The following is a 57,671-nucleotide window of genomic DNA, read 5'->3' as shown; positions in this document are numbered from 1 at the left end:
TTGGTACCGGCGGTACGGTAACAGGTATCTCTAAGTACTTAAAAGAGAAAAACCCCGCAGTACAAACTATAGGAATTGATACCTATGGTTCTGTTTTCAAGAAGTATAAAGAGACCGGTATTTTCGACGAGAACGAGATATACTCCTATGCTACAGAAGGCATCGGTGAAGACATTCTGCCTAAGAACGTAGATTTCGACCTGATCGATCAGTTTATAAAAATAACCGACAAAGACGGCGCTGTTATGACACGCCGCCTGGCTAAAGAAGAGGGCCTTTTTGTAGGCTGGTCTTCTGGTACTGCCATAGTTGGCGCACTGGAATATGCCCGTGAAAATAACCTGACGGAGAACGATGTGGTAGTTGTATTGCTGCCTGACCATGGTACACGTTACCTGGCCAAGATCTACAACGATGATTGGATGCGTGCCCAAGGGTACATCGACTAACTATAAATTTAAATGAGGAAAGGCCCGGATATGCTTGTCCGGGCCTTTCTTTTTTGTACCTTTAATAGTAGTAAGAACAGTACCAACCTATCGGCTCGTTATTTTTTGCAATTCAAGGATCCCGGTATTAATTTAGCCGTAGTAATTTAATGCAGACCGGGTAGTAGCTCCGGGGCATACAAAAGCGGTAAAACTTTATTTCAGAAATATCTGTTATCAGTTCCGAAGCAGTAAGGCTACAACCGCCAGGCTGCAGAAGATGCTTTTAACTGCACGATTAAAATTGTTCAAAAGCTATCAGCCCTAAACGGCTTCTGTTCTGAGTGACGCAATACAACTAATGGAAAAACTCTCCGGCATACTGCTCATTGATGATGATGAGACCACAAACTTTCTGAACCAGCGCCTACTGGACAGAATGCAGGTGACCGAGCATATCCATACGTTCGTTAACGGGAAACAGGCTTTCGATTACCTGTACAATGTCAGTAACAATAATTATGACCCGGGCAACGCCGGTTACTTTAAGCCTGAGCTGATCTTTCTGGATATTAATATGCCGGTAATGGATGGTTTTGAGTTGCTGGACCTGTACGAGCGCCTTAACCCTGAATTCAGGAAAGGGATAGTGATGATCGTGCTGACCACTTCTACGCACCCCCAGGACACGGAAGCGGTTAATAAATATGCGGCTGAATACATAACCAAACCGCTCACTGCCGATAAACTGGAAAAGCTGATGACAAAATACTTTTCCAGCAAGCAAACCAACGAAGTTTAGTTTTAAACTATAGTTAGGATTTGGATAAGGGCCCTGTCAGCACAGTGGCCTTTTTTGTTATAGTTAAAACGAGAAGCCTACCCCAACCTCAGATTTAATAGCCAGGTTAAGCAACACACCAATCCCGGCTAGGAACAGGCCTATGCCGATAAGTTTTTCCATGTTGCTGATCTTGCCGCGTGTGCGTTTGTACAGGTTGCCACCCAGCGCACCAAGCGCAAAGGCAGCTATCAGGGGCAGACAGCGGCTCCAAAGCACATTGCCCAGTAAGAAGTGCGTTATAAAACCTGTAAAGCTGGTGATAACCAGTATAAACAGGGAAGTGGATGTGGCGATCTGGGGAGGGATCCTGAAAAGTTTGATCATCATGGGAGTTTGAACGAACCCACCGCCAATACCAAACAAGCCTGCCATTATACCTGATGCAAAACCCAGTGTAGATACTACGCCACCATTCAGCCTGTAAGCCAGGTGTTTTGCCTTATTTTTCCGGATGAACGTAGTGGGTACGCGGCGCATTCTGTACATCATGCCGCCATGGGTGGTCACTTCTTTTTTAGATGGTATGACCATGGCAAACCCGACAGAAATAACGAAAAGCGCAAAGATAAGCTGCAACTTAAATACCGGCAGAAAAGCAACCATAAACGCGCCCAGCACCGTGCCAACTATAGCCGGCAGCTGAATTAAGGTGCCCACCAGGTAATCTATAGTTTTGTCGCGGAGGTTGAACATGGAAGCAATGAACGAAGCCGGAACCAGCGCCGCCATAGTTGACCCAATCGCGATCTCGATGTTGTACCCAAAAAAGATGATAAGGATCGGTACCATAAACACACCGCCACCAAACCCGATAACAGTACCGAATGCACTAACAAGTATACCTATAAAGAAGATGAACAATTCTTCCATGTGCAGCCGTGCGCCAGGCAACGGATTTTAGTTTATGATGCTGTTACAGGTACGAACGAAAACGTGTCGCCGTTAAATAAACCTTTGTCGCTAAGCTTAAGGGACGGAATAACCAATAGCGCCATAAACGAAAGCGTCATGAAAGGCGATGCCAGGTTACTGCCCATTTCCTTGCTCATCTTATCTATAGCTGAGTAAGCTTCTGCTACTTTGTAGCCATCTTCTGCAGACATGATACCAGCCACAGGCAAAGGTAATAATTGCTCATGTTCACCATTTACCGCTGATACGCCGCCTTTCGCATTAATGATCAGGTTCACGGCACGGGTTATACTTTCATCATCTACCCCAACTGCAATTATGTTATGCGAATCGTGACCAACCGACGAAGCGATGGCGCCGGACTTCAGACCAATATTTTTGATAAAGGCTACAGCCGGTTCGGCTTCTTCATAACGGTTTACGACGGTCATCTTCAGCACATCATTCGCCACATCCGAAACTATAGAACCGTTCTCTATTTTTGGCGCAACAATACCTTCATTAGTTATAAGCTGTCCGTCAAAAGCCTCAATTACTCTTATCTTATGGGCATCTGCAGCAGGGATCCGGAATTGGGCTATAGTTTTAGGGCTGGTGTTGAAGTTGTTTATAGTTTCGCTATCCGTGAAAGCAATGTTAGACTTTCCGTTTTCAGCTACCTTTTCGCCGTTAATGTAAGTGGCCAGCACGTTAAAGTTTTCCAGCGCGTCTACAACTATAAAATCGGCAGGGTCATTTTCTCTAAGTAAGCCTACCTTCATTTTGTAATGTTCAACCGGGTTTACACAAGCCGCCTGCAGCACATGAAACAGGTCGTTGCCTTTTGCCAGCGCGCGCTTTACCAGCAGGTTGATGTGGCCTTCCACTAAGTTATCGGGGTGCTTATCGTCGGAGCAGAACATAATGTTGTTGTAGTGCTTTGGCAACAGTGGTATCAAGGCTTCAAAGTTTTTGGCGGCGCTGCCTTCGCGTATCAGTATCTTCATGCCTACGGCCAGTTTGTCCAAAGCTTCTTCGGCGGTAAAGCACTCGTGGTCGGTGGTGATGCCGGCAGAGGCGTATAGTTTAGCCTGCTCGCCCATTAATCCGGGAGCGTGGCCGTCGACAGCTTTCCCATACTTTTTTGCCAGCTCAATTTTCTCCATCACAACCGGGTCGCGGTGCAGCACGCCGGGCCAGTTCATCATCTCAGCCAGGTACACAATCTCGTCGCGCTTAAACAATTCTTCTATGTCGGCAGCCGTTATTTCGGCACCGGCCGTCTCGAAAGGCGTAGCAGGCACACACGATGGCGCTCCAAAGTAAAATTTGAACGGTGTCTTTTTGCCGTTCTCGATCATGTACTCCACACCTTTTACGCCAAGCACATTTCCTATCTCGTGTGGGTCTGATATGGTAGCTATAGTTCCGTGTACTACGGCAAGGCGGGCAAACTCGCTGGGTACCAGCATCGAGCTCTCTACGTGCACATGGGCATCCACGAAACCGGGTAAAATATAATTTACAGCATCGGTGGCTTCACGAACTATTTTAGAAATACGGCCGTTTTCAACCTGAACTGTACCTTCAAATATCTCTTTGTTGTGTATGTCTATGATGCGTCCGGAAACGGTGTAGGCTGCCTGCATGGTATCTGGTATTAGTTTATTAAATTGCCTGTAAATGGGGCTTGAACCCGTAAATTACTTTATATTTGCATTAAAATCAGTCGTTTTGAGAAAGTTAATTTCATATTTTGTAATAGCTTGTGTGTTAGGCACTGGTACGCTGGCCGGGTGTAGCCCCAGATCAGCACAGCAGAAAAAAACGGCTAAATACCAGAAAATGAGCAAGCGCGGTAAAGCTCCCTGTCCTTGTGATTCCAATTAATACTTACCTTGTCTTTATGAAAAAAATCGTGATCGCGTTAGATGGCCATTCCTCGTGTGGTAAAAGCACAACAGCCAAGCAGGTGGCAGCTGAACTAGGCTACGCTTACATTGATACCGGTGCCATGTACCGTGCGGTTACGCTGTATTTTCTTGATCACCACATATCGCTTACCAACCCGAAGGAAGTAAGTGATGCCCTGAAAAATATCGACATCACGTTCCACTATAATCCTAAAACCGGGCGCAACGAAACGTACCTGAATGGCCTGAACGTGGAAGACGAGATACGTAAAATGTACATCTCAAACCAGGTAAGTGAAGTGAGCGTGGTACCGGCCGTGCGTCACGCCATGGTGGCGCAGCAGCAGAAAATGGGCAAGCGACGCGGCGTGGTAATGGATGGCCGCGATATTGGTACGGCCGTATTCCCGGATGCGGAAGTGAAGATATTTATGACTGCGGATGTAGATACCAGAGCCAAGCGCAGACAACAGGAACTACTGGTAAAAAACCAACTGGTGAACCTGACAGACATAAAACAAAATCTGGAGAAACGCGACCTTATAGATTCTACCAGAGCGGAAAGCCCGTTGCGCCGTGCGGAAGATGCCGACCTGTTGGATACTTCGCATATGACGATTGATGAGCAGGTTGAGTTTGTAATGAACAAGGTGGCATCGAAGTTGCTGGAACAAAAGTATAGTGTAGAGCAGGATTAAAGAGTTGAGATCATGACGATCACCATAGATAAAAATTCAGGTTACTGTTTCGGAGTGGAATTCGCCATACAAATGGCCGAAGACGAAATGGAACATGTGGAAGAACTATATTGCCTCGGTGACATAGTGCATAACAGCATGGAAGTGCAGCGCCTTTATCAGAAAGGCCTCCGCGTTATAGACCGCGAAGAACTGCGCAACCTCCGCGATTGCAAAGTGCTGATTCGAGCACACGGCGAGCCACCGGAGACGTACCAGATCGCGCTGGAAAATAATTTAGAGTTGATAGATGCCTCATGCCCTGTCGTTTTAAAGTTGCAGAACCGCGTAAAACATGCCTTCGATTCTATTAAAAAAGACGATGGGCAGGTGGTAATTTACGGTCAGGTTGGTCATGCGGAAGTAATTGGTTTAGCCGGTCAGACCTGCGACGAAGCAATTATAGTTACTACCGAAGAAGACCTGGAGAAGATAGACTTTAAACGCCCGGTAACACTCTTCAGCCAGACAACAAAAAGCACAAAAGGCTTTTACCATATCAAGGCCCTTATTGAAGAGCGCATTAAGCAGGCTAACGAAGACAGTACCCAACCCGAATTTGATGCCAACGACAGCATTTGTCGCCAGGTATCGAACCGCGAACCGCAACTATCAAGGTTTGCGACAGAGCATGATGTGCTGATATTTGTGAGCGGTAAAAAAAGCTCAAACGGTAAGGCTTTGTACAGCGTGTGCAAGCAGCATAACCCAAACAGTTACTTTATCGAGAACGAGACCGAACTGGAGCAGGCATGGTTTGAAAATGTGACTAGTGTAGGTATTTGTGGCGCAACCTCTACACCTATGTGGCTAATGCAGCAGGTGGCAGATGGCATTGCCAAGCTAAATGAACCTGTTTGCTAGCTATAGCAACTATAAAGTATAAGCTTTTTACTACATTTAGGCTTTGCTTCGGCAAAGCCTTTTTTGTGACCCTAACAACATGAGACGTATTTTTGGTTATTTCCTTAACGGACTTCTGATCATAGCACCTTTTACCATCACTGTCTGGATCGTGGTGGCTATTATTGACTGGCTAAATGATATGTTCGACCTCGGCTATCCGGGGCTTGGCATTTTAATAATGCTTGTGTTACTGACGCTGGTTGGCTGGTTAGGCTCTTCCTTCCTCGTAAAGCCTTTTATTATTCTAACAGAGCGCATTTTTCATAAAGTGCCGCTGGTTGGTATAGTTTACTCCAGTATCCGCGACCTGTTCGATGCGTTTGTAGGCGATAACCAGAAATTTAATAAGCCTGTGATGGTGAAGATGAGCGAAGAATCAGAGAACTTTAAGCTGGGTTTTGTAACGCAGGATGTATTCGAAAGCTTACAGATAGAAGACAAAGTTGCTGTTTACTTTCCGCACTCCTATAACTTTTCGGGCGAGCTTTTCCTGGTGCCACTCCGCAACATTACGTACCTCGATATGCCAAGCTCTGATGTAATGAAATTTATAGTTTCAGGCGGCGTTTCTAAACTGTAGGACTAAAATCTTAGTTCCGGCAACTAAATTGTATGCATGGCGAATAAACTATAGTTTAGTATTGTCATTCATCATTCGTAATTAAAAGTGTGTCTTACCTGATCAGGGATAAATCGAAACTGCATTACCGTAAAATCGGGAGTGGGAGCAAAGTGCTGCTGGCCTTTCATGGGTATGGGCAAAGCAGTTTGTATTACCACCCGATGGAGCAGGCGCTTGGCAGCGATTACACGATCTATGCATTCGACCTTTTCTTTCATGGAGGCAGCAGGCTGCATAAAGACGACATGCCGCTTACCAAGAAATTCCTGAAAGAGATGATCGGGCATTTGCTGGAGAAGTATAGGATCAATAAATTCTCGGTAATGGGTTTTAGCATGGGTGGCAAGTTTGCGCTAACTTTAATTGAGCAGATGCCGGAACGTGTAGAAGAACTATACCTGATCGCGCCGGATGGTATAAAGACCAGTTTCTGGTATAACATTGCCACTTACCCCGGCTGGATGCAGCGCCTTTTTAAAAGTACAGTCATCAAACCGCAGCCGTTCTTTAAATTTCTGCAGGTACTAAATAAATACAACCTGGCGCACAAAAGCCTGATCCGGTTTGCACATTATCAAATGGACAGCACGGCCAAGCGCCTGCGCGTGTACCGCTCCTGGATCGGTTTCCGTGACCTGAATTTCGATATCCGCCAGATCGTACGCACCCTTAACAACTATAAAATTCCGGTCACCATGTTTTTGGGAGAGTACGACGAGATTATTTCTCCCAAGCGCGTGAGTGTGTTTATGGATGCACTGGATAAAGGCGAACTGATCGTGCTGAAAACCGGCCACTCTAACCTGCTGCAGGATGTGGCAGAACTCCTTCATAAGCGCAAAAGCCTGAACTAAGATCTTTTAGATTTTAAGAATTGCAGGATCGGGCCGAACTGTGAACTTTGTGATAGTTGTGAAGTTTTATGATCAGCCTGAGCTACAACTATCAGTGGAAAATCGAACGTATCTAAAGGCACTGAGAGGGTTGCCTAATCCTAAAACCTATCAAATCTTGAATATTTTAGTTCATAAATTATCACACCTATCATAAAACTCACAGTTCTGATAAACAATACCTTTGTAGCTTAGTATACATACCAAAACTATAGATTAAATCAATTCCAACATTATACTCTATGAAATACCTGAACCGTTTGGTTGCCTTTAGCTTTGTTATGATGAGTTTTGGCACAGCCTGTTCTTCAGAAACAGAAACCAAAACCGAAAATGAACAGGCAGAATCAACTGCGAAAAATGATGAGCCAAGCGAACCTGTTGACGAAAGCCTGTCCAAAATAAAACTGCCCGATGGCTTTAAGATAGACTATTATGCGAAGGATGTAGAAAATGCAAGGTCTATGGCGCTGAGCCCGAGTGGGGTGTTATTTGTAGGCACGCGCAGCAACGACAAGGTATTTGCTATAGTTGACAAGGATAAAGACGGCAAAGCAGACGAAACGATAACGATAGCTTCTGGCCTTAACTCGCCGAATGGTGTGGCTTTAAAAGACGGAGACCTTTATGTAGCCGAGATCAGCCGCATTATTAAGTTTCCGGATATAGAGCAGAACATGCGCAACAACCCGAAGTACGAAGTGGTGTATGACAAATATCCAAGCGATACGCACCATGGCTGGAAGTACATAGCTTTTGGGCCGGATGGTAAACTATACGTGCCGGTGGGAGCGCCTTGCAATGTTTGTAAAGAAGAGAACCCGGTTTACTCTACTATAACCCGCCTGAACGCCGATGGTACCAATATGGAAATATTTGCAGAAGGCGTACGCAACACAGTAGGTTTTACCTGGCACCCTACCACAAAAGAACTATGGTTTACCGACAATGGCCGCGACATGCTGGGCGATAATATCCCGAACGATGAACTAAACCTGGCTACCAAAAAAGGCCAGCACTTTGGTTTCCCGTATTGCCATGAGGGAGAAATACCTGATCCTGAATTTGGCAAGAACCGCGCCTGCAGCGAGTTTGTAAAACCGGTACAGAAACTTGGTCCGCATGTGGCTGCCTTAGGCTTAAAGTTTTATAACGGGGATATGTTTCCGGAGCAGTACAAGAACCAACTGCTGATAGCGCAGCACGGTTCCTGGAATCGCTCCGAGCCAATTGGCTACCGCCTGATGCAGGTTGAGCTGGATGGCAAGGGCAACGCAACAAACTATAAGACCTTTGCGGAAGGCTGGTTGCAGGATGGAAAAGCCTGGGGCCGCCCTGTTGATGTTATGGTAATGCCTGATGGTGCACTGCTGGTTTCAGACGACACCAACAACGCTATTTACCGGATTATATATAATGAGTAATGAAGAATGATGGATGAATAATAAGTGAGAATCTGATCTATAGTTTATAGTTAAAGTCTTGCCCCGAAAGGGTTAGCGAACTATAGTTGCTACAGTTTCATATTATTCATTCATCATTACTAACTAATCATTAGTTAAATTACCTATTTTCGCTTCTGATGAAAGATAAAAAAGCCCTTCATACTAAACCGGAAAAGCACGTAATAGGCCGACGCGAGTTGGTTGCCTTGCCAGAACTGGAAATTGAGGAGATCGAAGCCAAGATAGATACCGGTGCGTATACATCAGCCATACATTGCTCCGACATACACGAAGAAACGAACGCCGACGGTAAAAAAGTGATCTGTGTAGAGTTGCTCGATCCGTCGCATCCGCAATACAACCATAAAAAGCTGCGTTTTGCTGAATACGATTTCCGCGACATAAAAAGTTCGTTTGGAGAGGTGCAGCAGCGTTATGTTATCCGTACAACTATCGAGCTTTTCGGTGAAGTAATAGAAGCCGAGTTTTCGCTATCAGACCGCAGCGATATGAAATATCCGGTGCTTATCGGTCGTAAGCTTTTAAAAGGCAGGTTTATAGTAGATGTTTCCCGCAAAAACGTCTCTCAAAAGTTTAAGATCAAACAAAAGCAGAAACATAACAACTTATGAAAATAGCCATTCTCTCCCGCAACCCTAAGTTGTACTCTACCCGCCGTTTGGTGGAGGCCATTGAGCAGCGGGGGCACCAGGCCATTGTACTCGACCACCTTCGCTGCGACCTTATCATAGAAAAAGGCGATCCGCATATTTTATACAAAGGAGAACGCCTGACCGATATCGATGCCATTATTCCGCGTATCGGGGCTTCGGTTACGTTTTACGGTACGGCCGTGGTTCGCCAGTTCGAGATGATGAAAGTGAAAAGTGCCGTAGACTCGCAATCTATAGTTCGATCAAGAGACAAACTGCGCAGCCTGCAGATATTGAGCCGCGCCGGGTTGGGTATGCCGAAAACTGCCTTTACAAACTACTCCAAAGAAACATCGGAACTGGTAAAAGAAGTTGGCGGTGCACCGCTGGTAATTAAGTTACTGGAAGGTACCCAGGGCCTGGGTGTGGTGTTGGCTGAGACCAAAAAAGCATCCGAGTCGGTTATTGAAGCGTTCCATAACCTGAAGGCGCGCGTTATAGTGCAGGAGTTTATCTCTGAAGCAGGCGGCGCCGACATACGTGCCTTTATAGTTAACGGTGAAGTAGTTGGTGCCATGAAGCGCCAGGGAAAAGAAGGCGAGTTCAGATCTAACCTGCACCGTGGCGGCAGAGCAACACTTATAAAACTTACCCGTGCCGAGAAAGCTGCCGCCCTGTTGGCAGCCAAATCGTTGGGGTTAGGTATAGCCGGTGTAGATATGCTGCAATCCAAGCGCGGACCGTTGATCCTGGAAGTAAACTCATCGCCAGGTTTGGAAGGCATCGAGAAAGCTACCCAGAAAGACATTGCCGGAAAAATAATTCAGTACGTGGAGAGTCTGACCCAGACCAAGCCAAAGAAAAGAATCAAAGAGTAAATGCCCGATACTATCGTTATCAACGGTCGCAGTATAGACCGTGGTGAAAAAGTACTGACCAAACTCGTGATTAGCAAACTGCCCAGCGGTACGGTCATCGAAATTCCTGTTTATGTTTTCCGTTCGGTGCATGATGGCCCGGTGGTGTTACTGATGGCCGGCATGCACGGCGACGAAGTGAATGGCACCGAGATCATCCGCAGGATGCTCTCTAAAAAGATGCTGTACCCGCTGAAAGGAACTATCATTGCCGTACCGATCCTGAATATTTATGGTTTCCTGAACTTCAGCAGGGAAGTGCCGGATGGCAAAGATGTGAACCGAAGTTTCCCGGGGAACCGCGAAGGCTCGCTTGCCAGCCGCGTGGCCTACCGCTTTATGAAAGAAGTAATGCCGTATGTGGATTATGGCCTGGATTTCCATACCGGCGGGTCAAGTCGTGCAAACTATCCCCAGATCCGGTGTGTATTAGGTGACCATAAAAACGAAGAACTTGCCAAAGCGTTTGCAGCTCCTTTTATCATGAATGCTCCTTACCGACAGGGCTCACTTCGCAAAGAAGCCGGAAAATTAGGCAAATCTATATTAGTGTACGAGACCGGCGAAAGCCTGCGCTTTGATGAGAAAGGCATAAAAATAGGCATGGAGGGCACCTGCCGTGTACTACACCATCTGGGCATGACGGCCAACTGCACCGAAGTAATTGAGCCAAGTATTGTATGCATGAAAGATATCTGGCTGCGTGCCAAAAATGCAGGCTTGTGGCGCACATTTATACAAACCGGAGAGTACGTAAAGAAAGGGCAGAATATTGGCAGCATCACCGACCCATACGGTGAAATGGAAGTACGCCTGAATGCACCGGCCTCCGGTTATGTAGTTGGTTTAAACAACATGCCCGTTGTAAACCAGGGCGATGCATTGCTGCATATAGCTTTCTAAAATTAGAAGTTGAATTTCAGACCGATACTATAAGTTCTAACTATAAAACAAAAGCCCGGCTACAACTATAGCCGGGCTTTTGTTTTATAGTTCAACTAAAGTTTATACCCAGCGCTTGCGCTCACTAAAGTGGTTACAGCCAAACTCGGCTCCGGTAATCATCTCAAATTGCTTTGGTTTCAGGTCTGCAGATGCTTCGTGCACCAGTGGCAATACATAAGAAGGATCCATGGCATGCTGCCCAGTCAGTTCATCGCAAACGCCGAAGTTGTTATTCTGTAGCTGTACTTTATTTTGGTCCTGCTCCCAGTGGGTGCAGTGGTTACATGTTGCTTCCATAGTTATAGTGGTTTATGGTTCTCATAATTTAAACTCCTAAATTATACTTACCTCCTGTAGTGCTGGTTTACTATATAAAGCATTTTTGCAGAAATTTAGAATCAAACTAAACAAATAACCTGGTGCAACTATAAGCTATAGTTGTAAAACAGAACGGCCCTGCTACACTATAGCAGGGCCGTTTTTATAGTTAACAGTTAAGCAATTTAACCATTCAACAATTTACATTTTAGAATACGTAACGCACGTGCAGGGCTGAATCCCAGTAACCGCCGCCGCTTGGTATGTTAATGTAAGGCTTAATGTCGGCACCGATCGTGAACGGTATGTCGCGGATGTAATACTCCAGACCAAGAATACCGTCTATACCTAAAGCTACTACATGGTCGTCGTAGTAATGGTCGTGGCCATGCTTGTAGTAGTGGCGACCTTCGTGGAAACCAACATGACCACCCAAGCCATAATACCACTGCAGACCGGTTGCGTTAAAAGCCTGGGCATGTTTTTCGTAAAGCACTGTAATAACAGTACCGCGGTGTCTGAAGCTGGTGCTCAGGATACCTTCGATAGCTGCATCGCTTTTAATAAAGTGTTTTACCGTAAGGCCCGAGGCAATACCACCTCTGAAACCAATACCTGTTTTGTAGCCGCTCTGGGCATTTGCACTAAATGCAACCGACAGGATCAGCGCCAGTGCAAAGGAGATTCGAATTAACGTTTTCATGAAAGGTTAAAAGTTAAAAATGTGCAACTGGCCATTGTACTGCCAGACGCCGTAAAATTAAAACATCTAACGTATAGTTAAACAAATATTGTACGTCAGGCCTGTTTTTTAGATGTAGTTTTGTAGCTCTGCAGGTACGCAGACTTACGTGTACGCTTCCCGATCAGCTTAAAAAAGGAGATAAAGTGCTGGTCGTCAAGTTTTAGAGCTTTGGCAAAGGCGTCTGGTTTTTTTTCTTTTTCAAAATCGCGGATATAATGCTCTCTTACCACATTGGCTTCGGATAATTCTTCGGCATCTTGTATTTGTACTAAACCGGTCTTCTCCCAGAGCTTGCGCCACCAGGCTACGCTGTGTATAAAGTACCAGTAGTTCTTATAGTCTTTCTTCAGGAATTTGGGTACCTGGTCCAGGGTTTCTATTTCTTTGGTAAAGCACACATCCACTATAGCAATGTAACCGTCGGGCTTTATAAAGCGGGCAATGTAGGGCAGATACTTTTCGTCGGTGCCAAAGTAGGTGTAAGAGTCCACTACAATTACAGCGTCAAAATATTCTTCGGCAAAGGGCAGGGAGCGGGCGTCGGCTTCTATCGGTATCACCTTGTCTTCGCAGTCTTCTTCCAGTATGCGCTCGTAGTTGTCGCTTGCTGATATGGCTTCATCCACGGCCCATACCGTTACGCCAAACTCCTTCGCCAGGAAAATAGAACTGATAGCTTTACCGCACCCCAGGTCGAGCACGCGCATGCCCGGTTGCAGGTGAAGCGATTTGGTAAGGCTTTCGAGGTTAAAAAGTACGTTCTCACCCATCGAGTGCTTGCGCACCCACTCGGGGTCGTATTGGGTGGCTTTCGGGAAGACGTGCCGTAACTGGCGCTGCTGCATAGTTTAGCTATTTTGTGCTTCTGCCTTTACGCAGTGCTCTGGCTATAGTTGGCAGCCATTTTAGCTATTTTATCAGAAGTATAAATTTGTGTGCCGCCCCTGTTTTGCCCGGCTGCATACAACATAGCTTTGGCTACATCTTCGCCGGGTATAGGTTTGTATTTGCTTAGCGGCCCGATCATCAGGCTGCTAAGGGGTTTCATTATTTTAGAGGCCAGTTCTTCGCCGGTGCGTTCTTCTTCGCGCTCACCCAGCAACAACGACGGCCTGAAAATATGCACCGCCCTGAAATCCAAGTCCTGTACATCACGTTCCATTTCGCCTTTTACCTTGTTATAAAAGAACATGGAACCGGCATCGGCACCCATAGCAGATACCACCAGGAACTGTCCTGCATTTTTAGCAGCGGCCAGCTTTGCCAACTCTACTACATAGGTATAGTCTACTTTATAGAAATTTTCCTTAGAGCCGGCCTTGTTTATAGTTGTGCCCAGGCAGCAGTATACATCGTCGGCAGCAAGTTCAGTACTATACTTTTTCAGGTTATCGAAATCTATAACTTTCTGGTCCAGTTTAGGGTGTATCAGCGGCAGGTCACGGCGACCTGCTGAAATGATCTGGCTATATCTTTCGCTGGCCAGGAGCAGGCGCAGGCAATGACCGCCAACCAGACCGCTGGCACCAACTATTAACGCATTTCGGGTTTTGTGCATAAGAGATTTAGGCTTATGCTGAGAGTACGTTTTTAAGAGCTATATAGTCGATGTAGTATAATAATTTAACTGAGAAATTATTGGTCTGCGGTGCCTGCAGTGTTTTGCTTACATTCTCGATATACTTGTGTTCTACTTTTTTGTCCTGGTCACGGATCTCGTTTTTCCAGACAACCATCAGTTCACTTCCCGGTGCAAAGCGCCAGCTGTATACCAGGTCTATATTAAAAGTATTATAGTTGATGTTGTTATTGCTGTTAACCGCAGGCCTTTCGTTCGTTAAATAACCACCTGATGTAAGATCAAATAAACGCTTGTAATCTGCACTTGACCAGTAATGACGCATGTTCAGTGTCAGGCCGGTATTCTCGTTAAAGATGTATGCCCCTGACAAGGTAGAACTGAAGGTAGTGATGGAGCGATCTCCGAAAGTAATGTTCTCGCCAGCATGCGTCACGTAACCAATATTCCGTTTTTCCTGTCGGTAGTTATTACTCTGTACCAGCGAAAATTTATCGTTTACCCGGAAGCGCGGACTGAAATTACCCCACCAGCTAAACTGGTTGTAACGGTTAGAGCGCCAGAACCCGGTAGATGCATCAAAGGCAAGGCGTTTACGGTAATCAGAGCTGATGCCAATGTTGGTATCGAAAGCCGGAGGCTTTACAAACACTCTCGGAAACTCACGGGCTTCATAATAGTCGTAGGCATTTCCCGGCCGTATGCCAAAGCTCCAGTAAGCGCTCATAAAATTCCGGAAACGGACGTTGGTGCTAACGCCCATGGTGGCACTTACAAACTCGCGCGGCGCATACAGCAAGCTCTGGCTAACGCTCATGCTGCTGCCCCAGCTCAGGAACTTCCAGATGGGTTGATAAAAGTTATAGCTGATGCTGGCACTGTTACTGATCTCGTTGTTATTGCTCAGGTAGCCCAGGTCGTTTATTTCGTATGTGTCGGATTCTACGTGGTGATTAATGCCATAGCGCAGGTTGCCGCTTATCTTGCTCAGGTTTACATTGTACTGGTAGCCCAGGTGCAGTTTATCAGGCAGTGTATCGCCGCGAAGTATGATGTTATTGCCGTATAGTTGGCTCAGATTTCCCCCAGCTCTTAGTGCATAATTATTGGTTCTGTCGGCAAAGCGTACCTGTAAGCCCGATACGTTGGCATCATAAACGCCTTTGGTGCGGGTAACATTGGTATTGGTAAACGTAACAAAGGAGTTACGCGGCAGGGTCTGGTCCAGCACAAACACATTATAGTTGGTAAATGGATCGGTCAGGATCTCACGGGTTTCGCCGGTCTCATCGTTTTCAACAGTAGCATACATGTTGCGCGTAAAGGCATTCAGGATACCAACACCCAGTCCTTTTATAGTTCTACCTGATACTTTAGCAGCATTCAACAAGCCACTGATGCCCGGGTTATCAACTATGGTTTCGTTCTCAGAAATTTGTCTGCCTACGGAGCTTTTAAAAACAGGTGTGCCGCCAATACGACGCGAGTTCAATAAGCCACCTTTATTAAACAGCTCTGTGCTTTCAGTAAAGAACTGACGGTTTTCGCCATACTTCACTTCAAAGGGGCTAAGGTTCAGTACCTGGTTGTCAGATTGTGTCTGGGTAAAATCGGGTACTAAGGTTACATCCAGGGTAAAAGCATCGTTAATGCCATACTTCACATCCATACCACCATTCAGTGCACGGCTGTAGGGGCTCTTACCTTTTGTGTCGCCGGAATAATGGTTTACGTATCCTGAAACATAAGGAGTTAACTGCAAACGCACCGGCGATTTAATGCCTTCAATGCCAACGGCGCGACCTTCCTGGTTCACAAACCCTTCCACTGAATTGTTAACGTGGTTCCAGTACGATTTTTCGCGGGCACGACGGATAACACGCATAAAGTTCACACCCCAGGTCTGCACTTCAGTTTCCGGGAATCGGATGGCGCCATACGGTATCTTTATCTCTACTACCCAGCCTTCGGTGGTTTTCTTTGCTTTGCTGGCCCACACGGCATCCCAGTTCCAGTCCTCGCGCCCCTGCGAAAACTTAATATCTGTCTGTACACCAGCCGCCGAAACCATAAAGGCAAAGGCATTCTGCTTGTCGTTATAGGTATCGAGGTACACGGCAAACATATCGGAGTTATTCTCGCCCGAGTCGCGGCCGCCAAATTGGGTAAGTATGGAATCAGGTGCAGTGTCGTATAGCTTGGCCCCGATGTAAACTGCTTCGTTGTCGTACAAAAAGTACACTTCTGATTGCTGAGACGATGGCTTCCCGTTGAGCGGGTCGTAACGCACAAAGTTGGTGGCAGGTGCTACTGTTTCCCATACTTCCGGCTCCAGGTAACCATCCAGCACAGGTGCTTTGGTGGCACGCGCGGCCATAGTTGTTTTACGTTTCAGGTCGGCAGCTTCGGGCTCCTTATTTTTGTCGGATGCGGTGGCAGTGCCGGTTAATAAAGCAAAAGTTAGGGCAAAGGCGAGGTGTTTGTATAACATTATGGTAATGGCGCCTGACAAGAGCGCTGCAATAAAAGGTTGTTAGTCTGGGTTATAGTTGTGTTTTGCGCGAGGTATTGGCTGGCTAAGGCCTGAGCTTGATGTAGTCTTCAAAGATCTCGATCTTGCCCGATCTGTACAGGTTACCGATCGCTCTTTTGAACATCTTTTTACTAGCGCCAACTATACGGTAAATATCTTCCGGGTCGCTTTTATCAGACAGGTTAAGGGTACCATTTTGTTCTTCAAGCAGCTGCATTACCTTCGCCGAGGTTTCATCCATCTCGCTGAACGTATCAGCATCCGGTCTGCGGAGCGTTACATCTATTTTGTTATCCTGGCGGATGGTTTTGATGTAGCCGGGTACTTTATCACCGATCTCCAGGTCTTTAAAAACCTCGTTGCGGTAAAGCAGGCCCATGTACTTATTATTGATGATGACGTTATAGCCTAGGTCGGTGTAGGCAGCAACAAGTAGCTCTACCTGTTCCCCTTCTTTCACCTGTATATCATCGTTCTGCAGGTATTTGTTGATCTTGGCAGTGCCAACTATACGGTCCGAGGCATCATCTAAATACACATACACACAGTACTTGCGGCCGGGTACCATTTTGTCTTTCTGGTTATTGAGCGGCACGAGCAGGTCTTTCTCCAGTCCCCAGTCCAGGAAAGCACCGAAGCTGGAAGTATCCTTGCACAACAGGCCTGCAAACTGGCCAACTGTAGCGTAAGGGGTTAGGTTGGTGGCAATTACACGGTCTTCGGAGTCGCGGTACACGAACACACGCACAAAATTACCCACTTTAGCACCTTCCGGTAAATACTTTTTAGGCAGCAGTATGTCGCCGTCTTCAGAAGTTAAATAAACTCCAAAGTCTACTTCACGGGCTATCTCCAGCTCGTTGTAATTTCCTAAATCTACCATGTGCGTTGTTGTTTGTCGTGATAAGTGCCGTTCTACAAATCTAGTAAAAAGCCAAACGCTTTAAAAGCTGAGAACCTGCTAAATAGGGATGTGTCGTATATTTCGGATAAAGTATAAGTTGGAGTGAGTTTAGTATAAGATTGTAGTTTCTGTTTTACCCCTTCCCAACCTTCCCATAAGAACAAGGGAAGGAGCTTAGTTATCTTTCTATAGTTTTTGTATTGTCATCCCGAGCGAAGTAGGGGAATATTATACGTCCTATAGTTTGATTTCTTCCAATCCTAACCAAGCTATTGTTTCAAACCACTCATCATCCTGGGAGCTTTATTTACCTATAGTTTCAATTTACCTTTGGTGCCCTCACGGCCGGGAGGCTCCGTCTTCGGGCATTGCGCTGTGTACATTTCCTTTTCTCGTACCTCGAAATGCCTGACGGCACCGGAAATCTACAAGGCGCTCAACCCAAAGACTGAGATCTTTCTCATAGCAACCCCTATCTAAAGTTTGAACTGAAAAGCTTCGACATTTATCGTGGTCGTAGTTCCGTAGGGACAGGTCGCGACCTGTCCGCTCGACTGGCTGTAACTATAAAACTATAACCTCAACTATAGCAATAGAAGAAATTCCCCTCTCGGGAGGGGCAGGGGTGGGTTAAGCCGTACCAGATCTCTCTCGCTGTTCGAGAGGACAAAGTAAAAAGCAGAAAAACTCCCCGCCTTGGACTACCGAGAAGCGAGTTCGAAGGTAGCGAGCGTAGCTCTGAGGGGTTGGGTGGTTGGATAACGCCAATAATAGAACTATAGCCAAAGCTACTGCAATCCTGCAAATCCATTAATCCAGCAAATCCTGATTCAGACAAAACTCCCTTTCTTGTTTTGGGGTGGGCCCTCTTCAGAAGGAGAGGACAGAGTTGAGGTAAAACAAAAAGGCAGCACTGCAAAGTGCTGCCTTTTTGAAATCTATAGTTTGTAAAGCCTACTTCGCTTTTTCTTTTGCAGGAGCTTTTCTGGCTGTTACTCTTAAACCGTCTTTGCTGCTGCGGCTTTTCTTATCTTCACTTTCCATAATATCCTCCGGCCTCGCAATCATCCCGATCGATAGCCCGTCATCACCTAAGAAGTGCTCAATGTGATGGCAGCGGTCTTCGGTTTTGATCAGGATGCCTTCCAGTAAGGCTTTGGTTGCGAAGTCTTCGTGCTGGAAAGCCAGCTTTATAGTTTTGCGCAGCTCCACGGCAATGGTCTTTTCATCATCCATGTCCTTGGCCAGCATCTCTCTTATCCTGAAAACGCCTTCTTCTTCGTGAGCTATATACGATAGCTCCAATTGCTTTTTAGGGTGGCAGGTAGGGCAGTAACCCATCACGGTCAGGCGCTCTGCTATGGCATCGTACTGCTCGTGTATCTGGGTGTAATGCTCCTCAAAAAACAAATGCAAATCACGGAATTGCGGACCTTCTACCATCCAGTGGTGTTTGTGGTACTGGTTATATAGCGTGATGAAAGAGGATAGGTGGCGGTCCAGGTCCTGGGCCATTGCTTTTGCTGTTTTATCTGATAACCCAACCGGGTTTCCTTCATATTCTGATTTTTCTCTAAGCTTTTCCATAGGTATAGTTTGTATTTAATACAGCTATACTTACCGAAAAAGTAGTGAAAAGGATATGCTAAATCTTACTTGAACTCAGCCACACCGGGGCGCTCAAAACGGAAATCGGTGAAGTCGTAGTACGGGCGGGATGCTTCGTAAACCTTAAAACTGCTGATGTCTTCGTTGGCTGGCAGGCGCGGGTAAAAGCTGAACAGGATCTGTATCGTGCTGAAAGACAGGTACTCGTTGCGGAATCGGAAACCAAGGCCGTAGCCCGTATAAGGTTTATTTTTAAAAGGACTCGTTTTGTTGCCAAACGATAGCCAGGCCACATCTGCAAAAGCTACTGTTGCAAGTTTAAAGCCTAAAAACGAAAAAGGTGTGTAGAGATTAGCTTCATAGTTAAGCGTTAAGCGCTTGCTGCCCCTTAGCAGGGTAGAGTTAAAGCCGCGCAGGCCGTCGTTGTTATTGATAGATAGCAGGTCTTCGGGGTTGCGGTTTAGGCCAAAAGTGGCGCGGCCCTGTATATAATGGCGCAGTTTCCAGTTGCCGTTCTCATACAGCCTTGTAAAGTAAAGCGATTGGAACTGTAGTAAGCCTTGTTGCCAGCTGCCGTCGTTTACAAACGAGCCGTAGGTAACATTGCCATACAGGTATCCGAAAGTAGGGCGGTACCTGGCAAACGCAAACGAAGCCCCCAGGTAGCGGCGGTTGGTTAAGGTGGCATTTTCGTAACCAGTTGTAACAGAAACTATACTGCCCGCAGGTATATCTTCTGTTCGGCCAAAACCAAACAGGTAACGATCTTTGTAATACTTACGCACACTATAGCCAACACTGCCCAGGTATAGTTGGTTGCTCTGGAAATTATCGGTAGGTATTGTTTTATAGTTGGTATCTATCACCCGCAGACCTATGATCATGCGGCCGCGCGGCTCGTAGCCCAGGTTATAGGTTTTAAACTTAAAGGCACGGCCAAACCAGGCATCGCGACGGGTATAACTCAGGTTGCCAAACCGCGGGATGGTGTCTGCATCAGTTGGAGGAAGCAATATGCGTTCTTCTACCTGGCTCACGCCTGCGGCTCCGGCATAGCGGGTATTGGTTGCATAAAAGTCCCGACGCAGAAAAGCGCTTTTTTCCTGGTAGTAGTTCTCGTTAACATAGGCCATGTCGGCGGTTATATATGAGCGGCCAATGTTCTCTATACTATAGCGTCCGGCAAACTCCCAGGGGCGGGGCCTGTTCTGGTTAAACCTGTATGTTACTTCAGGCTGATGCCCCAATCCTAAAAAGTTAAGCTCGCGCACAGTCAATCTTCCTGCCCCCGACGATGGTGTAAAAGAACCGGACCCGCCTAAGCTAAAAACGTCTTTCGTGATCACGATCACATCCAAACTGTCTTCGCTGGTTGTCTGCTCGTTCACAATAATGCGGGCATCCAGTATGTAGTCTGTCTGGCGCAGCAAACGCTCCGATTCTACCAATGCCAGTGGCTCCAGTGTTTCGTTTTGTTCAAATAGCAGTTTGTTCCGGATCAGGCTTTTCTTGGTCTTGGCATGAAAGAAGTTGCCGGTCTTTTCGATCCAGTTGGCAGGCACACGGGCTGTGTCCTGTATCGAGTAACCAAAAGCATCCAATGGAATAACACGTATGGTGCGCACCACTTTATAGTTATGCTTCTCATATTCACGCTCAATCAGTTCGGCATCCAGGTTTAAAGCAGCTTCGTTTTCAGGAGTAAAATCCAGTATAGAGCTAAGCAGTTTTCCCATTATCGTTTTCCGCTCCGACAGCTCTTTCAGGTTGCGCATTACGCGGTCTTCAAAGCGTGTGGTGTCGGTAACTATAGTAGTGTCGGGTTTAATAACAGGCTTAACCTGGGCAAATCCATTTATAGCGAACAGCAGCAAAAGGCCCGGCATAAAAAGGCGGAGCAAAAAGCTATAGTTCGGGTAAAGACGGTGCATAAAATTACTCAGGTAGCGTAAGCGGCAGGTAAACCTTCTAAAGATAACATTTTTTAAGTGCACAACAGATACGGGCTTTCTTAAAAATGGATTCCTGTGATGTTTGAATAATATTTTGCTAATTAATTTAGTATTAAGGATTGTGTTGATAAGGATGTGAATAAGTTTTTGCTAAAGCTGTTAGGCTTTTTTGTGATAAAGTTTTACCTTTAAAGCTCTAAAGCAGAAAAGTATAGCCTACATGGACGACAGAATAACAGAGAAACTAAAGATATTAGCAGGTGCTGCGAAATACGATGTTTCGTGTTCATCCAGCGGCGGAAAACGCAAGAATGAGAACAAAGGCTTGGGTAACGCCGAGGGGATGGGCATCTGCCATAGTTACACTGAGGATGGTCGTTGCGTTTCGTTGCTGAAGATACTGCTTACCAACCACTGCATTTTTGACTGTGCCTACTGTGTTACCCGCAAAAGCAACGACATTAAACGCGCTGCTTTCACAGTGCAGGAAGTAGTGGACCTGACCATAAACTTTTACCGTCGCAACTATATCGAGGGGCTGTTCCTGAGTTCCGGTATTTTCTCGAACGCTGATTATACCATGGAACGCCTGGTGCGCATTGCCAAAAAACTGCGACAGGAGCATAAGTTTAACGGCTACATCCACCTGAAAACCATACCGGGTGCCAGCGAAGAACTGATAAAAGAAGCTGGTCTGTATGCCGACCGTCTGAGCGTGAACATCGAGTTGCCGTCAGAAAAGAGTTTGATAGCGCTGGCTCCTGAAAAGAACTATAGCGAGATACTGTTACCGATGAATAACATTAAGCAGCAGTTGGTACAGGCTAAAGAAGAGAAGAAACTGTTCAAGTCGGCTCCTGCCTTTGCACCTGCTGGCCAGAGCACACAGCTTATAGTTGGCGCATCTGCCGAAAACGACCAGCAAATTTTGCAGCTATCGAGCCAGCTATATAAAGACTATAGTTTGAAGCGTGTGTATTATTCAGGCTACGTGCCGATAAGTACAGATAACCGTTTGCCGATCATAACAGAGCCGCCGATCATTCGTGAGAACCGCATTTACCAGGCCGACTGGCTGATGCGCTTTTATGGTTTTGATGTGAAAGAAATACTGGATGACAGCAACCCGCACCTGGACCTGGATATTGACCCGAAGCTGAGTTGGGCGCTGCGTAACCGCCATGCATTCCCGGTTGAGCTGAACATGGCAGACTATGAAATGATATTACGTGTACCGGGCATAGGAGTGAAGTCGGCGAAAAAGATCGTGTCGGCCCGCAGGTTTGCATCTTTAAACTATGAGCATTTGCGCCAGATGGGAGTTGTGCTGAAGCGGGCAAAGTATTTTATAACCTGCCAGCAGAAAAGCCTGCAACCATACGACTTCGACTCGCAGCGCATCCGGAATAAGATTTTGTTTGGAGATGGAGCCGTTCGGAGCCCGTTGCTTACCCAGCAGCTGGACCTGTTCAGGCAAGTGGGATGATAAACCAATATAACTATGGCACAGAAGTATAAAAGCCCTGTTGCGAATTCAGAATCAGAAACAAAAAAGGTAAAAACAATTAAAGTTAGAGTGATGAGAAAGAATAACAAAGTTGCCCGCGTATCCTGCTACTGCAAACTAAACATGCTAGTACCGCACCTGCAGCGCATGCAGGCAGAGGGCAAGCAGGAAAAAGCCCGCAATAACAACCAGTAAACCATAACAATGCACCTTTATACCTACGACGGTACTTTTGAAGGTTTGCTGACGGTAGTGTTCGAAGCCTACGAGCGTAAAGCCTGGCCAACTGCCATAGAGCAGGAGCAGGTAGCGCAGCCGGGTATTTTCGGGGCAACTATAGCCGTGGTAACCGACGAAGAAAAGTCGCAGCGGGTATGGAAAGGGTTGCAGCAGCGGTTATCGGTTACAGCCCAGAAGCAACTATACTATACCTATTTGTGGGAGCAGCCGGGTTTTGAGCTGGTTATCTTCAACTACATAAAACTGGCTTTCGGCACTTCTGAAAATATAGAGGGTAATTTTACCGCACCCTGTGTGCTGCAGGTGCAACAGGCGGCTAAGCAATTACACCGCGAGAAACACCGCATGGAAGCCTTTGTGCGCTTTCAGAAAACAACGGATGAACTATACTATGCGCACATAGAGCCCGACTTTAATGTGTTGCCGGTTGTCATAGACCATTTCACGAAGCGGTACGCCGATCAGCGCTGGGCCATTTACGATACGCGCCGCAGATATGGTGCCTACTACGATCTGGATACAACCACCTTTATAACATTGGATGCAGTGCCCCGGAAAGGGATGGGCGTGCTACCCGAAGCAGCGATTACGCAGCAGGAAAAAACGTACCAGCAACTGTGGCAGGTATACTTCGACCACGTAAACATTCCGGAGCGCAAAAACCCGAAACTACACCTCCGGCACATTCCAAAGCGCTACTGGAAGTACCTTTCTGAAAAACAGCCGCGCCTGCAGGCATAAACAACTATAGTTTGAAGCTAACAGTATCTGTAAACGGTACTGAAAAATTGCACACCTTTTTTACGATGCCTTGTAACATAACCTGTAGGTACTACGTAAGCATTACTATATATTTATTTTAAAACAAGCGGCAGACTAACCTGCTAAAGCATAATGTGGCCTTACCACTGCATGCCGCTTAGCTAACGTTTTTGCACATATGAATACACGCGTACGTAAAAAACTTATTCAGGTAGCTCGCGGCAGAGCTAACCAAATGACTTTTCAGAACCTGATTTATGAAGCAGAACTGGGCCTGAACCTCGACAATACTTACGAGAAATCAAGACTTACTGAAGTGATCGATGAGATATCGGAGGAAGAGCATGCCGAAGGCAGACCATTGCTGAGCGCGCTTGTAAGCACCAAAGGTTTTAAGAACCAGGGCGATAACTTTTTCAGGTTGTGCGAGCGCTTAGGCTATGGCAACTGGAGAGAGCTTAAAAAAGATGCTGAATTTTTAGAAGAACAGCGTAAAGCCTGCCGCGAATTCTGGCAGAACAAAGATAATTTTTCTACCTACCTATAGTACAACTGCAGAGCGGCAGGCCTTCTTCTCACCCTTGGCTGCCGCTCTGTTTTTCTTATTCCTTTCCTCCCTAACTATACACCTATAGTTTTTAGATTTTAAACTCAATTCGCAACATAAGCTGTACGCTGTTGCTTGCCTGCCTGTCAGGTAATTATAACTTACTCTTACACACCACCAACAAACCTTAGCTCATTTGTAAAACTTTCAACTATAATAAATACAAAATTGACTGGTTTACAGTTGATTTCGGGTAAATAATTGTGCTTAAATAATTTAGTTGATGTAAAATATATGGTTTAATTTGTATGTATAAATCTTCTGGTATTTCCATATTCCGGAAGGTTTGAACTGCAGTTATACTAATTTTTTTACAGCCTATGAGAGCAAATACTTTTACCCTATCTGTTGTACTTACTTTGTTTTTTGGCCTGGCAGGTTCCAGTGCTTTTGCCCAGGGGGCGAAATTTGGCAAAGTAGATGATCAGGAACTTAAAATGAGCCAGTATGCACAGGATACTTCTGCGGAAGCTGTAGTACTGTCAGATGTTGGTTACACTAGGTTCCATATAAGTCATAGTGTACAGGTTTTAACTGACCGTCACATCCGTATCAAGATCCTGAAAAAATCGGGTTACGACTGGGCAAACTTTGAAGTACCGTTCTATGTAAAAGGCGGCGACCGTGAACGTGTTACAGGTATTAAAGGCGTGACCTACACGCTGGAGAACGGTGAGGTACAAAAGCATAAACTAGACTCGAAGAACGTTTTCGAAGAACAGCATAACGAGAACTGGTTCTCCAAAAAGTTTACAATGCCCAACGTTAAAGTGGGTTCTGTAATAGAAGTGAGCTATACCATTTCGTCTGACTTTTACTACAACATGCGCGAGTGGGAGTTTCAGACAACTATACCAACCCTGTGGAGCGAATACAGCGCTGAAATACCATCTTACTTCGACTATAAGTTCCTAATGCAGGGCTATCATCCGTTGCATACCAACGATAAGAATATCAAAGGATCCGGAAAGCCTGAGTTCTCTAATAATGCCTACACGTGGTCGATGAAAGATGTGCCGGCCCTGAAAGAAGAAAGGTACATTACAACGCTAAAAGATTATCAGTCTAAAATCGAGTTTGAGTTACAACGTGTAAATCTGCCGGGCCAGGCGCCGCGTATCATGACCGGAAACTGGGAAGACGTAGTAATGGACCTGTTGGCGCACGACCGCTTTGGTATGCAGATAAATAAAAGCGGATTTTATAAGCGCGACCTAACAAACATTTTAGCCCAGCATAAAACCCAGCAGGAGCAGGTTCGCGCCATTTACGAATATGTAAAAGGCAGAATGAAATGGAACGACCAAAACTCTTACCTGGCCAGAACAAGCCTGAGTGATGCATATGATAAACGGACCGGAAATGCAGCTGATATAAACCTGCTACTGGTTGCTATGCTGCAGGAAGCTGGCATGAATGCCGCACCAGTATTGGTTAGCACACGTTCCAATGGCCGGCCGCCGCAAGGCTCGCCGTTGGTTAATAAATTTAACTATGTAATAGCGCGTGCTTTTATAGATAACCAGGAGTACCTGATGGATGCTACCGACCCGCTGCTGCCATTTGGTATGCTGCCGGTTAGAGCCCTGAACGGTGACGGTTACATGATCAGTAAGAAAGACCACCATTGGATATCTTTAAAGCCTGTTGTTTACTCTAAGTTTATAAACACTGCAGTTACCATTAATGAGAATGGAGATATGACGGGTAATGCAGTAGAGTCGGCGGCAGGGCATTATGCATTAAACCTGCGAAGAACACTTACCGAACTGGGCGAGGAGAAATTTGCAGAAAATATGTCGCGCGAAGTAGGAAACTATAAGCTGGGCAAGCCTGTGTTCGAGAACAAAGAAAAGATCGGCGACCCGCTGCATATCAAATATAGCATCAGTGCTAGTGGAAATGGTCAGCAAAACAGCATTATCTATCTTAACCCGCTAATGGGCGAGGGAGACAAAGAAAATCCTTTTAAACTTACAGAGCGCCGTTACCCAGTCGATTTCGCTACCCCTATTGATGAGACCATTATTACAAAGTATACTATACCAGCAGGTTATGTGGTTGATGAAGCGCCGAAAAGCGTGAATGTGCTGCTGCCTGAAAATGGAGGAAAGTTTATATACATGGTGCAGCAGAATGGCAATGAGCTACAGGTAATGAGCAGGGTAAACATTAACAGGCCGGTGTTCTATGCCGAAGAGTATGTGTACCTGAAAGAGTTCTATAACCAGATCGTGGCCAAGCACGCCGAGCAGATCGTTTTAAAGAAAAGCACCTCTAACTAAGTAAATTATCAACATGCAGCTACAGTAAAAGGGCAACCCGATATGTACAGGTTGCCCTTTTATTGCCTTAGCTGGTACCTCTTAACCTATAGTTATGAAACCAATATCTTTATTAATGCTCCTTCTTTTGTGGCTGGCACTTCCGTTTGCCGCACTAGCCACCCGCAACATAACCCCAGTTGAACTTACAAAAGGTGCCAATGTGGTTATAAACTCACAGGAAACCGTTTTTACAGTTACCTCGCCGGGCAGCGCCACTACTACTTTTAAAACCCGATTAACGATACTAAACGAGCATGGCCTGCACCGCGCCAAACTTTACGTGCCCTATGACAAGCTCTCGAAGGTGAACTATATAAAAGGCACTTCTTACTTTATGAGCGGAAAGAAGATCAAGGCATTAAAAAATAGTGATATAACAGATGTGAGTTCAATCTCAGATTTTTCTTTGTTTGAGGATAACCGCGTAAAGATCGCTAACCTGACGCATACCATGTACCCGTTCATAGTTGAGTTCGAGTATCAGACCACTTCGTCAAATACATTGTTTTATCATACCTGGGCGCCGCTTGATGAAGATAAATTGTCGGTTGAGAAGGCTACATTTACGGTTATAATGCCGGAAACCATGAAGCTGCGTTACCGTGAAGCTAACCTGCAGCAGAAAGCTACACAGGAAGTGAAGGAAGGTAAAACGATCTATAGTTGGCAGGTGAGTAACTTAACCCCGATAAAGACCGAACCTTACGCGCCGCCAATGGCCGAACTGGTGCCTATGGTGCGCACTGCCCCAACCGAATTTGAAGTACAGGGCTATGCCGGTAACATGAACAACTGGCAGAGTTATGGCCAGTGGTTTAACAAACTGAACGAAGGCCGCGATGTATTGCCCGAAGCTACAAAAGCCAAAATTGCTGCCCTTGTAGCCGATGCCAAAACACCCGAAGAAAAAGTAAAACGCATCTACAATTACCTGCAGAGCAACACCCGTTACATTTCTATACAGTTAGGTATTGGTGGCTGGCAGCCGTTCGAGGCAAGTTTTGTAGATAGCAAAGGCTACGGCGACTGTAAAGCACTTACCAACTATACGCAGGCCATGCTTACGTCTGTAGGCATAAAATCGCACCACGCCCTGATACGTGCCGGCGAAAATGCACCAGACCTCCTGGCCGATTTCCCAAGCAGCCAGTTTAACCACGTAATTCTTTCGGTGCCGATGAAGCAGGACACGCTTTGGCTGGAGTGCACAAGCCAGAACGAGTCGGCGGGATATGCGGGCAGTTTTACCGGCAACAGAAAAGCATTGCTTATTACACCGGAAGGAGGAAAACTGGTCAGCACACCTGCCTACAAAGCATCTGAAAACACAGTGAACCGCACCGTAAAAGTAACCCTGGATGATGCCGGAAACGGAACTGCGTCTGCCGTAACCCACTATAAAGGGTTAGAGCACGAATCTTATCGCGACCTGTTGCATGCAGCCTCTCCCGAAGACCAGCATAAATGGCTTTACCGCAACATCAGTATTCCAGCTTTCGAGCTGAAACAATTCTCTTTCGATCTGAAAAAAGACAGGCTGCCCGAAGTAACTGAAAAGCTGGAACTGAGTGTGCGCAAGTGTGCTACCATTAGCGGCAAACGCATGTTCCTGGCACCAAACCTGATGAACAAATGGGACAGCACACCAAACACCATAGAGAACCGAACCTTAGAAGTGGTGCGCTCATCGGCTTACACTAATACCGACACTGTTATTTATGAACTACCTGCAGGCTATAGTTTGGAATTTAAGCCCAACGACCTGTCCTATGATACAGAGTTCGGGACGTTTAAAGCTACCACGAAAGTAGATGGCCAGAAAGTAACTTACGTGCGCACAGTACAAATGCACAAAGGCCGCTACAAGCCCGAAGCTTACACTAAAATGCTGGAGTTTATGAACAACATTGTAAAAGCCGACGGACAGCAACTGGTGTTTGTGAAGAATGTGCAGTAGGGGTGGTTTTAGGAAAAACACAAGCAACATGAGAACTCTCTTAACTATAGTTTTCACCTTATTTGCTACTTGTTCTTTCGCACAGACACAAGCCGAAATGAATCAGCAGGCTTTTGCTTCTTATCAAAAAGTAGACAAAGAGCTGAATGATGTTTACAAGAAGCTACTGACAGAATATAAATCCGACCCTGCCTTTATTACCAATCTGAAAGCATCACAAAGAATATGGATCACTTTCAGAGATGCAGAGTTAAAAATGAAGTACCCGGAAAGGGAAGCAGGATATTATGGATCAATTCATCCTATTTGCCGGGCAAGTTACCTTGAAGAACTGACAAGTGAGAGGATTAAGCAACTGCGCAAGTGGCTGGCTGGCGTTGAGGAAGTAGATGGCTGCTCTGGTTCGATTAAATTGAATGAGTAATAAAAGCTATCAGGTTGTGCAGCATTAAGAATAAAACTAACTCTTGATAAAACGACTGGTATTCATACTTATCTTGCTTGTAAACTCCCTTACTGCCTGGAGTCAAGTAACTATAACAGGGAAAGTCATTTCAAAAGTTGATGAAACACCTATACCTCTTGTAACAATTGTTGAGAAGGGCACAAGTAACGGAACTACAGCTGACATTGACGGCAATTTCTTGATTAAAGTAGCCGAGCCTAATTCTACTCTTGTTTTCTCCTCCATTGGTATGGTAACAAAAGAGTACCGATTGAAGGGACAAAGGCATATAATTGTTGAAACCGAGTGGGACTGCCACAAAGACTTCTTTGATTCGAGTGAAATAAAGGTGTATGCCAATAGCGGGTTAATCAATACCCCATTAGGTGGACAGATTGAAGTAGCTACCCCTTATCTGTTTTTTGGTGGCATAATCAAAGGTTCTTATACTTATCAGACCAATTTAGATCAAAATGAACTTCAGAACGGGCAGATTGAATTTAGTCATTTCATTTCTACTTGTGACTTTGACATGGATTTTAAATGGAATTATCGTCAGGTCAACTTTAATAACGATTTTAACTCCAAAGCTTACTCTTTTGAGACAGACTACAACTTCAGGAACATCAAGCTTATTGCAGGATATACCCACTTGAGTTTGGATAACATTGAAACAGTTGGCACACAATCTTCATCGGGAGTTTTAATCGGTTTTGGGACCACTTTAGGCCAGCCTCTTCACCCTACAGTTATTGGAAAGATATCGTTGTATAAGGACAAAATAGAATATCAAGCTTCTGTTCAAGCAGGGTATAAAAAACTTCTTTTTTTTACGAAGTTCTACAAGCTTAACTCTTTTAATGAATTAAGTTTAGGTATAGGTACAACAATAGGTTACCGAATAAAGAGGCAGGAAGAATAACCGAAGCACAACAAAACCTATCATTTAGATACGGCACATTATAGGCAAGTCTGTTACTATCAACTATAAAATGACATACATGAAAAAATTATTCTATTTGAGTATTATGTTTTTGCTGATCTCATGTTCAGCAACTAAAAACACTGTAAGCTCACAGCTTCAAGACAATCAGACATTCTTGTTAACAGAAGCATCCACAGATCCGACCTATGGATTTTCAGAAAAGAACCCTATAGAGGTAGGTGGAGTTGATAAAAGTGAAGGGCCACTAAATGAGAGAAGATTCCTGAATGCATTGGCTGGACTCAACGGTGAAAGAGTTAGTTACTATAGAGCTGGTAGTTGCTGTCCGGTAGATAGTAAAAATGGATTTATGGGGAAAGCAATGTTAGATAATTACAGGGTAACATGGGAAGGGGCAAAAGACACTGTGTCAATTTATATAAACATGTATGACTCTGGACAGTTGAGAGCTCCTGTTGGATTTACGATAAAAAAATAAAGCATTTTTACAGAACAACGCAGCCCACAGAAAATAATTTTTCTGTGGGCTGCGTCTTTTTAGAAGTGGCTCCGTCATCAGGGTGTAAAACGAAAAAAACACCTTAAAAAGATAAGCCATGAAAAGATTTCACGTTAATGTTAGAGTAAAGAACCTGGAAGAGTCAGTAGGTTTTTATACTGCCCTTTTTGCTACAGAACCAACCGTTCTTAAAGAAGATTATGCCAAATGGATGCTCGAAGATCCGCGTATAAACTTTGCCATATCGCTGCACCCTGAGAATGCCGGCATTGAGCATTTAGGTATACAGGCCGAGAGCGAAGAAGAACTGGCAGAAGTATACGGCAACCTTAAAAAAGCAAAAGGCGCCATCCGCGAAGAAGGGAAATGCACCTGCTGCTACGCTAAATCGGAGAAGTCGTGGATAACAGACCCGCAGGGCGTGGACTGGGAAGCATTTTATACGTTCGGTGAAGCCACTGTGTATGGCGAAGGAGCCAATGCACGCAAAACCGAAGCGGCCGTTTAGTACATCATAAAACTATAAAACAATAGCGACTCGTGTAATCAGCACTTGTCGCTATTGTTGTTTTCTGTAAATTCATAGCATTATGCAAACATCAGCCTTAACCCAAACTATAGTTGCCGAAATGCAGGCAGCACATTACCCCGAGGTAAAAGTAATTTACGAACTGGGCATAGCCACCAATAACGCCACCCTGGAAACCAAAGCACCCGAGTGGGCAGAGTGGGACACCAAATACATGAAAAGCTGTCGGTTTGTAGCGCTGCAAAACGGGAAAGTAGCCGGCTGGGCTGCGCTTACGCCAGTGTCGGGCAGGTGCGTGTATGCGGGCGTAGCCGAAGACAGCGTGTACATTCACCCGGATTTTAAACGCCAGGGCATTGGTAAACTTTTGCTCGATAAATTGGTGGAAGCATCGGAACAGGAAGGAATCTGGACGCTGCAAGGTGGCATCATCAACGACAACAAGGCCAGCATAAAACTACATGAGCAGTGCGGTTTCAGGGTGGTAGGCGTACGCGAAAAGCTGGGTCAACTGCACGGCCAATGGCGCGACATCTGCCTGGTGGAACGCCGCAGTAAGGTGGTAGGGGTATAGTTAAACTCAACTATAGTACTCGCTTTTTATAGTATAAAAGTTATAGAATTTGTAATTGTTTTGCATCTTTAGGATAGAATTCGGATAACCTGCAAACTATAAACTGAACCATGGAAAACTGTTGCAACACTCCTGGACCAACTAAACTTTCTGCGGATAGCTGCTCGGCGGTAGCGCCTGTTTTCCTGGCGTACGAGGCCCAGCTAAAAGGCTTTGTGCAGAAACGCATCCTCGATAAAGACGAAGCTAACGACATTCTACAGCAACTATACCTCAAGATCTACAAAAACTGCGAGCAGCTACCCGAAGTAAAGAACATAAAAGCGTGGCTTTACCAGATAACGCGCAACGCGGTGTATGATTTTTTCAGGGAAAGTAGCCGCTACCAGACTATAGCTGATGTGGAACTGGAAGAATTGCCCGACGATACCCGCCATGATGTAGAAGCTCTGGTGGAGCCCCTGATCAGTTTATTGCCCGAAGAATATGCCGAAGCCCTGCGCTTGAGCGAACTGGAAGGCATCAGCCAAAAAGAAATTGCCGAACGCCTGGGTATATCCTATTCCGGGGCAAAATCAAGAGTGCAGCGTGGTCGCGAAAAACTGAAAGCCTTGTTTATAGAATGCTGCCACCTGGAGTTCAGCCACGATGGGTCTATAGTTTCCGCAACTATAAAAGATAGCTGTAAACCGTTGCAGGGGTTGTAGTGGTTAGTTTAGTTTGATACCGTAAGTTACCGCTTCGCTCAAATTTGCGGCATAAATGAGCTGGTTTTTTAATTCTTTTTATGGAAAACAGCAAGTTTTAGCATCAAGTAACTAAAAGCGAAACTATAAAATAGAGAACATGAAAACCATGCTACTTTTTCTTGTGCTTGCGACACTGTTTGTGAGCTGCAAAACCGAACAACTGGCATTAACCCCAACCTATAACAAAGGAGGCTATACTTTTAAAATACACAAGAGTAGATATTTGGCTGCTCAGGATAGTATTTATGTTGGTGGAAGCATATTTGATGTAAATACAAAGGAGCTTTTGGAAGTGGGTAAGATTGAACTTGGCTGTTCTTCTTCAAATAACCTAAACAACTATAGTTTCAGAATGCATAATTGGGATATTGCCGTTCCTGTTACAGCTAAATATGTCGGCTATCTTACTGTCGAAACAGCGCCTTTTATTACACAAGCGGGAGATTCTATAGTTGTAAACTTCTATTTGGCTCCTGACGAAAAGCCGTTATTAAATTGCGAAGGGTCTTTTAACTAAAACTTATACCTAACCTGTGCCTTCACATCTGATCTCGTAGAGCCAACTATAGTTTCCAGCCCAGAGCCGATGGTATCGACATTTCTATAGCTGGTGATGCCGTATTTTACCCACACATCCAGGTCACGTATCAGTTGGAACTGCAGCAACGCATACACGCGTGTGCCTTTGCCACTGAGCGCCGGAATAGAGAACGCATACAGCACATCGCGCTCATACACATACTGTCGGGTATCATAACTGTCTGTGTCGAAAAGGGCATAACGGGTACTTAGCCGGATATTCCTGAAAGTATAGTTTACATCCTGGGCAATAATGTAGCCGGTTTGTCTGGGAGCTTCGTGCTCGTAACTGCTGAACTGTACACGGCTTTTTAAACTGAGCGCTGGGGTAGGAGCGAACTCATAGTAAAGCAGGTAATTCCGGCGCAGGGCCTGTGCCACGTAATCTATAGTTGTGGTGTTGTTGGGGGCGTTCAGTCCTTTGCTTTCGGTCCGGAACTGGCCGTAAAGAGCGCTTTGTCGGTTGGGTTTAAAGTAGAGTCGCACCAAGTACTCATCGCCGTAAGAGGGCGCATCTACACGATAGCGCAACCACGGAAAAGTAAAACGGTCGTAGTAGGCGGTAATTTCCCAACGGGTAATGGGTTTAAGTTTGATGCCCGTGTAAAATCCACGCTCGTTTATGTTGCGGCTTCCTTCGCCAAAAGCCCCACCATACAAACTATGGAAATCGCGTGAATAGTAACGGTACAGCATGGCAACTTCCGCTTTGTTGGATAGGTTCGCTATCAAACCATTCACACTGCCCACACCGCCACTTTTGCTCATAGCCGTTTCGCCGAACAGGTACACGTTCTGACAGGTAAAACTATAGTTGGCCCCGGCTGTATAGTTGGTACTGCCGCTAAACTCGAAATGCTGGTAAGGGGCATCGGTCTTTTTGATAGGAGAACTATAGTTAGTGCCGACAGCGGTAATGCCAAGCGTAAAAGCCTGTTTCTGATATTGCAAACTACTGCCGAATATCTGCTCGCGCACTCTGCCTTTGTTTGCCAATTCGGTTACTGTTCTGTGAAAGCCGGAAGTCTGGATGCTGGTGAATGTTTCGGTAAAGTCGGAGATGGTATCGCCTTGCAGGTTAGCGTCGGCGCGTTTGTTGGAGTAGAAGCTAGTTAAATTCAGATCATTTGTTAAACGATAAGTTACCGCCGCACCCCTGAAAAATGCCGACTCCAAAACCGAACTATACGGCCGTATGCCCAGGTTTGCGCGACTAAGTGTAGTTATGGTTTCGCTGCCTTTGCCAACGCTATACCCCGACGACAATTGCAAACCCTGCCCGATCTGTAACTGGTAATCGCCAATAGCCATAGTTTTAAACCTGCCTTTGTTGTATAGCTGGAAATGCGCCGTATAAAAATCGAAGCCATAACGGCGTGAATTGCGGTCCCAGGTAAAAGCTTCACCGGCATCTTTCTCGGCAGTTATGCCCATGCTATAATCCTGGGCTACGCTGTTCCGGTAGCGCACAAACAGTTTGTCCGGAGAGCCCAAATACCTGCTCTGCGACCGGCTGCTGGTATCCACAGCACTATAGCCACGTCGCTGCTGCAAGGTACGCTCATACCTGACTATAAGTGCGTTATTGTCTTCCCCGATCATGCGTTGCCACAAGGGGCGCGTATCGGCGTATAAACCGGCATCTTCAACCCGCACAAAAGGCAGCAACTGGTAAATGGTGATCAGATCAAAATCGGGAATGGCTTGTAGCTCGTAAATGCTGAGCAGCTTGCCGTTTTCCTGCTGATGTTTGAAGAAGGAAGCGATCTGTGGGCGAGAAAGGATGAACAGGGAAGCCAGCTCTTCGGGGGTGGTGTTATTCAGGTTAATGGGCTGCTGATAGTACTGGAAAAGCGTTTCGTAAAGGTCTTCGTAGGATATGTTCTCATCTTCCTGCTGCGAGAAAAGCTCCTGCACAAACAGGTCGAAATCAATCGTTTGGCGCGGATAGTTCTGGGCCTGCAACGACAGCGACGCATAAAAAATAAACCAGCAGAGCAGTAACACACGTACCATAGGCATCAGCTTACCCAGTATTTGTAAAATTATACTTTAGGGCTACTCTAGCCTTGCCTTTAATGTTGTCTGTACACTAAAATAGTTACATGGAGCTCTTTCATATTTTCTCGGTAATACTTGCTGTTTCGGCTTTCTTCGCCTATATCAATCAGAAATACATAAAGTTGCCGGGTGCTATCGGGTTGTTACTGGCGGGCCTGTTATTGTCGCTGCTGGTGCAGGGGCTGGGAGAGATATCGCCTGCGTTCGAAGCGCTGGTAGAAAGTCGTTTAAGTGAGATAGACTTTTCGGAGATACTGCTGGAGTTTATGCTGAGTTTCCTGCTTTTTGCCGGAGCACTGCACACTGACCTGGAGAAGCTCCGGGCATCTAAATGGCCTATATTGGTTTTTGCAACAGTTGGTGTGCTGATTTCTACAGTGGTAACCGGTACGGCTTTTTACTACCTGCTGTACCTGGTTGGCTACCCTATCGGCTATATCTACTGCCTGTTGTTTGGTGCGCTCATTTCACCAACCGACCCTATCGCAGTGTTAGGTATCCTTAAAAAAGCAAATATCCCGAAGTCGCTGGAAGTAAGTATAACCGGCGAGTCGCTGTTTAACGATGGCGTGGGTGTGGTAATATTTATCTCCATTTTTGAGATAGCGAAACTGGGAATTGATAACGTGGAAGGTTCTTTTATAGCTGAGCTGTTCCTGAAAGAAGTAGGCGGAGGTATAGGGCTGGGGCTGCTGATCGGGTATATAGCATTCCACTTCATGAAGCGCATCGACCATTACCAGACCGAAGTACTGATATCTTTGGCAGTAGTTACGGGCGGCTATAGTCTGGCACAACAGTTCCATTTTTCGGGGCCGCTGGCTATGGTGGCTGCAGGCTTACTGATAGGCAACCAGGGAACGCAACTTGCTATGAGCAAGATCACCGCCGATTACCTGACCAAGTTCTGGGAAATGGTAGATGAGGTGCTTAACGCCGTACTGTTCGTGCTGATAGGCCTTGAACTAATGCTTATCCCTTTCCACTGGAATTATGTGCTGATCGGTATCATAACAACTATAATTGTGTTGCTGGTGCGTTATATTGCGTTGGCAATACCTACCTACACGCTCCGGCTGCACCGTGCCTTTGCGCCAAATACATTGCTCATCATGACCTGGGGCGGCTTACGGGGCGGTATTTCCATTGCACTGGCCTTATCACTTACCACCGAAATGCACCGAGAACTTATAGTTGCCATTACGTATGCAGTCGTATTATTGTCGCTAACTATACAGGGGTTAACGATCGAACCATTTATAAAACGGATGTCTAAGAAGGTTATAGTTTAATTGGGTTGGCCGCCAAAGCTATAGTTTACCGATAAGTGGTGACTGTTGCCCAGATGTGTAGTGTTGCCGAATGCATAATCGACTACAAACTGCCGGGCCATAAAACCAGCACCAAAGTTGAGGGTGTTGGTAAGCGACTGAAACCCGCTGCGAAGTATGAATTTTTCAGGAAAGAGCTGATACTCGATGCCGGCTTTAAAAGTAGCGTTATGGTCGATGCTCTTTTCAGTTTCAGCTAAAAGTAAAAGTTTTTTGTAAGGTGTGTAGCTGATACCGGCTTTCATGATCGTAGGTAATCGTTCGTCTTCAAAGTCAGAGAGTTTTGCCTGATTCAGGTTGTAAGCGTGTGCTCCAAAGTAAAGGCCCGGCACAATTTCAGCCTGTCCGCCAATGGCTATAGTAACCGTTTTCCGGCTGCCATAGCCCTGTACCGCCACCTGCCAGATATCGGCTTTTACACCTAAACTAAACTGCCCCAGTTTATGCGCCGCACCCAGCCCAATGTGCTGCCTGTTATATAATTCGTCGCCAAACCTGCTCAGGCTAATGCCATAAACTCCATATTTTTGAGTTGGATAAATGCCCAGCAAAGCCACTGTTGTAAAAGCCCTTACGCCAAAACGGTTCTCAGCATAGGCCCCGGCTTGCAGTTGTGACAGACTGGCTATGCCAGCAATGTTGTTGTGAAGTGCCCAAAGGTCGGGTAGGGTTACAGAAGCGTTGCCAAGTGCTGCGGCACGTGCCCCAAACGGCACATCAGATTGCGCCTTTGTAAAAAAGGGAATCAGAAGGAAACAGGTAATTAAACTATAGCGCAGTATAATTATGCCATGCACGCAATCTTGTATTTTATGAAGTAGGATTTACGCTGGTAGAAAAGCTGAGTTGTCAGAAGATTGCCATTTTGTTCCCAAGTAACTATAAATGCTTACAAATGGTAGTATCTGAGATAGATCTCTCACTTTGTTCGAGATGACAAAAAATATGAAGTCACATAATTACTTTGTTTATATCACTACTAATCCTAAGCGAACAACATTGTATGTAGGCTTGACGAATGATTTACCGAGAAGGCTTAATGAACACTTTATGATTTGTGGTGAGTCATCTACTTTCGCCGGGAAATATTACTGTTATAATTTAATTTACTTCGAACGACATATGCAGGTACAGCATGCCATTGATCGGGAGAAAGAAATTAAGAAGTGGAGCAGAGCTAAGAAAGAAGCTTTGATCTACTCACAAAACCCATTCTGGAAATTTCTAAATCAGGAGATAAAGGAAGATCAATAAGATTAACTAGTCGTGTCATCTGGATAAAAGCAGGTAAATAGAAAACCATTATACATCTTAAATAGATTTCTCACAGAGTTCGAAATGACAAAATAGAGAATCAATAAACCTATTCTTATTTGTCATCTCGACGAAAGGAGAGATCTATCTCAGACCTGCTAAGGAAATCATTCCACAACCAATTCATCCACAAACAACCAGGCCGTTTTACCGGCAGAGCGATGATTAGGCGGGCATACTTTGATGTTACGCGCTGTTACTTTCACAAAACGGGCCTTTACCGGAGCAAACTCAGCAGCGAATACTTGAGTAAAGATGCCGCCCTTCAGCGGATCTGTGGTGTTGGTTATGGTTTTAAGGGCTCTGTACTTTTTACCGTCCTCCGAAACAAGAAAGTCCACCTGAACAGGCAGGAATATATTGGCAAGCATGTTCTGTAAATGCGAACTGCTGATGCGGTTTATAGTTGTAATTTGCTCCAGGTCTAGCACAGTTTCAAAGTCGTTGCCGGAAAAGCCGAGCCATTGACCATCATTTTGGTTAAGTGAACCATTAAGGCCATTAACTATAGTTGCGCCGCCCTGCCCCGGGAAATAGCGGCTGGGTTGTTTCTGTAGCTTTACTGGTCGGGCAAAGGCTTTATGTATGGTTAGTTTTGTAGTTGTCGGCTCGTCCATCAGTTTGCCATCTGCAAGAGAAGCTGCTTTTATAGTTGCTGATTCCTTAACTATAAATGGTTTGGTGTATAACTGACTTGCTGTGGTAGGAGTGGAGCCATCTAGCGTATAGTATAGTTGCGTGCCGGCTGCATCTGAGGTAAAAGTTATAGTTGCGTGGCGCTGCGTAGTATCTATAGTTGCCTGTTGTTTTACCTGGTAGGCGCTGGTACTATAGTTTATGCCTAAGGCATCGTAACGCTTGTACTGTTCCTGCATGCGCTTCGTGAAATCATCCCAGTTCTTGTTTGCAGGGTTGGTCCAGAATACTTCGGAAGCGGCGGCAATTCTTGGGAATAGCATGTATTCTACCTGCTTAAAAGTCGGGATGTATTCGGTCCAGAGATTGGCTTGGGCACCTATTATAAAGCGTTTTTCGGATGGCGTTAACTTGCCGGGAGTTGGGTTGAAACTATAGACCTTGCTAAGTGGCGTGTAACCGCCAAAGGCCAGTGGCTCCAATTGCTGATCTCCCTGGTAATAGTCGAAGTACAAATGCGAAGTTGGCGACATGACTACGCCATGCTGTTGTTCCGCTGCCTTTATGCCACCGGCAGTTCCGCGCCACGACATCACCAGGGCATTGTTCGGAATACCGCCATCCAGAATTTCATCCCAGCCAATGATTCGTTTGTCCTTTGATTTCAGAAACTTCGCGATGCGCTCTATAAAATACCCATGCAGTTCATTCTCATTCTTCAGGTTTTCGGCAGCTATTTTAGCCTGGCATTTCGGGCATGCTTTCCAGCGGGTTTTGGGTACTTCGTCGCCACCAATGTGTATTACCTGCCCCGGGAAAAGGGCTGCAACCTCTGTCAGTACATCTTCCAGGAAACTATAGGTTTGTTCGTTGCCGGCACAAAACACATCTTCAAAAATTCCCCAGGCCTGCTCTGTTTTAAACGGACCACCTGTACAGCTCAACTCCGGGTATGCAGCTAACGCTGCCAGCGCATGGCCCGGCATTTCAATCTCCGGAACTATAGTTATGTGGCGGTCTTTGGCATATTGCACCACGTCACGTATCTCATCCTGTGTATAAAAGCCGCCATATTTTTTGTTATCGAATTGTTGTGGGCGCTCCAGGGCATGGCCAACTATAGTTCCGTCGCGCCAGCCGCCAACTTCTGTTAGTTTCGGGTATTTTTTGATCTCGATGCGCCAGCCCTGGTCGTCGGTCAGGTGCCAATGGAACGTGTTGAGCTTGTGCATCGCCATGTAATCGATATACTTTTTGATATCGGAAACCGGGAAGAAATGACGCGCCACATCCAGGTGCAGACCACGCCAGCTATAGTTTGGCTTATCGGTTATCTCAAGTGCAAGAACAGCTACCGGCGCAAACGTGTAAGCCACAGGTAAAAGCTGTTTTATAGTTTGAATGCCCATGCCAATGCCTGCCGGTTGGTTCGCAGCGAGTAATATCCTGGTGGGTTGCACCGACAAACTATAGCCTTCCGGCCCAAGCGTGTCGGGGGAGTTGGTGAGGCTCAGGTAAATGTAGTTGGCTGCCCGCTTCCGGGGTTTTTTGTAGATTATTTGCGGCTGCTGGCCGGTTGCGGTTTTTATAGTTTGCGCCAGTTGGCTGGCTGTAGTTTTCAGGAATTGTTGCTCCGGGTTGATGTATAGCCTGGTGTTCGCATTCAGGATGAAGTTGCCTTGCTGCAGTGTAAGGTGCTGGGGTTTCGGAACTATAGAAATATCCGGAACAATATTTTGCTGTGCCGAAGCTGACAAAAAGGTAACTATAAAAAGGATAAGGGTGAGCAGTTTTGGCATCGGGTAAAATTTTGATCTTCAAGAATAAGCAGGATAAGTTTAAAATGCCAGCGGCAAAGCAAAAAGTATAGTTATAAAAAAAGCGCTGAGATGAGTCCCAGCGCTTTTCTATTTTACTAAAAAGGTAATTAGTCTTTCACCTGAAGTTTAACCTTCGCGTCACCTTTTTTCTTTTCGATCTTGAATTCAGTTTTACCGGCACGCAGTTTCTCCTGCGCTTCAGTCATAGTTGCGTTCAGCAGTTCGGCCTGCGGTGTGGTAGCTTCTGCTTTTGCAGCGTCACCAGCACCAGGGCTGTCTGTGGTTACAACCGTCATCTCGCTGATCAGGTTATTGGCACCAGCATATTTGTCGATGATGAACAGCAGGTAACGGGCATCTACGTTAATGCAACGCTTATAGTCTGCATCATAAACAAGGTCACCGGTCATCGCTTCCCAGTTACCATCAAATGCCAGGCCTATAAGCTCACCCTTACCGTTTATTACCGGCGAACCTGAGTTACCACCTGTAATGTCGTTGTCTGTGATGAAGTTTACAACTAGTTCGCCTTTGTCGTTCGCATAGCGGCCGTAGTCTTTTGCCTGGTATAGTTGCTTTAACTTAGCCGGTACTTCAAACTCCTCGTTGGTCGGGTCTTCTTTGGCCATTAAGCCTTCCATGGTAGTGTAGTAGTTAAACATAACACCATCCTGCGGGCTGTAATCCTTAATAGCACCGTAGCTCAAACGTATAGTTGAGTTAGCATCCGGGTAGTACACAAAATCAGGGTTCATCTCGCGCAGACCAGCTACATACAGGCGGTTAGCAGTTGCCAGTTTGGCATTGGCTGCACCTACCTTAGGAGCAATGTTGGTCTGGAAGTTCTCAAGAATAGGCTGCACGATTGCGAAAGCAGGATCGTTCTCCAGTTTCTTGGCAGTCGGGTTCTTCAGGAAATCCTTCAGTTTCTGCTCCGATACTACAAACGAGTTGCTATACACATGGTCAGCCAGTTTGTTGAAATCGCCTTTGTACTTGGCTACCAGGTTTTTGAATGCTTCCGGCTGCTGATCTTTCGCAATGTCTTCAGAGTAATACTTCAGCATGGCAGCAAACACTTTTTTGTCTGTTGGCATGTTGTAGTCCTTAAAGAAAGCATCTACGCGTGGCATCAGGTCCTCTACAGCCTTTTTAGTAGCAGCAGCATCGTTAGACTTAAGCGTAGTGTAAAGCGGCATCAGGCGGTAAGCCATCAGCAGTGACTCTGTGCCAAGGATGGCTTCGTTCAGGTAAATAGAACCGAGGTTATATTTTGCGATCTCTTTGTAAGATGCATCAATATCAGAAAGCACGTTGCCGTAAAGGGCTTTGCGCTGCGGGTCGTTGGCCCATGCCTGGTATTTCGCTTCGTCAGCTACTTTGCCTTCTATGGTCTTCATGCGCTTAATGCCCTCGTTCTGACCGATAGAGTATTTGTAGTAGTTAGATGTAGAGGCATATTTAGACGCATATTTAATACGCGTAGCATCGCTCTTGTCCATGTCTTCTTTCCAGATGCCCAGCTTCTTTTCACGCAGTTTGATACGTGTCTTGTTCAGCTGATCAACTTCCAGTTGCAGACCCTGAGATGTCATGAAACGCTTTGTACGGCCCGGAAAACCGAAAACCATAGAGAAATCGCCTGGCTCTCTGTCGCCGATGTTGATCGGAAGATGGTGCTTAGGGTTGTAAGGAACGTTGTCTTTGCTATATTTAGCTGGTTTGCCATCTTTACCCGCATATACACGGAAAATAGAGAAGTCGCCGGTATGGCGTGGCCACATCCAGTTATCCGTATCGCCGCCGTATTTACCGATAGACGATGGAGGGGTACCTACCAGACGAACGTCGGTATAACGGTTGTAAACGAAAAGGTAGAACTCGTTGCCGTTAAAGAAATCGCGCACATACGTTACATACTCACCGTTGTTGCTGGCTTCTTTGGCAAGTGCCTGCATACGCTGGCCTACTTTCTGGGCACGCTCTGCTTCTGGTGTGTTGTTATCGATGCCTTCCAGAACTTTGCCTGTCACGTCATCCATACGCACTAAAATATCCACAAAAAGGCCTTCGTTCGGAAGTTCCTCTGAGTAATTCTTCGCCCAGAAACCGTTTGTCAGGTAATCGTTCTCTGGTGTAGAATGCGACTGGATCTGGCCATAACCGCAGTGGTGGTTAGTTAGCAACAGACCGTTCTTAGAAATGAACTCACCTGTACAGAAACCACCGAACTGTACGATAGCATCTTTCAGGCTCGAGTTGTTTACAGAATAGATCTCTTCGGCAGTCAGCTGAAGTCCTTTTTTCTGCATATCGGCGTGGTTAAGGCGCTTTATCAGCATCGGCAACCACATACCTTCGTCGGCTTTGGCCGTAAACGGCGCGCTCAGCCCAACTAAAAGTAGGAGTGAAAGGATTCTTTTTAACATGGAAATTTGTTTAGATTAGTTAAACTGCATGCAATTTAATAAAAATATTACGCACCTAACGGCTGTTAGGGTTTTAAGATAGCTGATTTGTATATAGTTTTTACCATTTTTTGATGAACAGCTATAGTTATACAAAAACAAAGGAAGCTACCTGAAAACTATAGCCTGAAATAAGTACATGAACCATGAGCTGGATATTTAAGAAACTGTAGCTTGGCCTGATCTGGATCTACCAGCACATGATCTCGCCCTTAAAGCCAGCTACCTGCCGCTACACACCTACCTGCTCTACCTACGCTGTTCAGGCTGTGAATAAATACGGACCTTTTAAAGGCGGCTGGATGGCTTTAAAGAGAATTGGCCGTTGTCACCCCTGGGGCGGAAGCGGTTATGACCCGGTAAAGTAAAGAAGGACATTCCATTCTCTCATTTGCCCTCGCTCGCGGGACCCGAGCGAGGGCGTAGAACCTATTTCCACTTCATCGGGAGTTAGGGCCTGTAAGTATAGTTTTACACTAAGTTCGTCTAAAGCCCGATCCTGTAAATTGAATTTGAGGCTTATTTAAAGTATATTTAGGAAAGATAATATTCATTCTGCTTCTGCCTATGTTCCTGACATTACTATCACATCAATGGCGATCCGAGCTTCGGTCTTCTGTTTTCCAGAAAAGCCTGGCCCTTAATATTATTCTGGGGTTGCTTATCCTGTACTTTGGTAGCATATTCCTTTTCCTTGGTTTTAATATTCATAAAATACTGGCAGAACTATACCCGGGGCAAAATGCAGTCGCCATCTTCAACGGTATGTTGCTGGCCTATTTCCTGATCGATCTGTTTTTCAGGTTCCTGATGCAGGAGTTGCCTGTGCTGGCCATTCAGCCCTACTTACATTTGCCCATCTCTAAAAACAAACTGGTGCATTATGTACTGGTAAAATCAGTTCCGAGCTTTTTTAACCTGTTACCGCTACTGTTTATAGTGCCTTTTATGGTAACCTCGGTGGTTCCGGCTTATGGTTTAGGCATTGCTATAGTTTGGTTGCTTGCGCTGATGGCGGTAACGCTGCTCAATAATTTCCTGCTGATTTACTTTAAGCGGCAGATGAGCAACAAACCACTTTACACGCTCGCTTTCGGGGTAACTGTAACTTTACTGATGTTGCTAGATTACCTGGATGTGCTGCAACTACAGGCAATATCGCAGGCTGTGTTCGGGGCAATACTGGTGCAGCAGTGGCTTGTTATAGTTCCGGTTATATTAATGGCAGGGGCTTACCTGCTCAACTTTTATTTCCTGAAAGCCCATACATATCCCGAAGAAATAAGCGTGCGCAAAGCAAAGGAAGCTACTGGCGGCGACATTGCTTTCCTGAACCGTTTCGGGGAACTGGGTAAGTTAATAGAGTTAGAGCTGAAACTGATCTGGCGACATAAGCGCACAAAATCCATTGTTACCTTATCGGTTATTTTCCTGTTTTACGGGTTGCTTTTTTATGGCAAAGACAACTTTATGGATGGTTTTGCCATGCTGATCTTTGTTGGGATAATGCTGTCGGGGATGCCGATGTTTAACTACGGGCAGTTTTTGCCGGGCTGGCAGAGCGGCCACTTCGATGGAATACTGACCCAGCGCATTTCGCCTTACCAGTTCCTGAGCGCTAAATACTGGATGATGGTGCCAGTTATGGTGCTGGCTTATATCCTGACGCTGCCTTATGGTTTGTTTGGCTACAAAATACTCCTGATAAATACGGCGGCACTGCTTTACAATGTTGGCGTTAATGTGTTCATCATTTTCTTCTTCTCGGTTTACAACACCCAAAAGCTTGACCTGAGCAAGAGTGCCTCATTTAACTGGCAGGGCGTAGGAGCTTCTAAATTTGTGATGATGCTGCCGCTTATGGTGCTGCCGATCCTGATCTACCTGCCTTTCGGGTTACTGGATGTTCCTTTTGCCGGAGTGGCCGCTATCGGCGGACTTGGCCTGCTGGGTATCATCTTCCAGAAACAACTGCTTGCATTCTCTGCCAAACGGTTTACAGCGCACAAATACAAGCTGGCAGCCGGCTTCCGTCAATCTTAATCAACTATAGCAATTATAAAAATAAGCGCGATGCTAACTATAAATAACCTCCAGAAAATATATAACGGCACTACCGTAGTAAACATACCAGAACTAACTATAACTGCAGGCGAGTCTGTGGGCCTGGTTGGTAACAACGGAGCCGGCAAAACAACACTTTTCAGGATGATACTGGACCTGATTCGGCCGAGCAAAGGTGAAGTGTTCTCGAAAGGCATTGGCGTAATGGAATCGGGGGACTGGAAAAGCTATACCGGCTCGTACCTGGATGAAGGTTTTCTGATAGATTACCTGACGACAGAGGAATATTTTAAGTTTATCGGCGACCTGCATGGCCTGTCGGGTGGCGATGTGGCAGAGCGCTTAGCACCATTCACGGACCTGTTTAACGGCGAGATTCTGGGCCAGAAAAAGTATATCCGCGACTTCTCGAAAGGTAACCAGAAAAAGATAGGCGTGGCTGCAGCCGTACTATCGAACCCGGAACTGCTGATACTGGACGAACCTTTTGCCAACCTGGACCCCAGCTCCCAGATACGCCTGAAGAATCTGCTTAAAACCCTGCGCGAACAAAAGCAAATGACCATGCTGATCTCGAGCCACGACCTGAGTCATGTAATCGATGTATGTGAACGGATCGTTATCCTGGAGAAAGGCCAGTTGGTGCAGGACATGGTGACTAACGAGAACACCCTTCAAGAGCTGGAGACCTACTTTACAGTTTAAAAGCTGATCTTTACTTCTATTTTTGAATATAAATCGGTAAACTGCATTTGTTAAAGTCCGGATTCCGGCTTTCGCCTAAGTTTTTCACCCGTTTAACGTAGGCAATCAATGAATATTAAAATACCGATCCCGATAGGCAGCAAAGGGTATCTTATACCTATAGTAGATATTCTGCGTGTAGAGAGTCGTTCTATTTCGTTTGCAGATGCGGGAGCCTATAACCTGTATATATTTGAGCGGACCACGACAGGCGACGAGCTTTTCTCGCTCTATAGTTACAAGCAGAAGCAGGACATGCTTGCCGCTTTCAGTATCATCTCATCACTGTTGATCCAGAAATCCAAGGAGTTGGTAATGCTGGAGTTGGAGCCGATGAAGTAAAAGCCAACTATAGTTGGTATTCCCGGACACACATAATCATTACCCTATAGTTTATTTTTGAGAGGCAGCTGCATCTGGTACAGGTCGAAGCCTTTTGCCCAGTAATCTTTTTCGGTGTGTTCCAGCACAAAGCCCAGCCTCTCATAAAATTTATAAACCAACTGCGATGTACGAACTATAACCTGATCTATATTTGGGTTACTGCGGATATGGTTTATCCGGTGCTGCGTTAGGTCTGTGCCAATGCCTTTGCCCTGAAAACCGGGGTGAACGATATCCCAGGAGAGTCGCGCCAACCGCTCGCCCGGGAAGTAATTGATGCCGCCTGCTCCAACTATAGTTCCGGCTTCTTCCATTACAAAATATTCCTCCAGGTGCTCGTCCAGGTAAACTATAAGATCCTGTGCTTCGGTTTCGGCAAAATACTGCGGAATGTTAAGTTGCAGCAACGCTAAAACCGCTTGTTTATCTGTCGGGGCGTAGGGGCGGATCATGGGTATATTAGCGAGGTGTTTTTATGGTTGCCGGAGTTTTGTCTTCAGGGCTCTGGTATAGTTTAAACTAAAGGAGATGCCGTGGTTTGCGAACTATAGCCAAAGTTTGAAGTTTTATTCCTGACTATAGTTTAGCGTATAGTTTGCTCTCAGGCCGTCCGCAGAATCTTCTCCATCTTTTTGCCTTTTGCCAGTTCGTCTACCTGCTTGTCTAAATACCTTACCTGTTTTGTTAGTGTATTTTCGATCTCCTCTATCCGGTAGCCACAAATTACCCCGGTTATCAGGTCAGCATTCGGGTTTATAGTTGCCTCCGAAAAGAACGTTTCGAAAGTCGCCTTCTGATCGATCAGTTCCTGCAGTTTTTTGTCGTCAAAGCCCGTCAGCCACGTTATAACCTGGTGTAATTCATCTTTAGTCCTGCCTTTGCGCTCCACTTTGGTTACGTAGTGCGGGTACACCGATGCAAATGTCATTTGTGCCATGCGGGCATCGTGTTCGGGAGTCGTGTTCATGCTGATTTAATCTTTCTAAATACTTCAATTGAAAGCAGTATTACAATTTTCACAAATACTACTCGGGGTTTTTAAGCCAGATGAAACACCTTTACCACCGCAAATTAAGCATGAATGGTTAGCATCTGGCTGATCTACAAACAAGTTAATATAAACTGGTATGCCAAAGTGCTCGGACAATTGTTTTCTTATTTTTTCGCCTTCTGTGTTGAGCTTCCCCTTCTTGTAGTTTGTCAGCTCTTTGTAGGCTTCCTTCTCAAAGAAGCTGCTCTCAAGCCAATTGAGATACACTCTTTGGTAATGCCTTTGCCAATTCTCAATTTCTATAAATGCAGGAATACTTGAATAAGGAATTTGCCCTAAACAGGTTCCACAAACAAGTTCATTTGTGAACTGAAGAGAGCGACCGTATAGCAAGTAAAAGGCAGAACTGTTACAAGAACAGTTTTCAGTTTCGTCAACATCTATAATTACATCAGACTCTTCAACCGTTTTGGGGCTGCTTGTTAACACACAGTTGAATTTCTCTGACCAATACTCGACTACATCTGGAGAGTTTTCCCAGCTTTGAAAGGAGCCGAAATCCTGAAAAGTTACAGTAAGCTCAAGCGTTCCACCCACTTTTCTTAATTCCCTAGGCTCAGCATAGATCAAGTTCTGCCTGTAAAGTGTACCTGATAAACCTAGAAATTCTTCCCCTGTATCCTTCTCATTGGCTAAAGGTAAAATAATCTTCGCTGCTATAGGTTTATCTTTCATTTAACTTATAATTTTAGGAATCGTGTTTTGCTAGGGCACACTTTAGTTAGGGGGATATCTTGTTGCTTTTTAGTTCTTTTTGTAAAACCATTCCAAAGCCATAACCCATTAAAAACGCAAAAGGTAAGCCTAATAAGAAAACTGGCACGGCAATCCTTAGCATAAAATAAACTGATAAGATAGGGTGGAAGCCTTCATCCCAGCTTATTTGAACCACAGCCGTTAATGAAACAGATAATGCTAATACAACTAAAACTTTTAGTGCTGTAGTAAGCCCAATTGAACTTCCAAGACTGATGTTCCTCCCAAGTTTATAGCCTGCTTTCTTACCAAAATAATAGGCTGATAAGAAAAGAGATAAAATTCCATTTATAATAGGGAATGGGGAATTTTGAAAAAGCTTAATAAGCATTTCGACCACATCAGGATTTGTAGTTAACCTTATCAAGAGAATTACAAACAGTATAAGTAATATACTTATACTCACCGCTATTATTGCATATTTCCTTCCACTAAGCTCTAATCTTTCTGTCATTCTAATTAGGCATAACTATAGTTTAAACCTACTTAATCACACCCTTCATCCAGCTGCTTATCGTTTCCAGAGCTGTCGGGGCTATAGTTTCTTCCAGTTTGCCGTATTCGTTAACCATTCCGGTAGAAGCCGTCTGGAAGTGGTGGTTCAGGTTGGGCATCTCTTTTATAGTATACTTTTTGTTGCCGGCTGCTTTCAGGGCTTTTTCGGTGGCGGGCAGGTTTTGCTGGTAAGGTACCTGCAAATCTTTGGTGCCGTTTAGCGCGAGTACGGGCATTTTCAGTTTCTGCAGTGTAAGGGCAGGGTTATAGCCTAAAAAGTAGCGCATCCAGGGCGAGCTTAGCTGGGCAACTATAGTTTGCTCGCTTTGCGGGGTAAGCCCCATTTGTTTTTGTTCTTCTACGGTAAGTTTGGCCTTGGCCTCCTGCTCAAGTTGTTTTATAGTTTGGGAAGCTTTAAAAATATCCGGTTCGGTAGCGGCTACAGTAAACTGGGCTTTACGGAGCTGCAGGTATTTTTGTAGTTGTGGTTCAGGCATGCCGGCGGTTTTAAACAGGGCTTCGTTCTGGGCTAAAAGTAACTCGGTACCAGGCACTGCACTTCCGGCCAACAATACTACAAAAGCGGTTTCGGGGTGTTTGGCGGCTACTTTTGCGGCAACTAAAGCACCTTCGGAGTGGCCCAGCAACCCAACTTTCTTCCCATCAATGCCTTCAAAGTTCTTCAGGTAAGCAAAGGCAGCTGCGGCATCGCTGGCAAAGTCTTCGGTAGTGGCAGTCGCAAAATTCCCTCCCGATTTACCCACGCCACGGTCATCCAAACGCAAAACAGCAAAGCCTTGTCGGGTAAGGTAGTCGGCTAAAACTAAAAATGGTTTGTGACCCAAAATAGTCTGGTCACGGTCTTGTGGTCCGGAGCCTGTAAGTAGCACCACAGCCGGAGCCTTGGTTTTTCCTTTTGGTATAGTTAAGGTGCCCGCCAGGGTAATACCGGCCGCTTTGTTTTCTATAGTTACTTCAGTTTCCTGGTACGGGTAGGGTTTTACAGGGTGCTGTGGACGTTTAACTTCTGCCACCTCGCCTTTTGTAAGCGGAATATGCATGGTCTGGCCAGCCTGTTTCAAATGCCCATCTATCGTTTCGGGGCCGGTGACCTTGCCGGCATACGAGCCACCAATGGCTTTAATATCTAAGTACAAACTATCCTGCACCAACTTTGCCGTTGTTACCGGAATGCCTTTTGCACCCTGATCGGGGCTGTCCATGGTGGCTATAAGGGAGCCATCGGGGTTAGCAGTTATGTTAAAGACCAGTCGCAGTTTTGTGCCGCCAATAGCTAAAGACCCGTTCCAACTGCCGGCTATAGTTTGGGCAGGTTGCTGCGCATAACAGGTAGCAGCGGTAAGTAAAGTTATCAGCAAAAAAAGCAGGTGTTTTCTCATAGTAACTTGGTTGAGGCTTGTGTAATACTAAGGTAATAAATTCCGGGTATAGTTATGTGCTATGGATGAACAGGAACGATGCGCGCAATTATAAACTGGTGTGTTTTGCTTAAATTTGCTGCTCATTTAAGTTCTGATCCATGAAAAATAACCTGCTTTCGGCTGTTTTACTGACTATAGTAACCTTGTTTTCAGCCTGCAACAGCACTCCCGAAACCTCACCCGAAGATAAAGCCGCTTATGCAGCAACTATAGATACCTGGCATGCGCAGCGTCTCGATAACCTGAAAAAGGAAGATGGCTGGCTGGCGCTTGCAGGTCTGTTCTGGCTAGAGCCCGGCGAAAACACGTTTGGTAGCGACTCTTCAAACGCCATTATTTTCCCGGAAGGTAAGATCGCAGATAAGGCCGGTGTATTTATACTTGCTAATAACCAGGTAACAGTAAAGTTGAATGAAGGCGCTGATGTGCAGCTGGATGGAAAACCGGTGCAGGAAGCTATAGTTTATAGTTCGGATTCGGTAGATGCGCCTAAACTAACACACGGCTCGCTTACCTGGTTTGTGATAAAGCGTGGCGATAAATATGGTGTGCGCCTGCTCGATACAGAAAGCGAAATCAGGAAGAATTTTACGGGCATCGACCGTTATGAAGTAAACCCAAACTATAAGATAGTAGCTAAACTGGAACCGAACACGACCGGCCGTAAAATAGCCATTACCAATATAGTTGGCCAGACAAGTGAAGAAGAAACGCCAGGCGCTTTAGTGTTTACTATAGATGGCAAGGAACATAAACTTGATGCCCTGAAAGAAGGCGAGGAACTGTTCATCATCTTCGCTGATAAAACGAACGGACACGAAACCTACGGCGCCGGCCGCTACCTGTACACCGACCTGCCTGATGCAAACGGCAACGTTACCATCGACTTTAACAAGGCCTATAATCCGCCCTGCGCTTTTGTAACCTATGCTACCTGCCCGTTACCGCCAAAACAGAATTTTCTGCAAGTTGCTATACCAGCCGGAGAGAAGGCATTTGAGGCTAATCATTAGCATTTTCTAACCTAGGTTACGATTAATAAAACGAACGGAAGCTATTTACCGCCCCAACCCCTCCGAGGAGGGGAATTTCATTCTGTGAAAAACGGGCTCAAAAAATCATTGTCATTCTGTAAAGAAACTTGGTTGAAGGTAGGTTCAGCCTCTACCATTAACCCACAAGATCCTTACAGGATGACAAAAAATGGAGAATGAAACGGCCCTGCTGCGTGGAAGGGGATTTCCTGTCTACTAAAAAATCCCCTCTCGGGAGGGGTAGGGGGTGGGTTAAACGTAGCATGAGTCTTTAGAGAACTATACGCCGGTGCCTCAGCGCAGTCGAAACATTTCGGGGTAGGGCGTGTTGTAGCTTTAACTATAACACAACATATACATTCCGAATAGCATAGATAACATGACAACCGAAAATACAGCAAACGTAATTACGCCGGCTCACCTTGAGAAAGCGATCAGTTACACTGACTACGTAGCCCTGACCGAACAACTACTGGCTGAAAATAAGACAACCGGTACCAACCACGCAGAAGACCTGGTAGAATATACACGCATGAATTTGCATCGGAAACGACGCGGCGAGAAGTCAGCGGTATTATCCGATGAGATGCTGGAAACACTGCAAAAAGTAGATCGCAAAATGGTGTGGGTAGTTTTAACCGAAGCCTGGTGTGGCGACGCAGCCCAGAACCTGCCGGGCATCATGAAAATGGCTGATGCCAGCCCGCTCATCGACCTGAAACTTTTATTGCGCGACGAAAACCTGGATGTAATGGATGCTTACCTGACAAACGGAGGCCGTTCAATTCCAAAACTGATTGCCCTGGATGCAGAAACCATGGAAGAACTGGGAACCTGGGGGCCACGTCCGGAAGCTGCGCAACAACTTGTACTGGATGCAAAAGCTCAGAAAATGGATTTTAAGGAAATGGCTGAAAAACTGCACGGTTGGTACGGCAAAGACCGAAGCCGCACCCTGCAGCAGGAGTTCATTCCTTTGCTTAATGCGTGGGCTACAGCAGCCGAAACTATAGCTGAAACCAGGTAACACCACGCAACTTAAGTATTTTATATCCTAAGCTGTCATTTCGACGATAGGAGAGATCTATTTAAGATGTATTCAGGAGTGGTTAAAATAGATCTCTCCTATCGTCGAGATGACAATTTTTGCTTAAGTTGGCGACATTAGAATACTAAATACAACTATAAAGTAAAAAGGCGGCACCATAGTGTCGCCTTTTTACTTTTTGCTCATGCCGCAAGTTTAGCGATAGCGCAACTTGTGGCTATAGTTGGGGCCAGTTTGTAACTGGCGTGCAATCCTAAACTATAATTACGCCAGTTACAGACTGGCTGCCATAGTCCACCACAAGTTACACTATCGCTAAACTTGCGGTATGTATAGTTTTCGGAGTAAAGCCTATAAATTAGCCTCTCTCAGCTTTATATAGTGTATCTTGTCGCCTACTTCCAATTGGTGCACCACGTCCATACCTTCCACTACTTTGGCAAAAATGGTATAACGGCCATCGAGGTGAGGAGCCGGTGAATGGGTAATAAACCATTGGTTGCTTTCGGTGTCCTTGCCTGCAGATGCCATGCCCACAAAACCCTCACGGTAATGAAGAGGCGCAAACTCAGACCGGATCGAATATTCAGAGCTTCCCCAGCCATCGCCACGCTTATCTCCCCCCTGCGCTACAAAATTCGGAACCACTCTATGGAAGTATAAGCCATCAAAAAAGTTCTTTTTAGTGAGCTCTACAAAGTTTGCCACAGAGCCTGGTGCATCTTCAACAAAAAGCTCCAGCACAACCAATCCTTTTTCAGTCCGGATCTCTACCTTCTGGTTGGTTGGAATAGTGGCTACAAGTGCCCAGTCTATCGGGTGCGTAAATGGGTTCTCAGGTGTTACACTTTCTTTGTTGTTCAGGAAATCTATCGTTCGCTGCAACTCGATATTGGTTTCCATGTCGCGGGGCAGTTGTAGTTTTTGCTGTGCCTGTGTCAGGAAACTATAGTCGTTGTAATGGCTGCGCAGGTTTAGTTTCGGGTCGCGCATGGCACCGGCCGCCATACCTACCAGCGCTACATCGCCGGAGCCAACTGCCTTTTTAAAGATCGCGGCAAAATCAGCCTCCATCGCTTTCGGGAAATCAGGTTGGGTACGCATCAGGAGCAGGGCATCCATACCGGTTGTAGCAATTACCGGCTCTTTTGCCGCAAACATGGCATCGGCAATGTATCTATAGTTGTTATAATCTCCGGATAAGGCTTTCAGGAACTGGGCTTTGTCATAAGGATTAGTGGCGTTCTCGAAATAGGTTTTGTAACGCTCACTTAAAAACTCACGGGCCGGGCTATTCTTCAGTATCACCCAGATAACATTAGAGCGCACACGGGCATCCTGTATTTTGGTAAGCACCTGCTGAAGATCGGTAATATTTACGCCTTGCGGATTAGCCAGCAAAAACTCCGAAGTCGCCACGGCTGTGTTTATATTCTTATCCTGCAGCCCTGCCAGTAAAGCTGTTTTTATCTCGCTGTACTCCAGGCCTGTCATGGATCGGATGGCGCTTAAACGTACCCGGTAGTCCGGGTCGCTTTGTGCTATGCCGGATAAGAACCTGGCCTTATCTATCGCTCTTACCTTTGCCAAAGCTTGTGCCGCTGCCATACGTACTTCTGTCTCCGGGTCTGATGTAGCGGTGGTAATTAATTGCTGGCGGTGCGTGGTCAGGTCTGCTTTGGGGGTGCGGGCCAGGTAATGCGCTGCTCCCAAGCGGGCTTCAAATGGATTTTGTTCGGCCAGTAAGTCTGCACCCACGGATAAACTTTTAGGGGAGAACTGCTGCCGTAAACCTGCGCGGTACAGGCCCCATGCTTGTCCGGCCATGGCCTCCGGGGTACGCGGCTTAAAGTTTGCCAGGAAATCGACACCAACCGGCGTGGCTATTTTACCAAGTGCCTCCAGCATTTCGGCCTGTACCTGCGGTCTTGTTTCATGCTCTATGTGGTGTATAAGGGCATTCTCTGATTTTTTATGCCCTATCTGGCCAATAGCATAAGCCGCCGCCGACCGAACTATAGTTGAGGTGTCGGTTAGCAGGCTGAGTAGTTGCGGAATGGCCAGCGTGTCCTGCACAGAGGCAAAAGCCAGGGCTGCCTCCTGACGGTACGTGTGTTTGCCATGCTGCAGGTAGGGGAGCAGTTCTGCGGTTTTGCGTTCGTCCTGTAAGGTGTAGAGCTGCTGCAGCTGCGGGTCTGCAAATTTATTTAGTGCGGTTGGTTGCTCCTGGGTTTGCTGAGGTATGTACTGGCAGGCACTCAGCAAAAGCAGGCCAAAACCAAGCGTATATATCTTTTTCATGGTAGATCTGGTTGGGTGCATGAATATACTAAAATCAACTGAAAACCCTTTACCATTGTGGAGAAGCTGTAATTTGAGTTGGTAGTAATATAAAAGATTACTATATTTAGTCTGAACAAGTATCTGATCATGCAAAACTTTAACATCAGGCTATTTGAGGGAGCTTATACCGGCAACCTGAAAGCTGAGCAGCGGACAAACCTGCTGGTGGTGTTCCTGTTGCTGCTACAAATCGGTTTGTTGCTGTTCCTGGTGCTTACCAAGGGCTTTACTTATAGTTTTGTAGGGATTTATTTGCTGCACCTGCTGGTGTTCCCGTTCCTGGTTGCCCGTATCTGGCTCGACCTGCACCCGGAGTACCGCCGCCACCTTACCCTTACTGACCAGGGCGTCCGTTACCGCAAAGGTTTCCGGAAACAAGAGCATGAGTTCGACTGGGAAGAAGTGGATGAAGTTTACCTTAGTATTGAGGAAGTGGTATTTGTGCTGAAAAATGAGGAACGCCACCTGGTGCGCCTTAACATGTTGCACAGCAATACAGCCCTTTACAACGCCAGGCAGGATGTTCGGAATATCGTCCTGCTAAAAAGCATCACCCTAACCGAAAGCTAAAAAGCATGTTTATTTCCCTCTACTCTCGCAAAGAGCTGAAAAAGCTGAAAAGGAATATTTTAATGCTAGGCTTATTTCTGGTAGTAGGCGGTATGGTTGCGTTGTTTCGTGAGCTAAGGCTGACAGAGGCTTACCGGTTAGAGTTCCTGTTTGCTGCCTCCTCCCTGATCTTAACAGGTGGTATAGGTGTTTGCGTAGGTTTCGGCTTTATCCAGCTAAAGGAAATGTATTTCTCGATGAACCCGACACGGCTTAGCTTCCGGCATACCTTTTTAGGCAGAGAGCATGTGTTGTACTGGAGCCAGTTAAGTGCTATCCGGGTCGCAGAATCCAGCATCGAATTCAATCTCTCCAATAAAAGAAAGGTAACTTTGCAACTCTCTACCATTCCGGATGAGCGTACGGCACGCCACATAAAATCGAGCATAAACCTGGCAGCCCTGGAGCGAAACGTAGCCGTGAATGGTGTGCTTGGGCGCCCGAAAGGTGCCGTTGCCTGAAAAATAACTTAATCGGTAACCGGCCCTGTTTTATAAAGCTGCTTCATGAGAAAGTATCTGTTTTTGCTACTGGCGCTAAGTGTTATAGCAACTTGTAATGCTCAGGAATTTAACACCCCTGACGCAGAGCCCCTGTTGTACAAGCTGCCATTGCCTGTTAATAAAGAGAACGGCAAAGTAGAGTTTCAGGAAGTGCTGGACGTTGCAGGTAAAAGTAAAGAGGAGATATATACCCTGTCCCGGGAGTGGTTTGCTCAAAAAAATGGTTCGGCAAATGTTGTATTACAACTGGAAGACAAAGAGTCGGGAGTATTAATAGGAAAAGGAAAATCTGGTGATGCTGACTTCCTGATTAAAGTGGAAGCAAAAGATGGTAGTGCATATTATACCATGACGGATATTGTGTATTCCTATCCATCGCAGCAGAAAACATACCCGGCAGCAGAGTTTTTAGCTGACAAAAACCTATACAAATCAAACGGAAGCCCAAATCCAACGCAGCAACATCTTAAAGAAGCGCTTCTGATCACAAACGATGACATTATAGATTCCTTGAGAAGGTCGCTGAACAAAAGCCGATAAGGTAATCAGTAACCAACTATAGTTTTATCCCTCTTCTAACGCTCTTTCGGACTTCCAAGTCCGAAAGCACTCTGGCGGGGGATTTCTTAATCCCCGTTTTGCGTTTTGCGCGGACTAAGAAGTCCGCAGCAGGTTAGATTTCGGACAAGGATGTCCGAAACAGCAACGTATAAACAGTAATTGACTTCCTTCAGCTTTGACGGCTATGGTGACAATACCCAGCAATAGCTCGCCATCTCTTTCAGAAACTATAAATCCTGGACAAGTTCTTTTTATAGTTTGGTAGTTTCCTAAACTATAGTTTGCCAACTTGCGGCCCATTTAATCTCACAAATGGAAAAGCAGGAAACGCGGGTATACGGACTTCAGTTTTGGCTACTTTGCCTGAGCTCCTTCCTGTTTTTTGCCAGCTTTAACATGATCATCCCGGAGCTGCCTAATTACCTCACCAGTCTGGGCGGCGAAGAATACAAAGGCCTTATCATTTCCCTTTTTACGCTCACTGCAGGTTTATCCAGGCCTTTTAGCGGGCAGCTGGCCGACAAAATAGGACGCATACCTGTAATGGTAGTAGGTGGGGCCGTGTGTATAGTTTGCGGTTTTCTGTATCCTGTAACAGGCTCGGTGGCAGCGTTTCTATTGCTTCGTTTTGTACATGGTTTTTCTACTGGTTTTACACCTACCGGCACAGCTGCCTATGTAGCCGATATTATACCGGTTAACCGCAGGGGAGAGGCAACTGGCTTGCTTGGGTTATGTGGCAGCCTGGGCATGGCAGCCGGTCCGGCGCTGGGCGGTGCTATTGCTAACCAGTTCTCCCTCGATACCATGTTCTATAGTTCTTCGGTAGCTGCATTTTTATCAGTGGCGGTGGTGGTGCGCATGAAAGAGACTGTTCACGATAAGCAACATTTCCGGATGGGGTTGTTACGTATCTCCCGGAGCGAGCTTTTTGAGCCACGGGTCATAGCGCCATCAATTGTTTTGTTCTTCACAGTATTTTCATTTGGTACCATCCTTACGGTTGTGCCTGATTTCAGTGAGTTTCTGGGTATAAAGAACAAAGGCCTTTTCTTTCTGAGCTTTACACTTTCTTCGCTGGCCATCCGATTTATAGCAGGGCGTGTATCTGATAAATATGGCCGCGTAAAAGTGCTGCGGGTAAGTACATTTGTACTGGTGCTGGCTATGGTTGCCGTTGGGCTCTCTTCAAATCTAACAGAACTTATGCTGGCCGGTGTGCTCTTCGGAATAGGGCAGGGAATGAACTCTCCAACTGTTTTCGCCTGGACAATAGACCTTAGCCATGAAGCGCACCGCGGAAGAGCTATGGCCACGATGTATATTGCCCTGGAAGCAGGTATTGGCATTGGTGCACTCACCTCTGGCTGGCTTTTTAATAACGACTCCAGTAACTTCCGTCTTGTGTTCTGGACAGGTGCTGCCGTCGTGTTTCTATCCCTTTTGTACCTGCTTTTTTTCGTCAAATCCTCTTCACGAAAATATTAAGTTTATTAAAGCAATTGTAATCCCTGTTTACCAAAATCTGCTAAAATAAGCTAAGATTATGGGTGTAAACACGTATTAATAATATGCTTTTTTTAATTAGCAGGATTATATAGTTTATGTGCTGCAAAGTCAGGGTTAAACCTAGCTGAAAAGGTAAACTCATAGCCTAAAATACGGCAGGTAGCACACTATTTGTCCCTCTCCCGGTGCACTGCTTCCGCAGTGAGATGTACTGATAAAACTATGAAATAAACTTTTAATCCAGAAACTATGAAGGGAATGAATGGAAAACTACTTACCCTGTGTGCAGCTAGCTTGTTATTTTATGGCTGCGAGAAAGAAGAAGATGCGTTGGTAAGTTCGAGAAGTGGAAACCAGGTGATGAGTGAGGAATGTGACATGATCACTTTTGAGGGCCAGTCAGGTTACAGGACTTCGGTGGAATCAGATGGGGGGCGTACTATAAACGTGGCCGGCATTGCCCGCGACGAGAACGACAACCCGGTAGACCAGAACCGCGCCATGATCTTTGACTCTGAGAACTGGACCGGCGATGATGACGACCTGGCCACCACCGACTGGGGCAACATGCTTATAGTACAGCAACTGGGCGATGAATCAGCTCCGAACGATAACCAGTGGGGTTCCGAGCTGCGGCTGGGCTTCCTGGAGCCGGTTACGCTGCGCTCGATGCGGGTGATGGATATTGATGCAAACGAGCATGATTCGTGGGCATTTGTGTACGTGGAAGGTGAGGATGAGCCACGAAGAATTTACCTGGAGCCGCATGGCGACAACGTAGGCTTTACTGTAGATTTCGGCAACATCCAAAACGTGCTGAAACTGGTGATCTGGTTTGACGGTGACGGGGCGTATGGCTCCGGTGCGATCGATAACGTGGTGTTCTGTGTGCCGGTAATGATGCCTGATCCAGAGCCAGAGTGTGACATGATCAGCTTTGAAGG

Annotated in this window: 55 protein-coding genes and 1 pseudogene (2 of these 56 running past the window's edge); 36 read left to right on the top strand and 20 right to left on the bottom strand. The window is 45.9% G+C overall.

Annotated features, from left to right (window positions below):
* Both ABS362_RS03130 and ABS362_RS03125 read left to right on the top strand, forming a co-directional pair.
* A pseudogene (locus tag ABS362_RS03130) lies at positions 1-446 on the top strand (PLP-dependent cysteine synthase family protein) (its annotated part extends 538 nt beyond the left edge of the window); the annotation flags it as partial.
* A 343-nt stretch (positions 447-789) separates the two neighbouring features.
* Complete coding sequence (locus ABS362_RS03125; RefSeq protein WP_350410828.1) at positions 790-1,230, top strand: response regulator; 441 nt, start codon at positions 790-792, stop codon at positions 1,228-1,230.
* Positions 1,231-1,293: 63 nt separating this feature from the next.
* Here the strand turns inward: ABS362_RS03125 and ABS362_RS03120 are convergent, their stop codons facing one another.
* Entirely contained in the window at positions 1,294-2,163 is an 870-nt protein-coding gene (locus tag ABS362_RS03120) for a sulfite exporter TauE/SafE family protein (RefSeq protein ID WP_350410827.1), read from the bottom strand.
* An 11-nt stretch (positions 2,164-2,174) separates the two neighbouring features.
* A complete protein-coding gene (gene ade / locus ABS362_RS03115; protein WP_350410826.1) occupies positions 2,175-3,812 on the bottom strand; it encodes an adenine deaminase in 1,638 nt (545 codons plus the stop codon).
* A gap of 257 nt (positions 3,813-4,069) precedes the next feature.
* Between ade and cmk the strand changes: the two genes are divergently transcribed.
* The 8 genes from cmk to ABS362_RS03075 all read left to right on the top strand — a co-directional run bounded on the left by cmk (position 4,070) and on the right by ABS362_RS03075 (position 11,152).
* Positions 4,070-4,774 (top strand): (d)CMP kinase, encoded by a 705-nt coding sequence (cmk, locus tag ABS362_RS03110; RefSeq protein ID WP_350410825.1) that lies wholly within the window; start codon positions 4,070-4,072, stop codon positions 4,772-4,774.
* 12 nt (positions 4,775-4,786) lie between these two features.
* Entirely contained in the window at positions 4,787-5,677 is an 891-nt protein-coding gene (locus ABS362_RS03105; RefSeq protein ID WP_350410824.1) for a 4-hydroxy-3-methylbut-2-enyl diphosphate reductase, read from the top strand.
* Between the two features lie 79 nt (positions 5,678-5,756).
* On the top strand, positions 5,757-6,299 hold the full coding sequence (locus ABS362_RS03100) for a DUF502 domain-containing protein (RefSeq protein ID WP_350410823.1): 543 nt from the start codon (positions 5,757-5,759) through the stop codon (positions 6,297-6,299).
* A gap of 89 nt (positions 6,300-6,388) precedes the next feature.
* Positions 6,389-7,195, top strand: coding sequence for an alpha/beta fold hydrolase (locus tag ABS362_RS03095; protein ID WP_350410822.1), 807 nt, complete (start codon positions 6,389-6,391; stop codon positions 7,193-7,195).
* Between the two features lie 281 nt (positions 7,196-7,476).
* Positions 7,477-8,658 carry a PQQ-dependent sugar dehydrogenase gene (locus ABS362_RS03090; protein ID WP_350410821.1) on the top strand — a complete coding sequence of 394 codons (1,182 nt, stop codon included), beginning with the start codon at positions 7,477-7,479 and terminating at the stop codon, positions 8,656-8,658.
* Positions 8,659-8,816: 158 nt separating this feature from the next.
* Complete coding sequence (locus ABS362_RS03085; RefSeq protein ID WP_350410820.1) at positions 8,817-9,311, top strand: ATP-dependent zinc protease family protein; 495 nt, start codon at positions 8,817-8,819, stop codon at positions 9,309-9,311.
* A complete protein-coding gene (rimK, locus tag ABS362_RS03080) occupies positions 9,308-10,210 on the top strand; it encodes a 30S ribosomal protein S6--L-glutamate ligase (RefSeq protein WP_350410819.1) in 903 nt (300 codons plus the stop codon). Before ABS362_RS03085 ends, rimK begins: the two co-directional genes overlap by 4 nt.
* Positions 10,211-11,152, top strand: a complete 942-nt coding sequence (locus ABS362_RS03075) for a succinylglutamate desuccinylase/aspartoacylase family protein (RefSeq protein ID WP_350410818.1) — start codon at positions 10,211-10,213, stop codon at positions 11,150-11,152.
* Between the two features lie 102 nt (positions 11,153-11,254).
* Here ABS362_RS03075 and ABS362_RS03070 read toward each other — a convergent pair whose 3' ends face one another.
* From ABS362_RS03070 to ABS362_RS03035, 8 genes are all read right to left on the bottom strand, one after another.
* The gene (locus tag ABS362_RS03070) at positions 11,255-11,491 is read right to left on the bottom strand and encodes a hypothetical protein (protein ID WP_350410817.1); all 237 of its coding nucleotides are present in this window, start codon (positions 11,489-11,491) and stop codon (positions 11,255-11,257) included.
* A 229-nt stretch (positions 11,492-11,720) separates the two neighbouring features.
* A complete protein-coding gene (locus ABS362_RS03065; RefSeq protein WP_350410816.1) occupies positions 11,721-12,215 on the bottom strand; it encodes a hypothetical protein in 495 nt (164 codons plus the stop codon).
* 95 nt (positions 12,216-12,310) lie between these two features.
* Entirely contained in the window at positions 12,311-13,102 is a 792-nt protein-coding gene (locus tag ABS362_RS03060; RefSeq protein ID WP_350410815.1) for an SAM-dependent methyltransferase, read from the bottom strand.
* Positions 13,103-13,128: 26 nt separating this feature from the next.
* On the bottom strand, positions 13,129-13,815 hold the full coding sequence (locus ABS362_RS03055) for an oxidoreductase (RefSeq protein ID WP_350410814.1): 687 nt from the start codon (positions 13,813-13,815) through the stop codon (positions 13,129-13,131).
* Positions 13,816-13,828: 13 nt separating this feature from the next.
* Entirely contained in the window at positions 13,829-16,327 is a 2,499-nt protein-coding gene (locus ABS362_RS03050; RefSeq protein ID WP_350410813.1) for a DUF5916 domain-containing protein, read from the bottom strand.
* An 85-nt stretch (positions 16,328-16,412) separates the two neighbouring features.
* Positions 16,413-17,252 carry a CvfB family protein gene (locus ABS362_RS03045; RefSeq protein WP_350410812.1) on the bottom strand — a complete coding sequence of 280 codons (840 nt, stop codon included), beginning with the start codon at positions 17,250-17,252 and terminating at the stop codon, positions 16,413-16,415.
* Positions 17,253-18,227: 975 nt separating this feature from the next.
* Complete coding sequence (locus tag ABS362_RS03040; protein ID WP_350410811.1) at positions 18,228-18,860, bottom strand: Dps family protein; 633 nt, start codon at positions 18,858-18,860, stop codon at positions 18,228-18,230.
* Positions 18,861-18,925: 65 nt separating this feature from the next.
* On the bottom strand, positions 18,926-20,812 hold the full coding sequence (locus ABS362_RS03035) for a BamA/TamA family outer membrane protein (RefSeq protein WP_350410810.1): 1,887 nt from the start codon (positions 20,810-20,812) through the stop codon (positions 18,926-18,928).
* A 241-nt stretch (positions 20,813-21,053) separates the two neighbouring features.
* Here ABS362_RS03035 and ABS362_RS03030 point away from each other — a divergent pair, with 241 nt between their 5' ends.
* From ABS362_RS03030 to ABS362_RS02970, 13 genes are all read left to right on the top strand, one after another.
* Entirely contained in the window at positions 21,054-22,319 is a 1,266-nt protein-coding gene (locus tag ABS362_RS03030) for a putative DNA modification/repair radical SAM protein (RefSeq protein WP_350410808.1), read from the top strand.
* A 93-nt stretch (positions 22,320-22,412) separates the two neighbouring features.
* Positions 22,413-22,535 carry a hypothetical protein gene (locus ABS362_RS03025; RefSeq protein WP_340325173.1) on the top strand — a complete coding sequence of 41 codons (123 nt, stop codon included), beginning with the start codon at positions 22,413-22,415 and terminating at the stop codon, positions 22,533-22,535.
* 9 nt (positions 22,536-22,544) lie between these two features.
* Positions 22,545-23,321 carry a TIGR03915 family putative DNA repair protein gene (locus tag ABS362_RS03020; RefSeq protein WP_350410807.1) on the top strand — a complete coding sequence of 259 codons (777 nt, stop codon included), beginning with the start codon at positions 22,545-22,547 and terminating at the stop codon, positions 23,319-23,321.
* 199 nt (positions 23,322-23,520) lie between these two features.
* Entirely contained in the window at positions 23,521-23,889 is a 369-nt protein-coding gene (locus tag ABS362_RS03015; RefSeq protein ID WP_350410806.1) for a hypothetical protein, read from the top strand.
* Between the two features lie 380 nt (positions 23,890-24,269).
* Entirely contained in the window at positions 24,270-26,234 is a 1,965-nt protein-coding gene (locus tag ABS362_RS03010) for a DUF3858 domain-containing protein (RefSeq protein ID WP_350410805.1), read from the top strand.
* Positions 26,235-26,328: 94 nt separating this feature from the next.
* Entirely contained in the window at positions 26,329-28,233 is a 1,905-nt protein-coding gene (locus ABS362_RS03005; RefSeq protein ID WP_350410804.1) for a DUF3857 domain-containing protein, read from the top strand.
* 28 nt (positions 28,234-28,261) lie between these two features.
* Entirely contained in the window at positions 28,262-28,657 is a 396-nt protein-coding gene (locus ABS362_RS03000; RefSeq protein WP_350410803.1) for a lysozyme inhibitor LprI family protein, read from the top strand.
* 43 nt (positions 28,658-28,700) lie between these two features.
* The gene (locus ABS362_RS02995; RefSeq protein WP_350410802.1) at positions 28,701-29,600 is read left to right on the top strand and encodes a carboxypeptidase-like regulatory domain-containing protein; all 900 of its coding nucleotides are present in this window, start codon (positions 28,701-28,703) and stop codon (positions 29,598-29,600) included.
* A gap of 79 nt (positions 29,601-29,679) precedes the next feature.
* Positions 29,680-30,102 (top strand): hypothetical protein, encoded by a 423-nt coding sequence (locus ABS362_RS02990; protein ID WP_350410801.1) that lies wholly within the window; start codon positions 29,680-29,682, stop codon positions 30,100-30,102.
* A gap of 118 nt (positions 30,103-30,220) precedes the next feature.
* Positions 30,221-30,631, top strand: a complete 411-nt coding sequence (locus ABS362_RS02985) for an ArsI/CadI family heavy metal resistance metalloenzyme (RefSeq protein WP_350410800.1) — start codon at positions 30,221-30,223, stop codon at positions 30,629-30,631.
* 82 nt (positions 30,632-30,713) lie between these two features.
* Complete coding sequence (locus tag ABS362_RS02980; RefSeq protein WP_350410799.1) at positions 30,714-31,226, top strand: GNAT family N-acetyltransferase; 513 nt, start codon at positions 30,714-30,716, stop codon at positions 31,224-31,226.
* A gap of 110 nt (positions 31,227-31,336) precedes the next feature.
* Entirely contained in the window at positions 31,337-31,933 is a 597-nt protein-coding gene (sigZ, locus tag ABS362_RS02975) for an RNA polymerase sigma factor SigZ (protein ID WP_350410798.1), read from the top strand.
* Positions 31,934-32,072: 139 nt separating this feature from the next.
* Positions 32,073-32,492, top strand: a complete 420-nt coding sequence (locus tag ABS362_RS02970; protein ID WP_350410797.1) for a hypothetical protein — start codon at positions 32,073-32,075, stop codon at positions 32,490-32,492.
* Here the strand turns inward: ABS362_RS02970 and ABS362_RS02965 are convergent.
* Positions 32,489-34,570, bottom strand: a complete 2,082-nt coding sequence (locus ABS362_RS02965) for a ComEA family DNA-binding protein (protein ID WP_350410796.1) — start codon at positions 34,568-34,570, stop codon at positions 32,489-32,491. The two genes, ABS362_RS02970 and ABS362_RS02965, sit on opposite strands and share 4 nt — an antisense overlap.
* An 89-nt stretch (positions 34,571-34,659) precedes the next feature.
* On the opposite strand from ABS362_RS02965, the gene ABS362_RS02960 reads away from it, so the two are divergent.
* Entirely contained in the window at positions 34,660-35,907 is a 1,248-nt protein-coding gene (locus tag ABS362_RS02960) for a cation:proton antiporter (protein WP_350410795.1), read from the top strand.
* On the opposite strand, the gene ABS362_RS02955 is transcribed toward ABS362_RS02960, so the two are convergent.
* Positions 35,904-36,743 carry a PorV/PorQ family protein gene (locus tag ABS362_RS02955; RefSeq protein ID WP_350410794.1) on the bottom strand — a complete coding sequence of 280 codons (840 nt, stop codon included), beginning with the start codon at positions 36,741-36,743 and terminating at the stop codon, positions 35,904-35,906. The genes ABS362_RS02960 and ABS362_RS02955 overlap by 4 nt on opposite strands.
* A 136-nt stretch (positions 36,744-36,879) precedes the next feature.
* On the opposite strand from ABS362_RS02955, the gene ABS362_RS02950 reads away from it, so the two are divergent.
* Positions 36,880-37,200: a GIY-YIG nuclease family protein gene (locus ABS362_RS02950; RefSeq protein ID WP_350410793.1), complete on the top strand. Its 321-nt coding sequence runs from the start codon at positions 36,880-36,882 to the stop codon at positions 37,198-37,200.
* 167 nt (positions 37,201-37,367) lie between these two features.
* On the opposite strand, the gene ABS362_RS02945 is transcribed toward ABS362_RS02950, so the two are convergent.
* Together ABS362_RS02945 and ABS362_RS02940 are read right to left on the bottom strand one after the other, a co-directional pair.
* Positions 37,368-39,695 (bottom strand): family 20 glycosylhydrolase, encoded by a 2,328-nt coding sequence (locus ABS362_RS02945; RefSeq protein ID WP_350410792.1) that lies wholly within the window; start codon positions 39,693-39,695, stop codon positions 37,368-37,370.
* 128 nt (positions 39,696-39,823) lie between these two features.
* Entirely contained in the window at positions 39,824-42,145 is a 2,322-nt protein-coding gene (locus ABS362_RS02940) for a S46 family peptidase (protein WP_350410791.1), read from the bottom strand.
* A gap of 218 nt (positions 42,146-42,363) precedes the next feature.
* Here ABS362_RS02940 and yidD point away from each other — a divergent pair, with 218 nt between their 5' ends.
* The 4 genes from yidD to ABS362_RS02920 all read left to right on the top strand — a co-directional run bounded on the left by yidD (position 42,364) and on the right by ABS362_RS02920 (position 45,334).
* Complete coding sequence (gene yidD / locus ABS362_RS02935; RefSeq protein ID WP_350410904.1) at positions 42,364-42,552, top strand: membrane protein insertion efficiency factor YidD; 189 nt, start codon at positions 42,364-42,366, stop codon at positions 42,550-42,552.
* 199 nt (positions 42,553-42,751) lie between these two features.
* A complete protein-coding gene (locus ABS362_RS02930; RefSeq protein WP_350410790.1) occupies positions 42,752-44,227 on the top strand; it encodes a DUF5687 family protein in 1,476 nt (491 codons plus the stop codon).
* A 30-nt stretch (positions 44,228-44,257) separates the two neighbouring features.
* Complete coding sequence (locus ABS362_RS02925) at positions 44,258-44,953, top strand: ABC transporter ATP-binding protein (RefSeq protein WP_350410789.1); 696 nt, start codon at positions 44,258-44,260, stop codon at positions 44,951-44,953.
* Positions 44,954-45,061: 108 nt separating this feature from the next.
* Positions 45,062-45,334 (top strand): hypothetical protein, encoded by a 273-nt coding sequence (locus tag ABS362_RS02920; RefSeq protein ID WP_350410788.1) that lies wholly within the window; start codon positions 45,062-45,064, stop codon positions 45,332-45,334.
* A gap of 44 nt (positions 45,335-45,378) precedes the next feature.
* Here the strand turns inward: ABS362_RS02920 and ABS362_RS02915 are convergent, their stop codons facing one another.
* From ABS362_RS02915 to ABS362_RS02895, 5 genes are all read right to left on the bottom strand, one after another.
* Positions 45,379-45,828, bottom strand: a complete 450-nt coding sequence (locus ABS362_RS02915; protein ID WP_350410787.1) for a GNAT family N-acetyltransferase — start codon at positions 45,826-45,828, stop codon at positions 45,379-45,381.
* 149 nt (positions 45,829-45,977) lie between these two features.
* A complete protein-coding gene (locus tag ABS362_RS02910; RefSeq protein WP_350410786.1) occupies positions 45,978-46,343 on the bottom strand; it encodes a DUF2200 domain-containing protein in 366 nt (121 codons plus the stop codon).
* Positions 46,344-46,367: 24 nt separating this feature from the next.
* On the bottom strand, positions 46,368-47,102 hold the full coding sequence (locus ABS362_RS02905) for a DUF2310 family Zn-ribbon-containing protein (RefSeq protein ID WP_350410785.1): 735 nt from the start codon (positions 47,100-47,102) through the stop codon (positions 46,368-46,370).
* A 46-nt stretch (positions 47,103-47,148) separates the two neighbouring features.
* A complete protein-coding gene (locus ABS362_RS02900) occupies positions 47,149-47,637 on the bottom strand; it encodes a hypothetical protein (protein WP_350410784.1) in 489 nt (162 codons plus the stop codon).
* A 28-nt stretch (positions 47,638-47,665) separates the two neighbouring features.
* Positions 47,666-49,078, bottom strand: coding sequence for an alpha/beta hydrolase family protein (locus ABS362_RS02895; protein ID WP_350410783.1), 1,413 nt, complete (start codon positions 49,076-49,078; stop codon positions 47,666-47,668).
* A gap of 140 nt (positions 49,079-49,218) precedes the next feature.
* Between ABS362_RS02895 and ABS362_RS02890 the strand changes: the two genes are divergently transcribed.
* Complete coding sequence (locus ABS362_RS02890) at positions 49,219-50,133, top strand: DUF1684 domain-containing protein (RefSeq protein WP_350410781.1); 915 nt, start codon at positions 49,219-49,221, stop codon at positions 50,131-50,133.
* 400 nt (positions 50,134-50,533) lie between these two features.
* Positions 50,534-51,181 carry a thioredoxin family protein gene (locus tag ABS362_RS02885; RefSeq protein ID WP_350410780.1) on the top strand — a complete coding sequence of 216 codons (648 nt, stop codon included), beginning with the start codon at positions 50,534-50,536 and terminating at the stop codon, positions 51,179-51,181.
* A gap of 372 nt (positions 51,182-51,553) precedes the next feature.
* On the opposite strand, the gene ABS362_RS02880 is transcribed toward ABS362_RS02885, so the two are convergent.
* Positions 51,554-53,503 (bottom strand): peptidylprolyl isomerase, encoded by a 1,950-nt coding sequence (locus tag ABS362_RS02880; RefSeq protein WP_350410779.1) that lies wholly within the window; start codon positions 53,501-53,503, stop codon positions 51,554-51,556.
* 129 nt (positions 53,504-53,632) lie between these two features.
* Here ABS362_RS02880 and ABS362_RS02875 point away from each other — a divergent pair, with 129 nt between their 5' ends.
* The 5 genes from ABS362_RS02875 to ABS362_RS02855 all read left to right on the top strand — a co-directional run.
* Entirely contained in the window at positions 53,633-54,115 is a 483-nt protein-coding gene (locus ABS362_RS02875) for a hypothetical protein (RefSeq protein WP_350410777.1), read from the top strand.
* Between the two features lie 5 nt (positions 54,116-54,120).
* Complete coding sequence (locus ABS362_RS02870) at positions 54,121-54,615, top strand: hypothetical protein (protein ID WP_350410776.1); 495 nt, start codon at positions 54,121-54,123, stop codon at positions 54,613-54,615.
* A gap of 45 nt (positions 54,616-54,660) precedes the next feature.
* Positions 54,661-55,197 carry a DUF4468 domain-containing protein gene (locus ABS362_RS02865; RefSeq protein WP_350410775.1) on the top strand — a complete coding sequence of 179 codons (537 nt, stop codon included), beginning with the start codon at positions 54,661-54,663 and terminating at the stop codon, positions 55,195-55,197.
* Between the two features lie 333 nt (positions 55,198-55,530).
* Positions 55,531-56,706, top strand: coding sequence for an MFS transporter (locus ABS362_RS02860; RefSeq protein WP_350410774.1), 1,176 nt, complete (start codon positions 55,531-55,533; stop codon positions 56,704-56,706).
* A gap of 270 nt (positions 56,707-56,976) precedes the next feature.
* Positions 56,977-57,671, top strand: partial view of a hypothetical protein gene (locus ABS362_RS02855; RefSeq protein WP_350410773.1) — the 5' portion only. The gene runs 502 nt beyond the window's last position; 695 of the gene's 1,197 nt are visible here — the first part of the coding sequence; the start codon lies at positions 56,977-56,979; the stop codon falls past the right edge of the window.

The organism is Pontibacter populi, assembly GCF_040278685.1.
GTDB lineage: Bacteria > Bacteroidota > Bacteroidia > Cytophagales > Hymenobacteraceae > Pontibacter > Pontibacter populi.
This window is presented reverse-complemented; position numbering and strand designations above follow the sequence as displayed.

Coding starts and splice junctions, on each gene's coding strand:
- ABS362_RS03125 (WP_350410828.1), top strand. CDS start 790: ATGGAAAAACTCTCCGGCATACTGCTCATTGATGATGATGAGACCACA.
- ade (WP_350410826.1), bottom strand. CDS start 3,812: ATGCAGGCAGCCTACACCGTTTCCGGACGCATCATAGACATACACAAC.
- cmk (WP_350410825.1), top strand. CDS start 4,070: ATGAAAAAAATCGTGATCGCGTTAGATGGCCATTCCTCGTGTGGTAAA.
- ABS362_RS03105 (WP_350410824.1), top strand. CDS start 4,787: ATGACGATCACCATAGATAAAAATTCAGGTTACTGTTTCGGAGTGGAA.
- ABS362_RS03100 (WP_350410823.1), top strand. CDS start 5,757: ATGAGACGTATTTTTGGTTATTTCCTTAACGGACTTCTGATCATAGCA.
- ABS362_RS03090 (WP_350410821.1), top strand. CDS start 7,477: ATGAAATACCTGAACCGTTTGGTTGCCTTTAGCTTTGTTATGATGAGT.
- ABS362_RS03085 (WP_350410820.1), top strand. CDS start 8,817: ATGAAAGATAAAAAAGCCCTTCATACTAAACCGGAAAAGCACGTAATA.
- rimK (WP_350410819.1), top strand. CDS start 9,308: ATGAAAATAGCCATTCTCTCCCGCAACCCTAAGTTGTACTCTACCCGC.
- ABS362_RS03075 (WP_350410818.1), top strand. CDS start 10,211: ATGCCCGATACTATCGTTATCAACGGTCGCAGTATAGACCGTGGTGAA.
- ABS362_RS03070 (WP_350410817.1), bottom strand. CDS start 11,491: ATGGAAGCAACATGTAACCACTGCACCCACTGGGAGCAGGACCAAAAT.
- ABS362_RS03065 (WP_350410816.1), bottom strand. CDS start 12,215: ATGAAAACGTTAATTCGAATCTCCTTTGCACTGGCGCTGATCCTGTCG.
- ABS362_RS03060 (WP_350410815.1), bottom strand. CDS start 13,102: ATGCAGCAGCGCCAGTTACGGCACGTCTTCCCGAAAGCCACCCAATAC.
- ABS362_RS03055 (WP_350410814.1), bottom strand. CDS start 13,815: ATGCACAAAACCCGAAATGCGTTAATAGTTGGTGCCAGCGGTCTGGTT.
- ABS362_RS03050 (WP_350410813.1), bottom strand. CDS start 16,327: ATGTTATACAAACACCTCGCCTTTGCCCTAACTTTTGCTTTATTAACC.
- ABS362_RS03045 (WP_350410812.1), bottom strand. CDS start 17,252: ATGGTAGATTTAGGAAATTACAACGAGCTGGAGATAGCCCGTGAAGTA.
- ABS362_RS03040 (WP_350410811.1), bottom strand. CDS start 18,860: ATGGAAAAGCTTAGAGAAAAATCAGAATATGAAGGAAACCCGGTTGGG.
- ABS362_RS03035 (WP_350410810.1), bottom strand. CDS start 20,812: ATGCACCGTCTTTACCCGAACTATAGCTTTTTGCTCCGCCTTTTTATG.
- ABS362_RS03030 (WP_350410808.1), top strand. CDS start 21,054: ATGGACGACAGAATAACAGAGAAACTAAAGATATTAGCAGGTGCTGCG.
- ABS362_RS03025 (WP_340325173.1), top strand. CDS start 22,413: ATGAGAAAGAATAACAAAGTTGCCCGCGTATCCTGCTACTGCAAACTA.
- ABS362_RS03020 (WP_350410807.1), top strand. CDS start 22,545: ATGCACCTTTATACCTACGACGGTACTTTTGAAGGTTTGCTGACGGTA.
- ABS362_RS03015 (WP_350410806.1), top strand. CDS start 23,521: ATGAATACACGCGTACGTAAAAAACTTATTCAGGTAGCTCGCGGCAGA.
- ABS362_RS03010 (WP_350410805.1), top strand. CDS start 24,270: ATGAGAGCAAATACTTTTACCCTATCTGTTGTACTTACTTTGTTTTTT.
- ABS362_RS03005 (WP_350410804.1), top strand. CDS start 26,329: ATGAAACCAATATCTTTATTAATGCTCCTTCTTTTGTGGCTGGCACTT.
- ABS362_RS03000 (WP_350410803.1), top strand. CDS start 28,262: ATGAGAACTCTCTTAACTATAGTTTTCACCTTATTTGCTACTTGTTCT.
- ABS362_RS02990 (WP_350410801.1), top strand. CDS start 29,680: ATGAAAAAATTATTCTATTTGAGTATTATGTTTTTGCTGATCTCATGT.
- ABS362_RS02985 (WP_350410800.1), top strand. CDS start 30,221: ATGAAAAGATTTCACGTTAATGTTAGAGTAAAGAACCTGGAAGAGTCA.
- ABS362_RS02980 (WP_350410799.1), top strand. CDS start 30,714: ATGCAAACATCAGCCTTAACCCAAACTATAGTTGCCGAAATGCAGGCA.
- sigZ (WP_350410798.1), top strand. CDS start 31,337: ATGGAAAACTGTTGCAACACTCCTGGACCAACTAAACTTTCTGCGGAT.
- ABS362_RS02970 (WP_350410797.1), top strand. CDS start 32,073: ATGAAAACCATGCTACTTTTTCTTGTGCTTGCGACACTGTTTGTGAGC.
- ABS362_RS02965 (WP_350410796.1), bottom strand. CDS start 34,570: ATGGTACGTGTGTTACTGCTCTGCTGGTTTATTTTTTATGCGTCGCTG.
- ABS362_RS02960 (WP_350410795.1), top strand. CDS start 34,660: ATGGAGCTCTTTCATATTTTCTCGGTAATACTTGCTGTTTCGGCTTTC.
- ABS362_RS02950 (WP_350410793.1), top strand. CDS start 36,880: ATGACAAAAAATATGAAGTCACATAATTACTTTGTTTATATCACTACT.
- ABS362_RS02945 (WP_350410792.1), bottom strand. CDS start 39,695: ATGCCAAAACTGCTCACCCTTATCCTTTTTATAGTTACCTTTTTGTCA.
- ABS362_RS02940 (WP_350410791.1), bottom strand. CDS start 42,145: ATGTTAAAAAGAATCCTTTCACTCCTACTTTTAGTTGGGCTGAGCGCG.
- ABS362_RS02930 (WP_350410790.1), top strand. CDS start 42,752: ATGTTCCTGACATTACTATCACATCAATGGCGATCCGAGCTTCGGTCT.
- ABS362_RS02925 (WP_350410789.1), top strand. CDS start 44,258: ATGCTAACTATAAATAACCTCCAGAAAATATATAACGGCACTACCGTA.
- ABS362_RS02920 (WP_350410788.1), top strand. CDS start 45,062: ATGAATATTAAAATACCGATCCCGATAGGCAGCAAAGGGTATCTTATA.
- ABS362_RS02915 (WP_350410787.1), bottom strand. CDS start 45,828: ATGATCCGCCCCTACGCCCCGACAGATAAACAAGCGGTTTTAGCGTTG.
- ABS362_RS02910 (WP_350410786.1), bottom strand. CDS start 46,343: ATGAACACGACTCCCGAACACGATGCCCGCATGGCACAAATGACATTT.
- ABS362_RS02905 (WP_350410785.1), bottom strand. CDS start 47,102: ATGAAAGATAAACCTATAGCAGCGAAGATTATTTTACCTTTAGCCAAT.
- ABS362_RS02900 (WP_350410784.1), bottom strand. CDS start 47,637: ATGACAGAAAGATTAGAGCTTAGTGGAAGGAAATATGCAATAATAGCG.
- ABS362_RS02895 (WP_350410783.1), bottom strand. CDS start 49,078: ATGAGAAAACACCTGCTTTTTTTGCTGATAACTTTACTTACCGCTGCT.
- ABS362_RS02890 (WP_350410781.1), top strand. CDS start 49,219: ATGAAAAATAACCTGCTTTCGGCTGTTTTACTGACTATAGTAACCTTG.
- ABS362_RS02885 (WP_350410780.1), top strand. CDS start 50,534: ATGACAACCGAAAATACAGCAAACGTAATTACGCCGGCTCACCTTGAG.
- ABS362_RS02880 (WP_350410779.1), bottom strand. CDS start 53,503: ATGAAAAAGATATATACGCTTGGTTTTGGCCTGCTTTTGCTGAGTGCC.
- ABS362_RS02875 (WP_350410777.1), top strand. CDS start 53,633: ATGCAAAACTTTAACATCAGGCTATTTGAGGGAGCTTATACCGGCAAC.
- ABS362_RS02870 (WP_350410776.1), top strand. CDS start 54,121: ATGTTTATTTCCCTCTACTCTCGCAAAGAGCTGAAAAAGCTGAAAAGG.
- ABS362_RS02865 (WP_350410775.1), top strand. CDS start 54,661: ATGAGAAAGTATCTGTTTTTGCTACTGGCGCTAAGTGTTATAGCAACT.
- ABS362_RS02860 (WP_350410774.1), top strand. CDS start 55,531: ATGGAAAAGCAGGAAACGCGGGTATACGGACTTCAGTTTTGGCTACTT.